45 protein-coding genes and 2 tRNA genes are annotated in these 44,294 nt (G+C 45.2%); 25 read left to right on the forward strand and 22 right to left on the reverse strand.

Annotated elements, in window-relative coordinates:
- Window positions 1-208: 208 nt before the first annotated feature.
- On the reverse strand, window positions 209-1,066 hold the full coding sequence (locus tag Q0C15_RS02640) for a DMT family transporter (protein ID WP_297215783.1): 858 nt from the start codon (window positions 1,064-1,066) through the stop codon (window positions 209-211).
- 94 nt (window positions 1,067-1,160) lie between these two features.
- Here Q0C15_RS02640 and Q0C15_RS02645 point away from each other — a divergent pair, with 94 nt between their 5' ends.
- The gene (locus Q0C15_RS02645; RefSeq protein ID WP_201796912.1) at window positions 1,161-2,552 is read left to right on the forward strand and encodes a DNA-directed DNA polymerase II small subunit; all 1,392 of its coding nucleotides are present in this window, start codon (window positions 1,161-1,163) and stop codon (window positions 2,550-2,552) included.
- Here Q0C15_RS02645 and Q0C15_RS02650 read toward each other — a convergent pair.
- From Q0C15_RS02650 to Q0C15_RS02660, 3 genes are all read right to left on the reverse strand, one after another.
- Window positions 2,547-2,888 (reverse strand): nitrite reductase, encoded by a 342-nt coding sequence (locus Q0C15_RS02650; RefSeq protein WP_110640226.1) that lies wholly within the window; start codon window positions 2,886-2,888, stop codon window positions 2,547-2,549. The genes Q0C15_RS02645 and Q0C15_RS02650 overlap by 6 nt on opposite strands.
- Before the next feature lie 40 nt (window positions 2,889-2,928).
- A complete protein-coding gene (locus Q0C15_RS02655; RefSeq protein WP_083755854.1) occupies window positions 2,929-3,036 on the reverse strand; it encodes a 50S ribosomal protein L41e in 108 nt (35 codons plus the stop codon).
- A gap of 146 nt (window positions 3,037-3,182) precedes the next feature.
- Window positions 3,183-3,362 carry a hypothetical protein gene (locus tag Q0C15_RS02660; protein ID WP_110640227.1) on the reverse strand — a complete coding sequence of 60 codons (180 nt, stop codon included), beginning with the start codon at window positions 3,360-3,362 and terminating at the stop codon, window positions 3,183-3,185.
- A gap of 120 nt (window positions 3,363-3,482) precedes the next feature.
- Between Q0C15_RS02660 and Q0C15_RS02665 the strand changes: the two genes are divergently transcribed.
- The 5 genes from Q0C15_RS02665 to Q0C15_RS02685 all read left to right on the forward strand — a co-directional run bounded on the left by Q0C15_RS02665 (window position 3,483) and on the right by Q0C15_RS02685 (window position 7,809).
- On the forward strand, window positions 3,483-4,952 hold the full coding sequence (locus Q0C15_RS02665) for an MFS transporter (protein ID WP_297215797.1): 1,470 nt from the start codon (window positions 3,483-3,485) through the stop codon (window positions 4,950-4,952).
- A gap of 209 nt (window positions 4,953-5,161) precedes the next feature.
- A complete protein-coding gene (locus Q0C15_RS02670; protein WP_297215800.1) occupies window positions 5,162-6,079 on the forward strand; it encodes an ABC transporter ATP-binding protein in 918 nt (305 codons plus the stop codon).
- Window positions 6,076-6,840 (forward strand): ABC transporter permease, encoded by a 765-nt coding sequence (locus Q0C15_RS02675; protein WP_297215804.1) that lies wholly within the window; start codon window positions 6,076-6,078, stop codon window positions 6,838-6,840. Before Q0C15_RS02670 ends, Q0C15_RS02675 begins: the two co-directional genes overlap by 4 nt.
- Window positions 6,841-6,907: 67 nt before the next feature.
- The gene (locus tag Q0C15_RS02680) at window positions 6,908-7,525 is read left to right on the forward strand and encodes a phosphoribosyltransferase (RefSeq protein WP_297215806.1); all 618 of its coding nucleotides are present in this window, start codon (window positions 6,908-6,910) and stop codon (window positions 7,523-7,525) included.
- A gap of 144 nt (window positions 7,526-7,669) precedes the next feature.
- A tRNA-Trp gene (locus Q0C15_RS02685) sits at window positions 7,670-7,809 on the forward strand.
- A 114-nt stretch (window positions 7,810-7,923) separates the two neighbouring features.
- On the opposite strand, the gene Q0C15_RS02690 is transcribed toward Q0C15_RS02685, so the two are convergent.
- From Q0C15_RS02690 to Q0C15_RS02710, 5 genes are all read right to left on the reverse strand, one after another.
- Window positions 7,924-8,289, reverse strand: a complete 366-nt coding sequence (locus Q0C15_RS02690; protein WP_110640232.1) for a hypothetical protein — start codon at window positions 8,287-8,289, stop codon at window positions 7,924-7,926.
- 263 nt (window positions 8,290-8,552) lie between these two features.
- Window positions 8,553-8,870, reverse strand: a complete 318-nt coding sequence (locus tag Q0C15_RS02695) for a DsrE family protein (protein WP_110640233.1) — start codon at window positions 8,868-8,870, stop codon at window positions 8,553-8,555.
- A gap of 184 nt (window positions 8,871-9,054) precedes the next feature.
- Window positions 9,055-10,908 (reverse strand): AMP-binding protein, encoded by a 1,854-nt coding sequence (locus tag Q0C15_RS02700; RefSeq protein ID WP_297215810.1) that lies wholly within the window; start codon window positions 10,906-10,908, stop codon window positions 9,055-9,057.
- A gap of 327 nt (window positions 10,909-11,235) precedes the next feature.
- Window positions 11,236-12,384: an acyl-CoA dehydrogenase family protein gene (locus Q0C15_RS02705; protein WP_297215812.1), complete on the reverse strand. Its 1,149-nt coding sequence runs from the start codon at window positions 12,382-12,384 to the stop codon at window positions 11,236-11,238.
- Window positions 12,385-12,466: 82 nt separating this feature from the next.
- Window positions 12,467-13,015 (reverse strand): molybdenum cofactor guanylyltransferase, encoded by a 549-nt coding sequence (locus Q0C15_RS02710; RefSeq protein WP_110640235.1) that lies wholly within the window; start codon window positions 13,013-13,015, stop codon window positions 12,467-12,469.
- 169 nt (window positions 13,016-13,184) lie between these two features.
- On the opposite strand from Q0C15_RS02710, the gene Q0C15_RS02715 reads away from it, so the two are divergent.
- A tRNA-Val gene (locus Q0C15_RS02715) sits at window positions 13,185-13,257 on the forward strand.
- Window positions 13,258-13,340: 83 nt separating this feature from the next.
- On the opposite strand, the gene Q0C15_RS02720 is transcribed toward Q0C15_RS02715, so the two are convergent.
- Both Q0C15_RS02720 and Q0C15_RS02725 read right to left on the reverse strand, forming a co-directional pair.
- Window positions 13,341-14,747 (reverse strand): hypothetical protein, encoded by a 1,407-nt coding sequence (locus Q0C15_RS02720; RefSeq protein ID WP_297215814.1) that lies wholly within the window; start codon window positions 14,745-14,747, stop codon window positions 13,341-13,343.
- Window positions 14,744-15,454, reverse strand: a complete 711-nt coding sequence (locus Q0C15_RS02725; protein ID WP_297215816.1) for an ABC transporter ATP-binding protein — start codon at window positions 15,452-15,454, stop codon at window positions 14,744-14,746. Before Q0C15_RS02725 ends, Q0C15_RS02720 begins: the two co-directional genes overlap by 4 nt.
- Before the next feature lie 249 nt (window positions 15,455-15,703).
- Between Q0C15_RS02725 and Q0C15_RS02730 the strand changes: the two genes are divergently transcribed.
- Window positions 15,704-15,922: a hypothetical protein gene (locus tag Q0C15_RS02730; RefSeq protein WP_297215817.1), complete on the forward strand. Its 219-nt coding sequence runs from the start codon at window positions 15,704-15,706 to the stop codon at window positions 15,920-15,922.
- A gap of 9 nt (window positions 15,923-15,931) precedes the next feature.
- Here the strand turns inward: Q0C15_RS02730 and Q0C15_RS02735 are convergent, their stop codons facing one another.
- Both Q0C15_RS02735 and Q0C15_RS02740 read right to left on the reverse strand, forming a co-directional pair.
- On the reverse strand, window positions 15,932-16,858 hold the full coding sequence (locus Q0C15_RS02735; protein ID WP_297215819.1) for an LD-carboxypeptidase: 927 nt from the start codon (window positions 16,856-16,858) through the stop codon (window positions 15,932-15,934).
- Complete coding sequence (locus Q0C15_RS02740; RefSeq protein WP_297215821.1) at window positions 16,855-18,003, reverse strand: amidohydrolase; 1,149 nt, start codon at window positions 18,001-18,003, stop codon at window positions 16,855-16,857. Before Q0C15_RS02740 ends, Q0C15_RS02735 begins: the two co-directional genes overlap by 4 nt.
- Window positions 18,004-18,178: 175 nt before the next feature.
- Here Q0C15_RS02740 and Q0C15_RS02745 point away from each other — a divergent pair, with 175 nt between their 5' ends.
- Window positions 18,179-18,784 carry a TIGR00296 family protein gene (locus Q0C15_RS02745; RefSeq protein ID WP_297215824.1) on the forward strand — a complete coding sequence of 202 codons (606 nt, stop codon included), beginning with the start codon at window positions 18,179-18,181 and terminating at the stop codon, window positions 18,782-18,784.
- On the forward strand, window positions 18,781-19,587 hold the full coding sequence (locus Q0C15_RS02750; RefSeq protein WP_297215828.1) for an MEMO1 family protein: 807 nt from the start codon (window positions 18,781-18,783) through the stop codon (window positions 19,585-19,587). The genes Q0C15_RS02745 and Q0C15_RS02750 overlap by 4 nt, the downstream gene beginning before the upstream one ends.
- On the opposite strand, the gene hutI is transcribed toward Q0C15_RS02750, so the two are convergent.
- Both hutI and hutU read right to left on the reverse strand, forming a co-directional pair.
- Complete coding sequence (hutI, locus tag Q0C15_RS02755; RefSeq protein ID WP_297215832.1) at window positions 19,557-20,774, reverse strand: imidazolonepropionase; 1,218 nt, start codon at window positions 20,772-20,774, stop codon at window positions 19,557-19,559. The genes Q0C15_RS02750 and hutI overlap by 31 nt on opposite strands.
- A 2-nt stretch (window positions 20,775-20,776) precedes the next feature.
- Window positions 20,777-22,441, reverse strand: coding sequence for a urocanate hydratase (gene hutU, locus Q0C15_RS02760; RefSeq protein ID WP_297215835.1), 1,665 nt, complete (start codon window positions 22,439-22,441; stop codon window positions 20,777-20,779).
- Between the two features lie 116 nt (window positions 22,442-22,557).
- Here hutU and Q0C15_RS02765 point away from each other — a divergent pair, with 116 nt between their 5' ends.
- Both Q0C15_RS02765 and Q0C15_RS02770 read left to right on the forward strand, forming a co-directional pair.
- A complete protein-coding gene (locus tag Q0C15_RS02765) occupies window positions 22,558-23,967 on the forward strand; it encodes an APC family permease (protein ID WP_297215838.1) in 1,410 nt (469 codons plus the stop codon).
- Between the two features lie 45 nt (window positions 23,968-24,012).
- Window positions 24,013-24,357 carry a hypothetical protein gene (locus Q0C15_RS02770; protein WP_297215841.1) on the forward strand — a complete coding sequence of 115 codons (345 nt, stop codon included), beginning with the start codon at window positions 24,013-24,015 and terminating at the stop codon, window positions 24,355-24,357.
- Between the two features lie 3 nt (window positions 24,358-24,360).
- Here the strand turns inward: Q0C15_RS02770 and hutH are convergent, their stop codons facing one another.
- Window positions 24,361-25,851 carry a histidine ammonia-lyase gene (gene hutH, locus Q0C15_RS02775; RefSeq protein WP_297215844.1) on the reverse strand — a complete coding sequence of 497 codons (1,491 nt, stop codon included), beginning with the start codon at window positions 25,849-25,851 and terminating at the stop codon, window positions 24,361-24,363.
- A 159-nt stretch (window positions 25,852-26,010) separates the two neighbouring features.
- Here hutH and Q0C15_RS02780 point away from each other — a divergent pair, with 159 nt between their 5' ends.
- The 5 genes from Q0C15_RS02780 (at window position 26,011) to aroF (ending at window position 28,855) form a co-directional block, all read left to right on the forward strand.
- Entirely contained in the window at window positions 26,011-26,244 is a 234-nt protein-coding gene (locus tag Q0C15_RS02780; RefSeq protein ID WP_297215847.1) for a helix-turn-helix domain-containing protein, read from the forward strand.
- Window positions 26,245-26,332: 88 nt separating this feature from the next.
- Window positions 26,333-26,671 (forward strand): carboxymuconolactone decarboxylase family protein, encoded by a 339-nt coding sequence (locus Q0C15_RS02785; protein WP_297215849.1) that lies wholly within the window; start codon window positions 26,333-26,335, stop codon window positions 26,669-26,671.
- 125 nt (window positions 26,672-26,796) lie between these two features.
- Entirely contained in the window at window positions 26,797-27,330 is a 534-nt protein-coding gene (locus tag Q0C15_RS02790; protein ID WP_297215851.1) for a chorismate mutase, read from the forward strand.
- Complete coding sequence (locus tag Q0C15_RS02795) at window positions 27,327-27,917, forward strand: prephenate dehydrogenase/arogenate dehydrogenase family protein (protein WP_110640251.1); 591 nt, start codon at window positions 27,327-27,329, stop codon at window positions 27,915-27,917. Before Q0C15_RS02790 ends, Q0C15_RS02795 begins: the two co-directional genes overlap by 4 nt.
- A complete protein-coding gene (aroF, locus tag Q0C15_RS02800; RefSeq protein ID WP_297215854.1) occupies window positions 27,914-28,855 on the forward strand; it encodes a 3-deoxy-7-phosphoheptulonate synthase in 942 nt (313 codons plus the stop codon). Before Q0C15_RS02795 ends, aroF begins: the two co-directional genes overlap by 4 nt.
- Before the next feature lie 221 nt (window positions 28,856-29,076).
- On the opposite strand, the gene amrS is transcribed toward aroF, so the two are convergent.
- Window positions 29,077-30,138 (reverse strand): AmmeMemoRadiSam system radical SAM enzyme, encoded by a 1,062-nt coding sequence (gene amrS / locus Q0C15_RS02805; RefSeq protein ID WP_297215857.1) that lies wholly within the window; start codon window positions 30,136-30,138, stop codon window positions 29,077-29,079.
- Between the two features lie 175 nt (window positions 30,139-30,313).
- Here amrS and menC point away from each other — a divergent pair, with 175 nt between their 5' ends.
- Complete coding sequence (gene menC, locus Q0C15_RS02810; protein ID WP_297215860.1) at window positions 30,314-31,399, forward strand: o-succinylbenzoate synthase; 1,086 nt, start codon at window positions 30,314-30,316, stop codon at window positions 31,397-31,399.
- Here the strand turns inward: menC and Q0C15_RS02815 are convergent.
- Together Q0C15_RS02815 and Q0C15_RS02820 are read right to left on the reverse strand one after the other, a co-directional pair.
- Complete coding sequence (locus tag Q0C15_RS02815; RefSeq protein WP_297215863.1) at window positions 31,391-32,359, reverse strand: Gfo/Idh/MocA family oxidoreductase; 969 nt, start codon at window positions 32,357-32,359, stop codon at window positions 31,391-31,393. The two genes, menC and Q0C15_RS02815, sit on opposite strands and share 9 nt — an antisense overlap.
- Before the next feature lie 155 nt (window positions 32,360-32,514).
- A complete protein-coding gene (locus Q0C15_RS02820) occupies window positions 32,515-33,282 on the reverse strand; it encodes an SDR family oxidoreductase (RefSeq protein WP_297215866.1) in 768 nt (255 codons plus the stop codon).
- Between the two features lie 272 nt (window positions 33,283-33,554).
- On the opposite strand from Q0C15_RS02820, the gene Q0C15_RS02825 reads away from it, so the two are divergent.
- The 4 genes from Q0C15_RS02825 (at window position 33,555) to dph2 (ending at window position 37,449) form a co-directional block, all read left to right on the forward strand.
- Window positions 33,555-35,012: a sugar porter family MFS transporter gene (locus tag Q0C15_RS02825; protein ID WP_297215868.1), complete on the forward strand. Its 1,458-nt coding sequence runs from the start codon at window positions 33,555-33,557 to the stop codon at window positions 35,010-35,012.
- A gap of 61 nt (window positions 35,013-35,073) precedes the next feature.
- Window positions 35,074-35,586: a hypothetical protein gene (locus tag Q0C15_RS02830; RefSeq protein WP_297215871.1), complete on the forward strand. Its 513-nt coding sequence runs from the start codon at window positions 35,074-35,076 to the stop codon at window positions 35,584-35,586.
- 57 nt (window positions 35,587-35,643) lie between these two features.
- Window positions 35,644-36,330 carry a hypothetical protein gene (locus tag Q0C15_RS02835; protein WP_297215874.1) on the forward strand — a complete coding sequence of 229 codons (687 nt, stop codon included), beginning with the start codon at window positions 35,644-35,646 and terminating at the stop codon, window positions 36,328-36,330.
- A gap of 99 nt (window positions 36,331-36,429) precedes the next feature.
- Window positions 36,430-37,449, forward strand: coding sequence for a diphthamide biosynthesis enzyme Dph2 (gene dph2 / locus Q0C15_RS02840; RefSeq protein ID WP_297215899.1), 1,020 nt, complete (start codon window positions 36,430-36,432; stop codon window positions 37,447-37,449).
- Here the strand turns inward: dph2 and Q0C15_RS02845 are convergent.
- Entirely contained in the window at window positions 37,423-38,628 is a 1,206-nt protein-coding gene (locus Q0C15_RS02845) for a tRNA (N(6)-L-threonylcarbamoyladenosine(37)-C(2))-methylthiotransferase (RefSeq protein ID WP_297215877.1), read from the reverse strand. The two genes, dph2 and Q0C15_RS02845, sit on opposite strands and share 27 nt — an antisense overlap.
- 234 nt (window positions 38,629-38,862) lie before the next feature.
- Here Q0C15_RS02845 and Q0C15_RS02850 point away from each other — a divergent pair, with 234 nt between their 5' ends.
- Window positions 38,863-39,396, forward strand: a complete 534-nt coding sequence (locus Q0C15_RS02850; RefSeq protein WP_010900686.1) for an Lrp/AsnC family transcriptional regulator — start codon at window positions 38,863-38,865, stop codon at window positions 39,394-39,396.
- 109 nt (window positions 39,397-39,505) lie between these two features.
- Here Q0C15_RS02850 and Q0C15_RS02855 read toward each other — a convergent pair whose 3' ends face one another.
- Complete coding sequence (locus Q0C15_RS02855) at window positions 39,506-40,879, reverse strand: aspartate ammonia-lyase (RefSeq protein ID WP_297215881.1); 1,374 nt, start codon at window positions 40,877-40,879, stop codon at window positions 39,506-39,508.
- Between the two features lie 190 nt (window positions 40,880-41,069).
- Here Q0C15_RS02855 and Q0C15_RS02860 point away from each other — a divergent pair, with 190 nt between their 5' ends.
- Both Q0C15_RS02860 and Q0C15_RS02865 read left to right on the forward strand, forming a co-directional pair.
- Window positions 41,070-42,836, forward strand: a complete 1,767-nt coding sequence (locus tag Q0C15_RS02860; RefSeq protein WP_297215884.1) for a 2-oxoacid:acceptor oxidoreductase subunit alpha — start codon at window positions 41,070-41,072, stop codon at window positions 42,834-42,836.
- Between the two features lie 5 nt (window positions 42,837-42,841).
- Complete coding sequence (locus tag Q0C15_RS02865; RefSeq protein WP_297215887.1) at window positions 42,842-43,690, forward strand: thiamine pyrophosphate-dependent enzyme; 849 nt, start codon at window positions 42,842-42,844, stop codon at window positions 43,688-43,690.
- Between the two features lie 4 nt (window positions 43,691-43,694).
- On the opposite strand, the gene Q0C15_RS02870 is transcribed toward Q0C15_RS02865, so the two are convergent.
- The coding region (locus Q0C15_RS02870; RefSeq protein WP_297215890.1) for a hypothetical protein at window positions 43,695-44,294 on the reverse strand (600 nt) is incomplete at its 5' end.

Consider the following 44,294-nt stretch of genomic DNA (forward strand, 5'->3'; position numbering starts at 1 on the left):
GAAGGGAGTCCGCGTATCTCATCGATGAAGCATTTTAGAGTTACAGCTTCCCCCGAACCCCTAACTTCTCTTTTAAATATAATTAAATCTAGGCTTGTATTGATCTATCATACTTAATTTTCGTCTGAAGTCACATAGGTTTTGGGGCTGTCATCATAGATCTTATGAGATCGTTTTCATGAACGATCCAGATCTTGGCAGTTCTTGTTCATCTGAGTCTGCCTGACATGTATATACCAACGCTCATAATGGCGAATCCAATCAGCATCGTTCTGGAGATGCCCTCGTGCAGAATGATCAGGGACAGCACGACGCTTATCGCCGGCACTATGAAAAAGTAGGCGGATATGGCACTCACCCTGTATTTTCTGTAGAGCGTAAGGAAGATGAAGTAAGCCACCGCGGTGCCGAGGGAACCCATGTACAGCATGATAAGGTTAAACTGAGGGATCATCAGGTTTCTGTTTATTCCTCCGGTGATCAGTGCTATCACCAGAACGATCGGCATCGCATACAGCAGCTGAAGTGTGTTCAGGCCGGCAGAATCGTATCCAGTCAGGAATTTCCTGTAGAATACCGTTCCAAGAGCCCAACTCAGAGCCGCGAGTATTAGCATGATGAGATCCAGATAGTCGGATACATCAACCGATCTTAAGAATATTATCACCAGGCCAGCAAAGCCAAGTGCAACGCCCGTTGCCTTGCCCCTTCCAAATCTATCATTGAGCAGGAAATAGGAAGCCGCAAGGGACATTATTGGATAGGAATATATTATTATGGATGTGAGGGACGCGCTTACGCCGGTTTCGCCGAAGAACCAGAGCGAAAAGAATGCGGTTATGTTAAGGTTCGCAAGCACGAAAACCTTAAGGTGCTCTGCGAACGTTCTGGGAAACTTTATCTGCCTGAAGAAAAGTGCAGAGGAGAATGCCAGTGCGTATAGAACCCGCATGAGCAGGATGGATGAGGAAACGTCGTAGTTGTAGGCATATTTCACCATTATGTAGTTGAGGCCCCAGAAAAACGCCATGAAGAAAAACAACGCAGGCTCTCCGTATTTCTGCATCCCGTGGTGATTTCCAGGTCGATTATATTACTTTTGAATTCCATGGATAAAGATAATCCATTTATCCTCGAAATGGATCATCCGAAAGTAGAAGATGTCGCAGCTGGATCGAACAAGCCTTATCCAGTACTTCAACAACAACGGTGTACTGATATCTCCCGAGGCGCTGGATAAGATCATAAAATACTCATCGAGTTCCCTCATAGAGGAGCTTATAAAAAATTCTGATGGTTATATTGATGAAAAGTACGTGGATCGTTATGTTTCCAGGCCCAAGATTAAGAACGATTATGAGGTATACATACCTGATGTCCGTTTCAATGCCTCAATAGAGGATTTCAGGAAGATGTTCGTAAGCAAGTACGAGAAGCTGAGCAAGATCATAACTTCAAGCTCATCAATGCGCGGTTCTGTGAGTATAAAGACCGCGAAGAGATCTCAGGGTGAAGTGAAGGTCGTCGGCATGGTATCTGAGGTCTCTATGACCAAAAACGGGCACAAGCGCATAGTGATCGAGGACCTTGACGATTCGATCACGGCCATCGTGATGAAGGACAGGGGGCCGGTGAACGAGATAATCTTGGAGGACGAGGTGATCGGAATAATCGGCAGTGTGAGCCAGTCCTCAAAGGATCCTGTGATCTTCGTAAATGAGATCATCCGGCCTGATATACCGTATAGAATAATCGATGAGGAAAAGCACGACCCAGTATACGTCGCGTCAATATCAGATATACATGTGGGGAGCAAGACATTCAGGAAGAGTCAATTTGAGGATATGGTCAGGTGGCTCTCTGGATCAGATGATGACGCTTCAAAGGTAAAATACCTCATACTGAGTGGAGACGTGGTTGATGGAATAGGTGTGTATCCAGATCAGGAAAATGATCTGGAGATACTGAACCCTCTGGAACAGTATGGAAGGTTGGCCGAATATCTAGTGGATATCCCTGAAGATATAAAGGTCTTCATAATGCCTGGGAACCATGATACGGTGAGGCTGTCAGAGCCACAGCCGGTGTTTCCTCCAAAGATCCGCGATCTCTTCGAGCCCAATGTGGCCTTCCTGCCAAATCCATACAATCTGAAGCTGGAGGGCAAGAACGTTCTGGTTTATCATGGGATGTCTCTGAACGACATGATAGAGCTGATACCCGGTGCCAACTATGATAGCATAGGCAAGGCAATAGAGGCGATACTTGTGAGGAGGCACCTGAGCCCAAAATACGGGGGAAATACGCCCATGATACCTTCTGCAGTTGATTATCACGTCATAGAGGAGGTTCCGGATATATTCATAACCGGGCACATACATTCCCATTACATAGGCAACTATAAAGGAGTAAGATACGTCAATTCTTCAACATGGCAGTCCCAGACAGAGTACCAGAAGATGATGAACTTCAACCCAAAGCCTTCAAAGCTGACGCTATTCGATCTATATTCCAGATCGGTCATAATAAAGGATTTTGACAATGGGTCATAGCGTCTTCTTTATTATTGCGTCGATCTCATCCTTGAAAACCCGCACAAGATCTTCATACATCTCGGACTTAACGCCTTCCGGTGCACTTACAAGGCCTATCTTCGCTATTATCTTAGCCATGCTTATCATGGCATCATACTGTTTTATGCGCGATTCCATGAACTCCTCTAATACATTTGCAAGTTCCTTCTTTATGCTCTCGTCCTCGTTCATCTTCTTCTTTATATATTCCTTTATGAGATCCTTCACTATATCGCGAACAGCCTCGAGGTACAGATCCTCGGTCGGCATCGCCTTCATAAAATTCTTAAAATATTTCTCAAGATCATCGTCCATGGAAAAACATCATTAGATGGAATAAAGAATTTTTGTAGGATCACATTCTATTTGCTCTTCTCTCTCTTTTGAGGCGCCTAATCCTCTTCTTTCTCCATTTCCATCTCATCTTTCCGCGCTTTTTCCAGTCCCTTGAACTTCTCTTCAACCAAACACCTCTGATCGCTAAAGTGTGACGTTGACCTGATTGAACCACCATATATGAAAGTTATTGCTGGTTGAAGGGATCGTTCGGCAGAACATTGAAGCCATCGCAGATGCTGAATATAAAAATATTTTTCAGTTGGGAACGTCTCAGTCCGCGTTTCCGTGGCAGAAGTAACTCGATATGTACCTGTCGTATGCGGACATCTCCACTGCATACACTGAGGGTACTTTCGTGTATCTCTTTATGGCCTCCCTAACAACATCCTCAACGTCTCCCATAGCAGACAGTTCGCTATACAGCGCATCATCTATCTCTATCTTTGCCATTGATAATCATACTCTTGCATGCTATTTATATTTTGCTATATTGGACTTCGTCAAATGACGTATGAAATCACATTCTGCGTATCGTTTTCATCAATGAAATACCACACATATTAATAATCGATGTATATCAGGAATATTGATATGGCTCTGTCGCGGAGCGATGCCGTACTGATACCAGTTCTTGCAGGGGTGATGATGGGTGCGATCGACAGCACGATAGTCGTACTAGCGCTGCCCACCATATCAGATAGCCTCAGAGCGCCACTGTCAATCTCAATATGGATTATACTTGCATACCTACTGACGGCTGCAGTCACAACAACACAGTTCGGGCGCCTAGGCGATATGAAGTCCAGAAAGACCATATTCAACAGCGGCATGCTGATCTTCACCGCCGGTTCTTTTCTCTGTGGCGTATCGCCCAATATAGAGTCGCTGATCGCATTCAGATTCGTGCAAGCGGCCGGAGGTTCAATGATGCAGGCCAACTCCGGATCCATAATAGCGGACAGCTTTCCGCCAAATCTCAGGGGCCGTGCTTATGGTTATACTTCAGTGGGATGGAACTCAGGTGCGACGCTTGGGATAGTGCTGGGAGGAATAATAACAACGCTCATTGGATGGCGATACATTTTCTACATAAACGTTCCAATCGGCCTGATATCGTTCTATTTCGCCGTGAAATACATAGGGCATGGTGAAACGCGTACAACGCATCTGGACATTCCAGGCGTCGTAACACTTTCGGCTGCCCTAGTATCTTTATCTTATGCGGCGACGGACTTCACCTCGCACGGCTTAGACGCGATCAACGAGGCCTTGCTGCTCTTTGGTTTCATCATGATAATCATATTCATATTCTTGGAAAGAACGAACAGCGACGCACTTCTCCCCGTGAGCATGTTTCAGAATAGGGTTTTCAATTTCTCCATATTGGCGGCTTTTCTCCAGAGTCTGGGATATCTTGCAGTCACATTCATAATAATCATGTATCTGCAGGGGCTTCGCGGTCTTTCTCCTCTGGACAGCTCGCTGCTTCTCGTACCGGGATATGTGCTGGGCGGTTTCACAGGTCCAGTATTCGGTAAGTTATCGGACAGGGTAGGCGCCAGGCTGCCGGCAACCTTGGGCATGATGCTGATGGCTGTCGCCATAGTCATGTACATGCAGCTAAGCCTCTCCACTCCCCTATATTACATAATACCCATTTCGATAATATCCGGGTTAGGTTCATCCATGTTCTTCCCGGCAAATAACAGCGCCGTGATGGCCAGCTCTCCTGTCAGGACGTATGGCGGCGCCTCCGGCCTGCTCAGGACTATGGCCAACATCGGTATGCTGGGCTCTTTCGTGCTTGCCATAACCGTTTCCACGCTATCTATACCCAGATACATAGCATTTGAGGTATTCGCAGGGGTAGGGCATCTCGTGGGCGGTGTTTCTGCATCATTTCTGGACGGCATACATACGGCTCTTGCCGTATCACTCGGGATCATACTGGTAGGTGCCATTTTTTCCTTCATAAGGGGCAAGGAGGAGAGAAAGAGCGGTTCGGTGTCAATGCCACACAGCAGCAATGATCCAAAGTAAATCGCTCTGTTATGAAACCTGCGGTTAAATGAGGTAGTGATGCACTTCAGCAGATCATTCATGATGCCAGATCAATACATTGCGAATCTGCGGTCATCTGCATGTGGGAATATGTATCATATACTCCCGGACACAGCATTTTCACTTGTTTCGCAGATACACCGCACAAGCTATGACAATCTCTATATATTCTCTAAAACTGACCATACGTGCTTGAGAAAGTGATAGAGGTCGATCATCTCCGGCAAACTTATGATGGCAGGAATTTTGTCGTGGATGACGTTTCATTCTATGTATCAAAGGGGGAAATATACGGCCTCCTTGGAAAAAACGGTGCGGGAAAGACCACGACGATCCGCACGATGACCACTATACTCCCAGTTCACTATGGAAAGGTCAGAATCCTCGGTATGGATGTTTCTGAGAATGCCGAAAGGATAAGAAAACGCATAGGGGTTGTACTCCAGAACGAATCCTTCGATTTTGCAAGCGTCGAGAGAAATCTGAAGGTCTACGGTATGCTTTGGGATGTCCCAAGAGAGGTGCTGAAAGCAAGAATAGAGGAGGTGCTGGAGGTTTTTGACCTTTCCTCCCTGAGAAAGGTCAGGGCGATGGAGCTATCCGGGGGCCAGAAGAAGAGGCTTCAGGTGGCCAGGGAATTTCTCCACGACATGGATCTGCTCTTCCTGGATGAGCCCACCGTTGGTCTCGATCCTATAATGCGGCGGTCCGTGCTCAACTACATAAGGGATAAAGCGAGAAAGGGCCTGACCGTGCTTTACACAACTCAGATCATGGAGGAGGCGGACTATCTGTGCGATAGGATAGCTATAATGAACAAGGGGAAGATAGTCGCTGAGGGTACAAGTTCCGACCTGAAAGCTAAATACGGAGATCTGAAGACGATACATGTCATAATCTCAGGGGAACTTGATTACAATAGCCTTAAGGTAAAATTTCCTGAAGACGTCATAGTTGATAACGATGAGATAAGGATAGTTTCCAAAAACGTAGAGGACATACTTCCTGATCTCATAATCTATCTGAAGGCGAGAGGCATCAGGATCGAGAGGATCAGTGTGGAGGAAAGTAGTCTGGACGACGTCTTTCTGAAGGTGGTGTCATGATACCTCCGTCTCTGCGGTTGACAGCAAGAAATCTCATAATAAATACGGATCCGGGAACTCTGCTGTTCCTCATTGGGCTTCCATCATTCTATCTGATAGTTCTCGGCCTCATGTTTCAGGCCCTGATACCCAACGTGTTCTTTGAAGGGCATTCAATAAGTTATGCTCAATTCCTCTCACCGGGGGTCGTGGCCATGCAGCCCTTCATAGCAGGATCCATCGGTGGTAGCATGCTCTGGTCTGATCGCCGCTGGGGCATGTTTGAACAGCTGCTGGTCGGGCCTTTCCACAGGATAGACTACCTGTTGGGCATAATCTACGTATCCATGATATTCTCAGTTGGCGGAGCAATGCTGATGTTTCTTGTTTCATATCTCCTGACTGGGTTCGTCATCCATTATGTGGTGAACATCATACTCATCATTCTGGTGCTTCTTGTGTCATCAATACTATTCACATCTCTGTTTCTGGTGCTTTCGGTGTTCATACGCACCATTCAGACCTACAATACGGTCACCATGTTCATCTTCTTCATACTTGATTTTGCCAGCTCTGCATTCTATCCCATCAATACCAGAACACCCATCGGCCTCCGTATAATCTCATATGCAAATCCCCTGACATACATAGTTGATTCCGTCAGGGATATGATGTTTGCCAGCCTGAACAGATCCGATCTCATCTACGTTATGATCGTAGTGGTGCTATCGGCACTGTTCTTCATCTTTGCTGCGCTGTCTTACAGGAAGGCAAAGATCTGAGAAGAGAAATATTTATCCGTATTTTTTCTCTATATAATAGATGTAATGTCAATACAGGCCTGATTGTATGTTCAGGGATAGAACTGAAGCGGGGCGAATTCTGGCCGATAGGATAGCCAAGCCAGGCGGAAGGTGTACGGTTACAGGCATAGCGCGTGGCGGTATAATAACTGCAAGGCCAGTGGCTGAAATACTGGGTTGTGAATTGACAACCATAATAGTCAAGAAGATCGGTCACCCTGAGGATCCAGAGTTCGCCATTGGTGCGGTGGCCGAAGGTATGGAGAGAAGGCCGTATCTTAACTCGTTTTCATCCGGCATAGATAGAGAGAGTGTACAGTATGCGGTCAGCAGGCTCATGGATGAAATTGGAGAACTTCGCAGGACACTTGGATCTGCGAACTCCGTATTCAATGGCAGATGGGATAATGTAATAGTTGTGGACGACGGATCTGCAACCGGGACAACAGTGGTCGCAGCTGTCAGAAGTATTAAAATGAACGTCACGAAAAATGTGCTGGTAGCCGTGCCGGTCATCAGTGAAGATGCCTTCGATTTGATAAGATCGGAAGGTGTGGATATTGTATACGTCGATATGCCATATGATTTTGAGGCTGTAAGTGAATTCTATTCGGATTTCAGAGAAGTCTCTGTGGATGATATACGATCCATGCTGTATGGATAGACGAATATTGAAGATGAGAAAGAAGACATATTTTGATTCAGCTGCGAAATTGATATATAGGATTCAAACATCACTTTTTGAGAAAATACCCTGCGGCATAATTCAGCGGAGGATCCGTTGACACTGCCGGAACATGGGCTACGGGGGGACATGGGGTAATGGCATCCTGACGGGCTCCAGTCAGGAGATGATTAGAAACAGGGTCATCTGATTTGATGATGAGTGACTGGAACTATGATCCAGGAAGAGACCCGTAGATCTGGGTTCAACTCCCAGTGTCCCCATATTCCCATCTTTATGAATAATGTGAAAAAGATCATCATAGAATCATTATGGCCATAAAGATTCGATGAAACATCATATATTATATTCTATCAAAAAATATCAGATGATTGAGTTTAACTCAAAGTTTTTATCAGGGATGCAATTTTTCCATCCTTATCGACATTGTTCAAAGCTTTGGTGAGATTCGAGGCATCTCTATTTTTCTGTTTTTCTGGAAGCTCCTTCTGCGCCTTCAATCTGGCCTCTATCACTTTCTTTGCTGTTGCATCAGGTAGGCTCCTAACAAGGGTGAGGTTAGTTTCACATAGGCCTATATATTCAGCATCTGTACCGACTTTGTCCACCTGCATGATCATATCCTTCATTGCTGAGGCAATCTCGTCTACGTTTTTTCCGAGCAGGCCGTTAAATATCTCAAGCATTGCTGCAGACTGATCCTTCTTGTTCATTTTCAATATTTTCTTTATGTCTATGTCCATAGTTAGATATTGCATCCAATTAGTTAATCTTTTCATTATAATGATAAGAAATCATATTTATGAATTAATCATCTGAAATTGTATACGTATAGACGAGGATCATTGGTATTTCAGAAAATGTATGATAAGTTTATGGTTTATTTATTAGATGAACATTTTATACTAACACATGTTGAATATCAGAACATAATTCTTCTTCAAACGCACTATGGATTTAAAAATCTTAAAAATAGAGAAAGATGCAAAATATAAAATAAATTTTTTCAAAGCACCAGATACATGTAGCCTTCCTGTTTTCTCTTTATTATTTCCTTCAGGCTAGCCGGAACATATACCACTCCAGGCGCGAGTTCGTCCTTCTGTATATTTCTCGCTTCCATGGATGTACCGCAGGCAACCACAGAAACCTTCTTGTTCTCAAGAATAGGTTTTATCCTGTTCTTCTGGGTCACCGCCGCTATCCCTCCATTGAGATAGACAACTTCAACCAGCTCGGTCTCGGGCATCTCCGACAGATGGGTAGCTGCTGTTATGGACATCGGTATTTTTTCTTCAGAATCAACGGAAAGTATTATTTTCATATGTGAACATTGCGTTCTAATATTAACGTATCGTGCCGGTATGGTTATATGATTTTTTGTCATGACTTATACTTTTTGCTTGAAATATATTAATTTAATCTTTAATATATTCATTTATGACCGAGAAATCGTGAATTGTGAGAAACGATAAAATCATCAAGCCTTAGCTGGGGATTCTGTCCACTCAGTCTAACGTCATTTTTCCCAGATCTTCAATCTCTTTGATTACTTCGGTATCATCCGTATTGCTGATGTCGCCCATTGGAAGACCGCAAAAGGCCGATCTTATTACACGGCGCATTATTTTTCCATTCCTGGTCTTCGGTATCTTCGAGATGCGGAATACATGGGAAGGCCTGAATGGCTTTCCCATTCCGTTTTCGACGGCCTCCTCTATTCTGCCGTTTAACCCCGGATCCCCAACATAGAACACCGCTATGACCTCACCCTTGATCCTGTCAGGTATGGATACAACTGCACATTCCGTCACTCCATCAACACGCATAACGAGATCTTCAACCTCGTTTGGGCCAACTCTCTTTCCGGCTATCTTTATGACATCATCTGATCTCCCGTACAGATAGAAGTATCCGTCCTCGTCCATCTCTCCGAAGTCGCCATGGAACCATATGCCCTTAAATCTTGACCAGTATGTTTCCAGATATTTCTCCTTATTATTCCATAATCCACGCGTCATGGATGGACTTGGATATTTTGCAACCAGATATCCAACGGTGTTGTAAACCTCCTGTCCCTGATCATTGAATATTGAAGCATTCATACCTAGACCCCTGTAGAGGCATTTCGGTTTCTGCGGTACCGCTGGATTTGAAGCCAGGAAGCATCCAATTATATCGGTGCCTCCAGATATGTTTGATATGGATGCCCTGCCACGGCCAAGCACATTGAAAAGATATACCCAAGATTCTTCATCCCAGGGCTCTCCAGTTGATCCGAATACACGAACAGTGTCAAAGGTTCTTCTCGTGCCTCTGTATTTTATCATCCGGACAACCGTCGGAGAAAGTCCAAGTATAGTAACCCTATTTTTTTCTGCAATGTCGAACAGTCTATCTGGCTCAGGATAGTCGATCGCCCCATCATACAGAAGTATCGTTCCATGCAGGGCGTTTGTACCAATGAGCGCCCATGGCCCCATCATCCATCCTAGATCCGTGATCCAGTGAAGGACATCCTCCTCCTTAAGATCCATGTAGTATTTGACTTCCTTCGCTATATTGACCAGGGCACCTCCGTGCACATGCACCGTTCCTTTAGGCTTACCGGTGGTACCGGAGGTATAGAGCATTATCGCTGGGTCTTCGCTCCCTGTCCTCTCGGTCTCCACATTTTTGCTCCCACTCACGGCATCCTCAAAGCGGTAAAATTTTCCAGAATCTCCGTCCATAATTGTCTTTATGCTGATCTTCTCTGCAACTCCCGCCATGTCTATGGATTTGCCTTTCCTTTCGTAGGATCTTGACGTTATGAGCAGTTTTGCTCCTGAATCCTCTATTCGCCCCCTTACTGCGCTGAGGCCGTATCCAGAGAACATAGGGACAGCAACCGCGCCTATGCGGAGTATAGAATAAAAAGCTATAGCACTGTTTGCATTGAATGGCATGTAGACCGCAACCCTGTCGCCCTTTCTTATGCCTAGATCAAGGAGTGTAGAGGCCAGTGAGGATACCTTTCTGTTAAGTTCAGAATAGGATAATTCTGAGTTTTCTCCAGACTCAGCCTCGTATATTATAGCGGTCTTTCCTGATGAGGAATATCTTTCAACGGCATTAAACTCTATGTTTATCTCTCCTCCTGTGAACCATCTGGCCCATTCAACGCCATCAGAAAGATCGACTACGCGATCATATTTTCTGAAGAACTCAATGCCGAGATCGTCAATGACCCTGGGCCAAAACCATTCCGGATCATTGTCTGCTCTCCTGTACAGATCCTTAACACTGATTCCAAGTGAATTCGCAAATCTCCCAAGGTTTGTGTTGGATACGATCTCATCCGATGGCCTGTAATAAAACATAGTTGTACCAATGAATAAATATATTTAATATTTTTTACATATTTTATCTTCAAGGTATTTGAGGCTGCTACCTAGAAATTCAATTATGGTTCTCAAAAATTATTATCTATACGTCCCGTTCCCATTTCCAGATCAAACCAATATTCCTTCATCCCGGAATGGGCCGCGTTTCCTGATTCAAAACATATGGCTGATATCCTCACGACTCAGGCATCACACCAGAGGTATCAGTCCAGGCATAAATTCTGAAATGTCATTACGCACTTTATATCTCTATAAGTATCTGAACCTTCTTGCTATTTTTCTGTAAATTCTTAGGTTTTTCCATTATTCTATTCTTCGGCCTTCAGCGTACATTCTAGTCAGCGCCTTTGCTATTACGCGCTTTCTGATCTCCGTTGTGCCAGCGCCTATCTGGCCCAGTATTGCATCCCTCAACAGCATCTCGATCCCTGTATCCTTTATGTAGCCGTATCCACCGAATATCTGTATGGCCTCCCTTGCTATGTATTCTGCAGATTCAGATGCATACATTATTGCAGAAGCTGCATCAATAGGATCCATAATATCATACTGGAGTTTTTCCAGAGCTTTGAATGCAAGCATCCGGCTTGCTTCGTACCTCACATACATATAGGATAATTTTTCCTGTATGAGTTCGAACTCATTGATGTGTAAACCGAACTGTTTCCTCTGCGACGCATAATTAACTGCCTCATCTATAGCGCGTCTCGCCAGGCCTATGAAAATGAACGATAGTATAACGCGTTCAGAGTTCAGGCCGGACATTATGATCCTTTTACCATCTCCCCTCTTACCAAGAATCCTTTTCTCTTCTATCTTTATCCTGTTGAACGACAGCTCACCTGTCGGTGATCCGCGCATGCCCATCTTTTCCAGTGATCTTCCCCTGCTGAACCCTTCATCAGCTGCAAGGACTATGACTGATGAATAGCCTTCCCCATCCCGGGAATGTACAAGAAATAGGTCGGCATATGGTGCATTGGTTATGAACATCTTGCTTCCTGAAAGATACAGCCCACCATCCTTCTCTTCGATGTGTGTTGACATAGAGAGAGCATCAGATCCAGATCCAGGTTCGGTAAGACATAGAGATCCTATGTATTCGCCGGAGGCGAGCATAGGAACAAAGGTCTCTCTTATGTATTCTGATCCATTTCTATATATATTGTCTAGACAGAGATTGCTGTGCGCACCATATGATAGTGCCAGCGAAGGAGAGGAATATCCAAGTTCATCCTCTATGATCGCCTGTGCAATATACCCTGCACCGCTTCCTCCATATTCTGGTGGGATGGTCACACCGAGATAGCCCATCTTGCCCATAAGCTTGAACTTATCAACCGGAAAATAATCATCTCTATCTATCTTCATTCTGATGGGTTCAATCTCCCTCCTTACAAATTCCCTGACGGAAGATCTTATTATATCGGAGGCATCAGTAAATCCCTGCATTGATATATGTATCATATTCTAGCTATATATAGTTTATTGAAAACTTATTGATTAATTGAAAATGTAATAAATTTACATAAATTCATGCATTACCAGTCAAATCAGCATATTTCTTTATGTCTTCTGGATAATTTATGCTTATGAAGAAACGTTCCTCCTCCTCACTTATGGGTACGCGTTCAATGTCTATCAGACTCAGAAATCCTATCAGGCTTTCCCCTCCAGACTCTATATAAGCGTTCAGCGCGTCGTATATCGATTCAGTATATATGCCGAAGAGGGGCTCTATGAGTCCATCAGAGTGTACGGGAAATGTAGGTTTTCCGCTGTAAGACCTCAACACCTTGCTTACGATATCCTGTGTTATGAACGGCATATCTCCTGCAACCGCAAAGAATGTACCAAATCTGTCCAATGCGGTGAGAACTGAATCGGTTATGATCCCCTCCGTTGTATCCAGAACCACTTGGCAATCCTGACATCTCAGTGCTGGATCCTTTGTGTATAGAATGACGTTACCCTGATCCTTTAACTTTGATGCAACCATATCTATGATGCGGCGGCCATTCAGCATTGCAGAATGCTTGCCTGGAAAGCGGACACTTTTCTTTGCAAAAATCACGAAGTCCATGACAATGAATTGTCCGGATCAGATAAATAACTTTCTCATGCCTCTACTTTAGAGAGATGCTGATGATAAACGTATTATGCTGAGTGACATCCGAAGACAGATCTGTTAATGACGCCCATCTTTCCAGAAAAACGTCATCTTTTTATCTCCGATGCTATTCTCAATCTGCGGGCTCGTGGTCCAGTGGTTACGACGTCGCCCTTACAAGGCGGAGATCACCGGTTCGATCCCGGTCGGGCCCATATCATAAATTATGATCACCGATAATCCATAAGGCGAAGTAAAATTTTTCATATACGATCGATATCACTCCTGCCGCAAGATTCTACAAGAGATTGTGGGAGAGTATCGAATTCTTAAGTCTATTCTGAGTGAATGGCAGAGCTATCAGCACTGATGCAAGACCGGCAAAGGTTATTGATGCATAGATATAAAAACTAGGTATAAACACAGCAATTACTGCTACAGCTGTAAGCGGAGCAATAACGATACCGGTGACGAAGTTCCTTGCGGAATATCTGGATGAAGAGGGTATTTCACCTATATCTATTATCTGGTAAGGATTCACAATACCGGCCAGATAGAAGCCCATCACCGTTACCGATGGTGAAATGAACAGAGTTATAATGGCTATTTTCATAAACATGATCTGACCATAGATAACGAATAGAATTATGTTGGCCGCAACAAGAGGCAGAAGAATTAGCAAGGTGGATATTGCCTTCGCTATAGCCATATGCCTGAAATATATGGTTGCCGGCATTGACATAAGTGCCAGCCATATACGCTCAGACTGGATCCAGCCGATACCCCTTATGAGAGGATAGATCGATAGAGCGTAGATTACATAGTAAATTTCGATGATCGATCTTGCTGTTGACGGAGTAAGCAGTATTCCTATGCCATATAATGTAGCGATTATGATGGAGATAACCAGCCCAATCCCGATGTTTATCCTGCCTGCATAGTTCTTCGAAACGGATCCGAGCCTCATGGTGGAAGATCCGCCCATCATTCTCAGATTGAATCTGTATATGGCACCTATGGGCGTGGTTCCAGCAAATCTTATAGATTTCCTGACATTGGAAGATCCCGGCATAACTGATCTATAATAGTATGTTATTTTTGGAGGCCTTATTAAGTTATAGAAAAAGAAGGATGATGCAAACAGCACATCGATAACCGTTCCCGTTATGGGAAAGCCAGTAAATGTTGAAATGGGAGAGAAAGGAAAACTCACGAATCCCGGGATCAGATACCAGACAAGTATAATTCCTATGAGAATCAGTCTCTTTCTCAGATATATCTTTCTGAGCATGTTTGCAAACGATACGTTTGCCACCATTATAAGCCATAGATCGATCGCTGACGGAATGATAAATGCTGGATATTCAAGCGAAGTGAGAAAATACATGAGGAAGAATGCATACATTGAGTTGATAACAATTGATGCAAGGAAGAAGTTGATCGCAAGGGTTCTAGCCGGGATCGGAGAAGTAAAGAGAAAGTCGAAGTCCGATTTTTTGAATATCGCTGCCGATCCGATCATCAATATGAATGAGATGAAGGTTATTATGCCAGCGAAAAAGGGAAATTCCGATCTGACTGGTCTGGCAAAATGGAAGGAGAGTGCAAGCGATAATACAACCGATATCAGGAATATACCTATTACGGCGATGAAACCTGAGGTCACTCTTGTACGCAGTATGAGAGAAAACAGGCTCTTTCTCATATTCCCTCCATTATCCTGGATATCACACTCTCCACGGTCATCTCCTCGTCTCTGCTTATATTCTTTAGATCCTCAATGCTTCCTGACCATACGAGCTTGCCATTATTTATTATTATCACGTATTTCGTGAATCTCTCTGCAATAGACATTATGTGGGTAGAAACGAGGAAAGTTGCGTTCATTCCGTTGAAATATTTGATGATTCTTTCCTGCGTCGGAATGTCCAGATAGTTCAGCGGTTCATCCAGCAGCATAATCTGTGGGTCATGAATTATTGCAAGTGCTATTGACAGCTTCTGCCTGTTGCCTCTTGAGAGTGTACCGACTCTGCTGTTCCTGTATTGATTGAGATCCATCATATTTAGCAAAAACTCAACCTTATCCTCAAGATCCTGCGTATTTCTCAATGCTCCTATGTACTCCAAGTTTTCCCTCACGCTTAGGGTCAGATACGGTGAAGCGTCCTCCGGCAGATATCCTATTATCCTCTTGGCTTCAATGGAATCTGGATCATAATTACCCACCTTCACATAGCCTGAATCCGGTTTTATAAGACCAGCAAGTATCTTAAGTGTAGTGCTCTTTCCAGCCCCATTTGGGCCTATTAGCGCAACCCGTTCCTGGCATTCTATCTGGAAACTCAGGCCGTCCAGTGCTTTCTTGGATCCGAAGTTCTTATGTACATCCTGGAATTCGATGCATCCCATCTTATGCAGAATATGGCATAGTTTAAAATAATTTGCATAATGTTAGCATCTGTTAAAGCAGTAGTGAGGCATCCAGCCCCTAAGGAATTTGTATGCTAAGTCAAAGAAGATTTAAATAGCGTATGAGTATATATTTATGCGTGCATCTTATGAGGATGATATATTTTGCCACATTTGAATGGGCAATTTGCAGTATGATTCTCAAGGATATGATGCCACGCACTAATAGATATAAGATGGAGGGATAGAATGGCATTCAGATTTACAGCTAAATTCATAACTGGTATTGTGGCGGTTGTATTCATAATAGTCGGTGGATACCTTTTCGGGCTTGTGATAAAGTCTGTGATCTCAAGCATAAACAGAGGAGAGTTCGAATGGGGGCTTGCTTTACTCGTTATAGGTATAATAGCACTTGTTGTAATAATACCAAAACCAAGGCTGAACGGCAGAAAGAAAGTTCAATAATTCAATTGTTCAGTCAACCACATTTTCCAAAAGTTCAACGTATGGTTCTTCATAGGATATCCTGACCTTTGCGTTGAGCGGTATGAGCATCTGATCCTCGCCATGTCCAAACGGAAGGCCGTATATTGATACCTTTTTCAGCGAGTTCATGTACATCTCTATGATATCCTCGACAAATGGCATCGGATCCTCCGGATCCACATAGCTTTTGAATTCACCGAATGCGAATCCATCGAACTTATCAAGTATGCCAGCCAGTTTCATGGTAAATAGATATCTGTCTATATCACCAGAAGTAACACCGGTGTCTTCGGCAAACAGTATCTTTCCCTGTGAATCTGGAAGGTAACCTGTACCGATCAGAGACGCAAAGACCGAGAGATTTGTACCAACGCTTAGTCCTTCCACCTTGCCCTGTATTATATACCTGACTATCCTCTCCACATTGGAGTTGAGATGTGTGGTCTCTCCCTTCAGTATGTCGATAAAGTCTTTGAAATTGGATTTAGAAAACTCATCTGGATCGGCTGCAGGCATCGGGCCGTGAAACGTTATGAGTGAAGATCTTGTGTTTAGGGCCAGATGAAGCGCGGTTATATCGCTGTATCCCACGAATATCTTCGGGTGTTCTCTTATAGCGTCATAGTCTATAAGCGGGAGTATATGTATGGATCCATAGCCGCCTCTGGCACAGAATATGGCCTTGACATGATCATCCAGAAATGCCTCCATGAGCTCGTCTCTCCTGCTTGTATCTGGTGCTGCAAGCTGGTTCATCTGCATTAGTTTTTTTATGTTTCTGCCTAGGGTCACCTTATACCCAGATTTCTTGAGCCTAGATATTGATCTGGAGAGGTTCTTCATATCAGGTGCACTTGCCGGTGCTATTATCCTTATCTCGTCTCCTTCCTTCAGTCTTGGTGGTTTTATCCTCATCTCAACGCCTCCTTGAATTCGTTTTTGATTCTTTTCAGCAGATCGCGATCCATCAGGATCTTGCGTGTGGCCACCACAGTGGCATCTATTGCCCTGAACAGAGCGTCGGCTGCCCTCTCTGGGTCAGCTGCCAGCCTGAACTCCTCCGTATGCGCCGGTATGGATGGCTGGACTATCTTCACGTCGATGTGGCCTGTGGGAATCACATGGCTTATGTTTGCCTCATCTGTGCTCCCCATGGCAGGCTCGCTTATCCTGTGGATATTCACTGGATTTATTCCGATGGATCTGAGTCCCTCCTCCAGCGTATTATCTATCGCTTCATTGCTGATATACTCATCGTAAACCGGAGTAAGATCCTTCATCCTGAGATCACAGCCGTGTATCCTGGCTATGCTCTCTATGGTTTCCTTTGCTCTCGTAGCCAGATCTTCCAGATAGCTGCGCTTAGAAGACCGCAGATCGATCTCCATCAGAGATCGGTCAGGAATAACGTTCGAAGCCTTTCCCCCTTCCTTTATTATCATACCTATAACTGGTCTCTTCAGATCCGATATTGAGGATCTGAGGTTGTTGAGGGCGATATATGTTTCAACGGCCGGTGCCAGTGCGTTTATTCCGAAATCTGGCCCGAGAAGGTGGGAGGCTTTCCCTATGAACTCGGCCTCTATTGTGAGATCGGCCAGAGACACTGAACCCACGGCCCATCTGTCGTCAGGATGCATTCCTATGACAAAGTCTATGCCTCTGATCAAGCCCTTTTCAGCAAGAATTGCCTTACTTCCAGCGTATGGGCCTATACCTTCTTCAGACGGTGTTCCGAAAACCGTTACCGACATTCCGAAGTCTTCACAAAGTGTGACGGCTGTTCCAAAGGCCCAAGCGGCTATCAGGTTATGCCCGCATGAGTGTCCGTTTGGAAGGGCGTCGTATTCCGCAAGCAATCCAACGGCATGGCCACCCCTATCGCAGGTAGCCCTGAAGGCGGTCTCCATCTCCCCATAGGGCATCTCGACTGTGAAACCATGCTTGGAAAGATGTTCTGCAAGAAGCTTTGAACTTCTGTATTCCTGGCTTCCAAGCTCGGCATAATTATAGATCTTTCTGGAAACCTCGATTACCTCGCTCTTTATCTCCTCTCTCATCTACCTGAAGTATAAATGCACGTATCTTAAAACTTTTCCATCTAGTCTTCTTCGTTCCCGGGCCTATGGTTTGAGGCTTCAATCAGCACGATCAATCTGTTACGCAGACGCTGTATCTCAAAACGTCGTAGAAAGTCTGGATCACATTTATAGAATGATTTAGCATGATCTTACTATGTCCATGGCTGAAGTTGATATAGACCTTGATATAGGGACCAAGGCGGTGAAGCTTGCAAGATCCGCCGCTTCATCTTATCTTAGGGATGAGAAGCTCCCAGATCCTCCTGGTGACCCAATATTTCAGGAGAAGCATGGTGTGTTCACCACGATCAACACTTACCCTGATAACATGCTTAGAGGCTGTATAGGTTTCCCAGAACCCTACTATAACCTCGGAGAAGGCATAATCAGAAGCAGCATATATGCGGCAACTGAAGATCCACGCTTTGAACCGATGAAACCAGAGGAGTTAAAGCATGTAACTTTTGAGGTATCCATACTCACGCAGCCGGTTGAGATAACAGTCAACCCTGAGGATCGGCCGAAGGCTGTACATATAGGCAGGGATGGCCTGATAGCGGTCTACAATGGCGCCAGCGGTTTGCTGCTGCCTCAGGTGGCTACGGAGTATAGAATGAACCCAGAGGAATTTCTGGAGGCTCTATGCGAGAAGGCAGGGCTCTGGGAAGGGTGCTGGAAATACAGGAAGGTGAAGATCAGCAAGTTCCAGGCCACTGTGTTCGGTGAAAAGGATCCTGAAGGGGTGATTGAAAGACGATGAGGAGACAGCCGGCTGTTGCCGGTTACTTCTATCCTGAAAGGAAGGATGAACTCTATTCCCTGCTCTCTTCATTTTCTGTACCAGAACAGCATATAGCTGGCAATGTAATAGGTGCGGTTGTGCCTCATGCGGGAATAATATACTCAGGACGCACCGCTATGTTTTCCTACAGGTCTCTGGAGAGATCTGATGTCAGGAACTTCGTTATAATAGGTCCCAACCACAGGCCGGTAACGCCCTATGCATCCATCTATCCATCGGGAAGATGGTCCACGCCGCTGGGGGATGCTGTGATAAACGAAAAGATGGCAGAGGCGATTTACAGAAACTCAAACTATATTGTCAAGGACGAGGAATCGCATGCCATGGAGCATTCTGTGGAGGTGCAGATACCATTTCTGCAGTTTTTGTTCGGGGACAGTTTCACGTTCGTGCCCATCATACTCGGTGATCAGGAGATCGAGGTCGTCAAAGATATAAGCGAGGCACTGCTGAAGCTTGAAGATCCTTTCATACTCATAGCCAGCTCAGATTTCACGCATTACGAAGAGGCCAGAAGGGTTGAGAAGAAGGATATGGACCTGATCTCGGCCATACTTGCGCTTGATCTGGACAAATTCTATTCTGTGCTTCGATCGGAAGATGTAACCGCTTGCGGCTACGGTGCTATAGCCATACTCATGTCCTATACGAAGAGTAGGGGCGGGCATATGGTGTTCATGAACCATTCAAACTCAGGAGACGTGACAGGCGATTATTCTGAGGTCGTGGGCTATGCCTCGCTTGTCTCGGTCATACCGTAGACGATGTTTCCTCCCACGATCGTACCTGATACTATGTCAAGGCCGTAGAGATACGGTATCTCCCTGTAGCTGCCGGCATTGATCACGGCAATATCCGCATCCTTGCCGGGTTCAATGGTGCCCTTGCGCCCGCCAAGTCCGAGCGATACTGCAGGATTTATTGTGGCTGCGTTCAGTGCCTCCTCCGGAGTCAGATGATTGAATCTTACTGAGAGATGCATAGCGAAGATCATGTCATCATTCATGTTCAGCGGAGATATGTCGGTTGCAAGAGAAACGGGTATCCCGCGATCGATTATCTTCCTTGCGTCCGGGTATCGTTCATTCATGGAAAACACGGTTAAGGGAAGAAGCGTGATGGAAGATCCGTTCCGCCTCACAATATCGAGATCCTCATCGTCGTAATGTATCATATGATCGTAGGAGACTATGTTCAGTCCATCGGTATTCTTAACGCATCCAATATTTTCTATTTCGTTTGCGTGCATCCTTGCAGGTATGCCTTCGTGGATGCATGACTCTAGAAAATATCTGGAGGACCTGGCGCTGAAGGCTCCGGCATCGCAGAAGACGTCAACGAATGAGATTCTATTTCTGTTTTTCTTAACAGTATCCAGGATCTGATCCGCATACCTCATCTCATCCATGCCTTCAGGTATCACATGTGCCAGATAGGTCGGTATCAGATTTACTTTCACCCTTTTCTGCAGCAGTTCGATGGATGAGATCATCTTTTCCTCATTCTTCGGATCAAGCCCGTATCCGGTCTTTACCTCCATGGTTGTTGTCCCTCTCCTCAAGGCCGATCTGATCCGTGCAATCGTTTCCGTGGCTATCCTCTCAGCATTAGCTGAGGAAGTATCCCTTATCGTGCGGTAAATCCCGTTGCCGGATCTGAGTATATCGAGATAGCTCCTGCCTCCGATGCGCATGTAGAATTCGTCAGTTCTGTTGCCGGCAAAGACAATATGCGTATGTGGATCGACGAATCCCGGTACTGCTATGCCACCACCACAGTCGATGATCTCCGTGCCTGGAGGTACGTTTTTCGTTATAGCCTCTATCCTGCCGTTTCTTATCAATATGGAATGATCCTCGTAAATACGGATTCTGCCCTGTTCCTCGCCTGATAGAAATGTTGTGCCCTCTCCCGTCGCTATCTGGGAGAGGTTTGTCAGCGCTCTCATGTTCAATCTATATACGGATACCTGAACTTGGGGCCCTTCTTTATTATGTCTATGGACGATTCGTATCCTGCGTCCGCATGCCTTATAACGCCTATGCCTGGATCAGCGTTCAGGACGCGCTTCATCCTTTCTTCGGCATCCTTCGTTCCGTCAGCCACTATCACAAAGCCTGCATGGATGGCATTTCCGATGCCAGTACCGCCACCATGATGCACGCTGACCCACGTGGCACCGGAAATTGCATTAAGAAGAGCATTGAGGATGGGCCAGTCAGCTATGGCGTCGCTTCCGTCTTTCATCTTCTCAGTTTCCCTGTAGGGTGATGCAACCGATCCAGTATCATGGTGATCCCTGCCAATTGCGACGGGAGCCTGCAGCTCTCCGGATCTCACCATGTCGTTGATCATGAGGCCGATCTCCTCCCTCTCACCGTAGCTTGCGTAGCATATCCTTGCTGGCAGTCCCTGAAAATGCACGCGTTCTTTGGCCAGCTTTATCCACCTGACCAGATGCTGATCCTTCTGGAAATTCTTTATTATGGCGTCATCGATCCTGTATATGTCCTGCGGATCGCCTGAAAGAGCAACCCATCTGAACGGGCCGGATCCTATAGCGAACAGATCCCTTATGTAGGCCGGCACATATCCAGGTATTTCGAAGGCCTCCTTCATTCCCCCCTCCTGGGCTCTGGTTCTGAAATTATTTCCATAATCAAAGGTCTTCGATCCGTTTTTCTGGAACCAGAGTATGGCCTTTGCCTCCTTTACTATTGAGGCGTACACCTTCTTTATATAGGATTCCTTGTCCTCCTCCCTGAATTTTGCCGCAGTTTCAACGGTGTATCCTTCAGGAATGTAGCCAAGGTTGAGGTCATGAGCTGCGGTCTGATCGGAAACAACGTCTGGGACGATGCCGCGTTTCATCAGTTCGTCGTATACGGTTGCTGCATTTCCGAGCAGTCCGATAGATGTCGGTTTTCCCTGGGCAAGGCTCTCGTCCTTGATCTTCAGGGCCTCATCCAGCTTGTCAGTCCACGTATCTAGATACTTATCCCTTAGCCTCCTCCTGATCTTTTCCTCATCAACCTCTACGATTATTCCAGAAGCGTTGTTCATGGTTATGGCCAGCGGCTGAGCGCCGCCCATCTCGCCAAGCCCTGAGGTCAGCACCCACTTACCGGACAGGTCGTCCCTGTGGAATTCCTTTCTTGCAAGGGCAGACAAGGTCTCATATGTCCCTTGGAGTACGCCCTGCGTGCCTATGTATATCCAGGATCCTGCGGTCATCTGGCCAAACATTGTGAGACCGCGTGCCTCCAGATCCCAGAACACGTCATCGGTGGCCCATCTTGGAACTATCTGCGCGTTCACTATCAGCACTCTGGGTGAATCCTTGGTTGTCTTGAACACGCCGACGGGCTTTCCTGACTGGATTAGGAGGGTCTCGTCGTTTTCCAGCCGTTTCAGTTCATTGACGATCTTGTCAAAGGCCTCCCAGTTTCTGGCGGCCTTCCCCTTTCCACCATAAACGATCAGATTGGCCGGATCCTTGGCAACCATGGGATCCAGATTGTTCATGAGCAGGCGGAGAGCGGCCTCCTGCCCCCATCCCTTTGTATTCAATTTTTTACCAGTTGGTGCGTGTATCTCTCTCGCTTTCGTTTCCATACATATTGATCGTATGTTTTTATTTATTCTTTTTCGGAGTATTTAGAAAAATAATCAAATATAATAATTTTAATGACAATAGGTAAAATTAAATATATTTAATTGGATCAATTGTTATGCCATCCGAGAGACTGAAACCAAATCAGATAGGTCTGGCTCAGGCAATATTCCAGGGCGTATCGTACGTTGCTCCAGCCGCTGATGTGGCTATACTGCTGATAATCACAGCTGGTTTTGCACTTGGAAGCACCCCCTTAGCCGTTCTGTTTGCATGGGCAGTTTATTTTCTCTTCCTGAATGCAAATTATCAGTTCTCAAGATTTACCGGCGGCGCATCTGGATACTATGGATACGTGGCAAAATCCATAGGGCCTAGGGCAGGCTTCATAACGGCCATGTGGTACGTCATGTTCCAATTTTTCTCCCTTGCTGCATTCGGTCTTCTGGGCTTCGCCACCTTTCTTTATTACGTTTCGCCGGATCTGACACACATTGCGTACATCTGGATACTGTTTGTCGCTATAGTTGCATTTTTCACCTTCTATCTAGGTTACAGGGGGCTTAGGCCTTCACTGAATTATTCAATGTTCAGCGCTTCCATTGAAATTGGCTTTCTGGTTCTCATGGGTATAATAATCGCTGTGAAGGCCGGGTCTGCCAACACGATAGAGGTATTCACGCTGAAACCCTTAGACGGCAACTTCTCCCTCCTGTTTTTCGCGATGATATTCTCGATTCCGCTTTTTGCAGGGTCTGGAACGGTGATAACACTGGCCGAAGAAACAAGAGGTTCTCTAAAGACCATAAAGAGGTCAATATGGATCTCCATGATCGTGCTTCTCATTGCTCTGCTCGTACCAGCGTACGCCCTAACTGTTGGATACGGGGTCTCGAACATGGCTTCATTTTCTGGGCTGAGCGATCCGGGAATCATAATATTTGAGAAATATGGAGGAATTGCAGCCGGGATCATCCTGATAATACTCACGGTGAACAGCTATCTGAGTTCAAATGTGTCGCTGATGTCATCTGTTTCACGTGTCATATATTCTCTTGGCAGAGACGGTGTTCTTCCGAAGTCCGTCACAAAGATACATCCAAGGTACAGCTCTCCCTATATCGCGGTATTGATGCTTGAAGTCGGCGGAATAATTGTGGCCATCATACCTTCGCTTGCGTACGGCCCATTTGAAGGTGCACTTATACTGTTTTCTATAAACATATTTGCACTGCTCTTCACGCACATACTTGTGAACGCCTCTCTGCCCATATACGTGCGTAAGAATGGCAAGAAGATGAATCCCATTACCCACATTCTCCTGCCTGTAATTTCGATATTGATCGGTGGAATCGTAATATATTATTCTGCAGTTGCATCCATCGCCCAGGGAAACCCCATCACTACTGCGGTCTTCATTGGCCTGGCATATGTGGCCTTCGCCGCGATCTTTGGCTATGCATTCGGTTCTCTGAGGCCTGAGAGGATAGCAAATATAGGATACGTTTCTGTGGAGGAATCCCTTTGAATGATCATTGATTAAGGTTATATACCAATTGATAATAATTATATTATGAAGAATATAGCGGTCATAGTATCTTCCGGAAAAAACGAGAAGGAAAAAGTGCTGACAGCGCTGACGTTCGCCAACGTGGCAAGGAAAAACAAGCTGTTCGGGGACGTCAGGCTCATACTGTTCGGCCCAGTGGAAAGGATGGTGGCGGAGGGCGATAAGGACGTGATGAAGCTGCTCGATGACTTTGCAAGCATGGGCGATAAACCTGTAGCCTGCCAGGTCGTGGCAAATAACTTCAACATAGCAAACGATCTGCAGAGGGTGCAGAATCTGAAGATCGATATGGTAGGTCCAATCATAAAGGATCTTGCGGAAAAGGACTATGAATTTCTGACGTTCTGAACGTCACTGCAGCACAGATATGAACTCGCCCTTTTCCATCATCCTTTTTATTTCCTCTATATCGAACGAAGCCGGCCTGTCAGCATCAAGAGGCTTTATTTTTTCCCTGATCTTATCGTAAATTTTCCTTGTTGAGGGTGACATCCTTTTGTCTGTGAATTCTAGCGCCTGAGATCCAAGAAGATATTCTATGGCGATGATGTAACGAACATTATCTAGTATTTCGAGAAGCTTGAGCGAACCATTTGCACCCATGCTCACATGATCCTCCTGGTTGGCGGAGGTCGGTATTGTGTCGGCGGATGAGGGATAGGACAGTACCTTGTTTCTGTTGCAGAGCGCGGCAGCCGTATACTGCGGTATCATGTATCCAGAATTCAGTCCGCTGTTCTTCGTCAAAAATGGAGGCAGCCCGCTTAGATTTGTGTCCACAAGCCTGGCTAGGCGTCTCTCGATCATGTTTCCCAGATCCGTCAGCGCTATAGACAGGAAATCGGCTATGAGGGCAACCGGCTCTCCATGGAAGTTTCCACCAGAAACAACCTCGTCCCCGTTGAACAGGGGATTATCCGTTGCGGAGTTTATCTCCACCGAAAGTATGTTCTCCGCAAAATCCAGCACATCCGCGACAGACCCGTACACCTGGGGTATGCACCTCAGTGTGTAGGCGTCCTGAACCTTTGTCCTGTCCGATCTCTCTACAATCTCACTGCCCTTGAGGTATTCCCTGAACCTGTTTCCAATTGCAACCTGGCCTAAGTGCGGTCTTGCTCCCAGTATCCATGGAGTGAATGCTTTGGATGTCCCATTCAGAGCCTCGAAGGAGAGGAGCGCAGATCTTAAGGCGTTCTCCAGCGTATCATGCGCATCCATCAGGGCTATGCTCAATATGCCTGCCATGAAGGACGTGCCGTTAATCAAGGCTACGCCCTCCTTTTCTTTGAATTCATATGGTTTCAGGCCGGCCTTTTCCAGAGCCTTTGACGAGTCCATCAGCCGCCCCTCATAGAATGCCTTGCCCTCTCCCATCATTGCCAAGCCTATATGCGCCAGCGGGGCAAGATCTCCGCTTGCGCCAACCGATCCGTACTTAGGCACGGCTGGTATAACGTCCTTGTTCAGCATATCCATGATCATCTTTAGAAGATCAGGTGATACCGCTGAGTATCCCACAGCGAGGCTGTTCAGCCTGACAACCATTATGGCCCTTACGTACTTCAGATCAAGATACTGGCCGACCCCGGATGAATGGCTTCTTATGAGATTTTTCTGAAGTTCGATCTCCTGATCCCTCTGGATGCGCACATTCAATAAACTGCCGAATCCTGTATTGACCCCATATACAGTTCTATCAGAATTTATGAGCTGGATAAAGGATCTGTGTTTTTCTTCGATGGATTTGAGGGTCTCGTCATTTATGCTCAGTCTGTCGCCCTCAACGGCCACGGCATATACGTCCTCAATGCTCAGCGATTTTCCATCTATCTCAATCATATAATTGAGAGCATAAGGAATCATATGTTTTTTACTGTATTTTTATTGAGTTGACTATTTTTGTTCATGATTCCTTATGTATATAATATTGCAATCTCATACCGGATATTCACGTTTTGCTGCAAGAAATATTTTTATATCAGATGGCAGTTGTCATCTGTGTATCAAAACGTGGACGTCAGGGAATTCCCACTTTCGGTCAGGTTGGTTTTTTCCTACCTGAAGGATCAAAAGATATCGGATGTGGCACATATAATGGAGGCCACAGGCCTTTCAAGGCGATCCGTGATGTACGCAGTTAGGGTACTCAAAGAGGCAAACCTCATAGATATCCAGATATGCCTTTCAGATACCAGAAGACGCTTTTACTGCGTGAAGATATCCGGTACGTGATATTGGGCATTCTGTATATTATTCTTCCGATAAGTGCACATTCTGCACATTGATCAAGCTTGAAGTATTACAATCTGATATTGATTATATGGATGCATCGGAAAAATTAGGTGAGATAAACGAAGTGTTCAAACTTAGCAAGAAGTTGAAACCTGAGATCACGGATAAGTTTCTGTCCTTTATGGAATCTACTCTTGGGAATGGTTCTCTTGATGTTAAGGCAAAGGAACTGATCGCTCTATCGCTTTCTTTGGCGCTACAGTGTGAGTGGTGCATACCTTATCATACCGCAAAGTGCCTGGAGGCAGGGTGCAGTGAAGAAGAGATGATCGAGGCATCATATATATCAGCTATAATGGCCGGAACACCGGCTTTGATGAACGTAAAGATCATGGCCGACGCGATTGAGCAGCTAAAAAATAAATGATTGAAATATTAGATATATTAATATGTTTATAAGTTTACTATATCTATACTATATATTCTGACAATTTTTCATTTATCAAGAGAAAATTTAAGAATGATAGACATATACACGCATTATGAAGTCTGGTGGTTCACTTTATAGACCTTGAGGATCTCAGGGCTAAAGTGCTGGAAAATACAAGGCAGCTAGTTCTTCTCATGAATGAGCGCATGGAGCTTGCAAGGCATATTGCCGAAATAAAGGGCGATCATGGAATGCAGATAAGGGATCCGGTGAGGGAGGCGCTCGTCAGGCAGGAGCTTAAGACGGACAACCCCCTTCTGAACCTGATATTTGAGGCAACGATCGTGGAGCAGGTGGGCGGGATAAAGCTCGACGATCCTATACAGCTGTCCGGTACCCGCGACAGTCTGATGTTCATTCTAGGCCTCTTCATCTGCAGGCCGGGTCTTGAAGTTCACAGTAAGAACGTTCCTGAGAGCTTCATTAAGGGATGCTCTGTAAGCGGTGGCCATTTCGTTGATGGAGATTCGGCATGCGGCATGCTGATCGATATAGGTTCAGGCTTTCCGGTTCGGCTGACTGATAAAAGTATGACCATATTCCCGGATGCGCTGGATATACGTAATAAAAACAATATTCTGAGGGTGAGGCTTTGAAAGCAGCGATCATAGGCAGGGAGGGCAGGATCGGCAGAGTGATCTCTGACATATTGCAGAATAACGGCGTAGAGATCGATGATGACGCCGATCTGGCATTTCTATGTGTTCCAATAAGGCCGGCCATCGATTACATAGAGAAGGGAGGGCATACCTATGTGGAGGTATCTTCCGTCAAATCCGCATTCAAGAGATTCGCCGGATCCATAGTGAGCATACATCCCCTGTTTGGGCCGTCCAGCTACAGGGATGGGATGCACCGGACCATCGTTTTCATAAACGATATATCAAACGTAAAATATAAAGAGATAATAGAGGAAATGTTCAGAGGCTACGAAATAGTATCCATGAGTGCCGAAGAACACGATCGAATGATGGTAAATGACATGATAATTCCATATCTTATGTCGATGATAGCGAAGCGGACGGATGCAAAATACAGAACGCGATCCTTCGACCTTATGAAGAGCCTCGCATCCATAGTCGATGGAGAGAATCAGGAGGTACTGATGGATACCATAAAGCTGAATCCCTATGCAGGCGTCGCAAGGGAGACCATAGAGGAAATTCTTGAGGTGATTTCATGATAGTAATTGCAAAGGACGAAAACGATAAAAGAACGATTCAGGAGGATCTGGAAAAGAGAGGATCGGAATACCATATGATAAAGCTCTACGATAATTATGTCTTCATGTCGGACGGCGGCGATGAGGAAAAGGACAGGCTTTACTCTCGAAAATTCAGGAAGAAGAGCATAATAGACGTCTCCGGTGTCAGGATAGGCGAGGGCCTGAAGATAGCCGCCGGGCCCTGCTCGGTGGAAAACGAGGAGATGATTCTGGATATAGCCAGATCTGTCAAGGCAGCGGGTGCAGATATGATCAGGGGTGGCGCCTTCAAGCCGAGAACTTCGCCGTATTCGTTTCAGGGCCTGGGCGAAGACGGAATAAAATATCTGGTTGAAGCAAAGGAGGAAACTGGACTCCCCATTGTAACAGAGATAATGAATCCCGCATACTACAGGTACTTCGATGGAGTGGATATGCTGCAGGTCGGATCCAGAAACGCGCAGAATTTCGATCTACTCAGATTCCTTGGGAAGCAGAAGAAGCCGGTGCTTCTCAAGAATGGTATGGGAAACACAGCAAAGGAATGGTTGGAAACCGCGGAATACATACTGTCTGGAGGAAATGGAAATGTAGTTCTCTGCTACAGAGGGGTCAGAGGCATAGAGAATTCGACGCGCTTCACAATGAACGTTGGAAGCATAATCTACGCAAAGTCAGAGACGCATCTGCCAATATGCGCAGATCCCAGCCACGCCTCGGGAAGACGTGATTTTGTCGAATCCATGGCGCTCGCTTCAGTGGCCGCTGGCGCGGACATGCTGGAGATAGAGGTTCATAACGATCCGGACAGGGCATTATCCGATGCGGATCAACAGATAACGCCTTTCGATCTAAAGAGAATAATAGAGAAGGCAAGGGCTCTAAAAAGGGAGCTCGATGCCTGGGACAAGCAGTAATATTGAAAAATCTCATACATCGATCAAAATACTGGATTTCCGTATTTTTCGGTTATCTGTATTTTCATAGATAGCATCATCGGCCCTGGCCTATACGAAATATGCATGGAGGGCAAAGATGTCTATGCGGAAGAGAATATCCGAGGATTCTGATCAGAGGAAGCCCAATTTATGAGCAATATCCATCCGCACAAAATGTATCGCGATATAAGCTATATTTCTCAGAAAATGTAGTCGGATGTCCTATCGCTGTTCAGTGGTATATGCGGATCAAAGCCGCATTTTTTGCACCTTCCATTTTTGTCCAGGCCTACAACCTTTGATGAGAAGATAAAGCGCTCTATGAGAAGATTGCCGCAGTTTGGGCAGTACGTGTTCTCGTAGTATCCCGGTACATTTCCTATATATACGTATTTGAAACCCATAGACACGGCAAGATCGCGATGCTTCTTCAGGGTTTCAACCGGGGTTTCTGGCAGATTCATCATCATATAGTCTGGATGAAACCTCAGAAAACTTATGGGTACATATTCTCCAATTATATCCATTATCCTCTTGAGCATTAATCGTGCATCATCTAGGTTGTCACCAACTTCCGGCACGACAAGGTCTGTTATCTCCACGTGAATTCCTGCAGCTTTCAGGTTTTCTATGGTTCTGAATATGGGTTCTGCTGAGGGCACGGATATGTATTTCCTGTAGAACGCATCGCTGGCGTTTCCCTTGAAATCCACAGTAGCGGCATCTAGGAAATCTCTGGCATAATCTACTGCTTCAGGCGTTTCGAAGCCGTTAGTCACGAATATGTTTATCAGGCCTTTTCTCCTGGCTATGACACCGATGTCATGGGCGTATTCCATAAAAATGCTAGGCTCATTGTATGTGTAGGCTATGCCGCGGCAGCCCATGCTTATGGCTTCCTCCACTATCTGCTGCGGTTCATAATGATAGCCTGTTATCGTCCTTCTCTGGCTTATGTCATAGTTCTGGCAGTACTGACATGCAAAACTGCATCCAACAGTGCTGAGCGAATATATCATTGATCCAGGGAACATGTGAAGGACGGGCTTCTTTTCGATTGGATCCACATTTATGGCGGCAGGAATCCCGTATACGAGGAGATATAGGTCTCCATCGATATTCTTTCTGACGCCGCAAAAGCCGGTTTTGCCTTCTTTCAGTTTACAGTATCTGCTGCAGGCTGTGCACTCAACCATGTCATCGATCTTCCGGTAAAGAGTCGCTTTAACCGGCCTGTTGATGACCGCCTGCTCTAATGGCATAATAGATCATAATATCAATGAAATGCAAGCATTTAGCTGTTTTGTATTGGCTGAATATATACCTCTTATCTTCTTCTTTTTAAGAAGTGCTTTATAGAATGGTTAGGGATTGGGTGGCTCATGCTGAGAAATCATGCGAGGAATAATTAAATAGCGGCCTTGGAATTAGATGATCATGCAGATCAATTTCTACAGGGTTAGAATCCCATTTCTAAGGCCATTCACAACGAGTTTTGGAACAGAGGAATACAGGGAGGCACTGCTTTTCAGGATTTCGCACGAAGGCATAGATGCATATTCCGAATCAGTCACATCGGTGATACCAGACTATGGATATGAAGATAACACCACTGCCATGCATGTGATAAGGGATCTTGCGGCAAAATATATCGCAGACCTACCTGATCCAGCCACATTTATGGAGAGGGTGAAGGGGATAAAGGGACACAATATGGCAAAGGCCGCACTGGAGATGCTGCTCTGGGATTATCACAGCAAGGCTAGCAATCAGCCCCTTTACAGATATCTGGGAAAGAGCAGAGGCTATGCCAACGTTGGAATATCCATAGGCATGGCGAAGATTGAAGATATGGAGGATCAGATAGAGAAGGCCCTATCGCTGGGATACAAGAGGATAAAGGTGAAGATCGCAAGGGGAAGGGAAAACATAGTCAAAGAGATACGCGATTCGTTTCCTGATATACCATTGAGCGTGGATGCGAACGGAGATTACGGTGCGGCCGATATACCGAGGTTAAAGGATCTGGACAGGTACGATCTTGAATATATCGAACAACCATTTCCCGGTGATGATCTGATATATCATTCCAAGCTGAAAAAGGAGATCTCAACACCCATATGTCTTGACGAATCTATAACCTCTGCGGATAAGGCGCTGAAGGCCTTCGATATAGGAGCTGCTGACGTTATAAATATCAAACCAGGACGCATTGGGGGGTTCTCAGAATCGCTGAAGGTCGCAGAGATAGCTAGAGAGAATGGAGGTCATGTCTGGGTTGGTGGAATGCTTGAGACGGGCATAGGCAGGGCATTCAACATAGCCTTTGCATCCCTGGAGATGGTTGATTATCCTGGAGATACATCACCCAACGAAAAGTACTTTGGCAAAGACATCGTTCTAAACCCATTCAAGATGAAGAATGGGATCATAGAACCGTATCATGATGCTGGCATAGGGGTAAGGATCGATGAGGGCGCTCTGATTAGGTACATGGTCGAGGCGGGCACCATATCAGTCTGATGAGGCCTTGTAAATCCTGTCGATCGTTATTATGTCTCTTAGCGCTATCTCCGGAGGCATGGGTACAGGTTCGTCCTTCTCCACCGATTCAAGAAAGCCTCCGATCTCCTTTTCTATCACGTCATAAGTTTCGACGGGAATATGCTTCCCGTTGACTATTATATCTCCATAGGCCGTCTTTCTCTTCCTCTGTGTCCACGGTTCCAGTGGCTTCGTTCCGACATCTTCATAGATGCTTCCATTATCACCAATAATTTCAAATTCAGGTATCAGCGGATACTCTGGATAATTCCATGAATAGAAGAATATGCCGTGCATACCGTTTTCAAAATTGAACACCGCCTCAGCCGTATCTTCACCCACATAATCCCACGTTCTGTGCACGAACGATCGAAGAGATCTGAAATTCCCGCCAAAATTAAGCAGTGTATCGATATAGTGCGTGCCTTCATCGATCAGTATGCCCCGGCCTACCATCCCCTTTTCGTTTCTCCAACCCTCCAGCTTTCTGTAGGACTGATGCCTCACTATGACTGTGTGCGGTGTCCCTATCTCCCCGTTCTTTATCCTGCGGATGGCCTCCGCAACTGATGGATCGAAGTAGAACTGTTCGGCAACCATGAACTTCAATTTAGACTCATTTGCCTGCTGTATCAGGCTTATGCCAGAATCTATGTCAGGTGTTATGGGTTTCTCAACAAGCAGATTCTTCTTTGCTCTGATCGCAAGTGTACCCATTTCGTAATGCAGGCCATCAGGTACTACAAGATCTATAATATCTGCATTTGATCGCAGAGCATCTTCATAGTTTTCGTATACCTTAGATATTCTGAACTGTTCCATGCATCTTCTGGCTTCTTCCGGATCTCTCTCCACTATTGCCACATCGTAGCCGAGCTTTGAATAGATCCTTAGGTGCTCCTTCCCGAAACCCCTGCAACCAACCAATACAATATCCATATGGGCTTAAAATTGCCCTATGACACTTAAACCTTTTGATTATAATTATTTTATTTAATGATAACGTAAAAAGATAGCATGCCACTATGACCCTTAAAATTATGACCTCTCTGAACTGAACTTATTTTAAAAATGTGAAATAATAAAAAATAAGTTTATACGCTGTGGGTCAGGTTATCGATCCTGCCTCCGTCGATCACGATGACCTGTCCGTTCATGTATTCTGAATCGTCCGAGGCAAGGAAAAGCGCTACGTTACCAACGTACTCTGGCCTGCCGATCATTTTCAGCGTTGTTCTGGATCTGAAATCATCTTCAAGCTTCCTGATCTCATCTTGGCTCTTTCCGCCTATGGTGAGATCGGTCTCGATCCAGCCCGGCGCTATTGCGTTTACCCTTATTCCATATTCTGAGAGGTCAAAGGCCAGCCTCTTGGTGAGCATGATGACACCGGCTTTGGTTATGGAATAGAATGTTGTGTTTCTGGCAGCGGTTCCTATTCCAGCGTTTGATGCTATATTTATTATCTTTCCCTTTTTCTCCTTCAGATCCTGGAGGAATTCGAGAGTTGTGTATATCTGCCCCATGAGGTTCACATCTATCATACGCCTGACCTTGGAGTCGTCATACTGGTCAAAGGGCATTAGATACCATATCCCTGAGTTGTTGACTAGTATGTCTATCTTTCCCAACTTGCTGTGGATCTCCATTGCCATCCTGTGAACCTGTTCACGGTCAGATACGTCTGCCTTGAATATTTCCCCACCGGTTTTCTTTTTCACCTCAAGGGCGCTTCTTTCATCGCTGTTGTAATTTATGGCTACTTTGGCCCCTTCTTCGGAAAATTTCTCTGCAATAGCCCTTCCAAGACCCTTGCTTGCGCCAGTTATGAGCGCAATCTTTCCCTCAAGCTTTCCAGACATACATGGTTATTAGGGCATCTTTGAAAAATATTTTCCAAATTGCATTATTATATATATTTGGTATCTTTATCAATTATTATTTGATATTAGAATATTACATTGGTTCTTCTTATTTCCATCCATGTTGATCTATATTAATTTTGCTGGTATTCATCCATTCTTTATATATTGGGTCATCTAGGTATTTATAATGATCTATGAAAATATATATATTTTAAACGTTCTGCAATTTAATGTAGGAAAATTATTAAGTATTATGCGGATTTTATAGCATGGAATCTTCAGTCAGATATTCAGAACTGATCGAAAGACTCGATATGAGCAAGGTCACCAGATTCTACTGGCTTCTGACGATACTCGCTACCATAGGCGGATTCCTTTTCGGATATGATACCGCAAATATCGGATCTGCTTTACCGTTCATAGAGAGGATATACCCAGGGATATCCGGATTTGTAGAGGGTTACTTGGTTGCGGGAGCATCTCTAGGAGCTGGCGTTGGTGCACTTGTTGCTGCAGGCCTTACTGACAGATATGGAAGAAAGTATCTGCTTATAGCGGATGCAGCCATATATGCGGCTGGAGCACTGCTTTCGGCCTTCACCGTCGATCTAGTCATGCTTCTGCTCTCAAGAACTCTGATAGGTATAGCAGTGGGTGCAGACTCTGGGATAGCAACTGCTTACATAGCTGAATATGCGCCGAAGGCTAAAAGAGGAACCTTGGGAATATTGCAGCAGTGGATGATAACGATCGGAATTCTCGGGGCTTATCTTGTTGGGATGGCTACCCTCTTCTTTGCTCCAGGTCTGGCGTTCAAGTTTGGCTGGAGGATAATGCTGGGGGTTGCCGCCATACCGGCAGCCATCGGCCTTGCATTCAGGTTTATGATGCCAGAGTCCCCCAGATGGCTCCTGGTCAAGGGAAAATATCGAGAAGCAGCCACATCGCTCAAAAAACTTGGAATATCAATGAATGAAGAAGAGCTGAAGTCTGTTAAACTTACACAGCCGCATGGTATAACTCCTGGTGTGAAGAGGGCTCTGCTGATAGTTGGCCTGTTCTTCGTGTTCCAGCAGATAACAGGAATAAACATACCATTCTATTACGGTCCGGTTGTTCTCCAGAACCTGCACATAGTGGGAAAATCGACGTCGCTCGTCTACAGCATATACTATTCGGTAGCGGCTTCTGCCATACTTGCCATAATAAACGTCGCGGCCACATACATAGGTTTCAGGTATATCGATTCTGTCGGTAGGAGGAAGCTGGCTCTGATGGGCTACGCAGGCATGACGTTCTTTGGAATACTTGGTGGCTTGCTGTTATACCTAAAGCTCGACATAGGCCTGTTCATAGCATTTGCCGGGTTCATCATATTCTTTGCATTCGGTGTTGGAGGAACAGGCTGGATGATACAGGGAGAATACTTCCCAACGAGCATGAGGGGCCTTTACGCATCCCTGGGTGCATTCATAGACTGGATAGCCAATTTTGCCATCGTTGAACTCTTCCCTGTTATGGATTCTGCCATAACGATAAAGAACGTGGAGTTTGTCTTCGGAATCCTGTCCCTTATAGCTCTGATACTGTTTTACTACATAATGCCAGAGACCAAGGGGCTTTCCGTGGAGCAGATAGACACGCTGTTCGAAAACAACACACTGGGACAGATGAAGAAAGCTTCTATATCTATAAGGAAAGAGGCTGCTCCAGCCGATCCCAAATGAATTATTTTATTAAATTTTTATCAAAAACATTTTAATAAGGCGATTCTGTTCTCTTACCATAATGAGGAAGAAGATCGTACTGATAGGTCTTATCATATTCATAGTCGGTATCGCAATGGCGGCTGGCGGGGATTACCTTGTTGGGCATTACACGGTAACGGGTACCGCTATAGAACAGATTTCAGCTGGTATGTACGGCCATGAGATCAACATATCCGCACCATCTCTTCTGACGGTGGACAGCACATTTTCATCGGTATACCTCGTGTCATCGGCTAACCTTACTGGCCTCAATGCATCCAATGTAGCGTCCAGATCCATAAGCCCGCTGACCACCACATCAGTATCCTCTGAGCATGTGTGGGCTTACGATCTCACAGCAGCAGGATCATATTATATAATTGCATTCAACAGCTCTGCTCCGACCATAACCTACAGCTACATACCTTTGAGCTACTCATACATATCCGTTGTGATGCTGATAGGCATAGTTCTCATAATAGTTGGAATAATAATAGCAGTGATCGGACTGATTCTAAGGAAAAAACAGGTGCCAGAAGAACCGCAGATCTGACTCTTCATTTCCTATCGTGAAAATATTTAATAAATTACGAGATCTTCAATGGATCAAATGTTATTTAGCTACTCTCTATTGATGACTTCGTTTGCTGTTTTTGCCATTACAGCTGTCTACTCGTCAATATCAGACATGAAGAAGAGGAGCGTTAATTCTTTCACATTTCTTCCCATGTTTGCAATTGCTACGCTTTACTACGCCTATATACACGACTATTATCTTGTTGCGTTCACTATAATCCTTATGGTTGCCACATTCATACGCACTGATTCCTATCTATATTTTATCTTGCCAATCACCGCATTTGTAATGGCCATGATATTGGGGGCCATGAGCATAGGAACGATAATAGCTGTTGTTCTGACACTGCTGGGTTACAGAGAGACTCTCTTTGGCATCGGAGATGTGAAGGCCGAGGTCTCGTATATACTGGCTTTCCAGTATATTAGCAGGCCGTTATTTGGTGCATCAGTTTTTGCGATCAGCTTTCTGATATACCTTTCAATATTCTCCGTTCTGGCTATAGCAGCATTCTATGTCCATGCTGCGATTATAGGTCTAAAATTCAGAGGTATTCATCTCGCATACGACGAAGCAGAGTATTCAAGAAACAGGCAAAAGTACAGAGTAATCGGTTCAGGCGACCAGGCAATTATGTCATACAGGATGCCATTCCTCGTTCCCATAAACCTCGCCGCCTTATTCGCAGTTCTGATTGGACTGCCACAGATGTTCATTTGATATTTCATTCGGCGAGATGTAATTTAGGGTTATTTTCCCGAAAGGAAGAGATAAAATACTGGAGGGCAATGCATCCTCGATCAGGTGCATCAATTGGCTGTGGAACAGAAAATGCCAGAATTTGTCATTCGCGATGTGGAAGAGGCCGATGCCAGGCTGAAAGAGCTTGGATCAAAGAGAATACTCCTGCAGCTGCCCGACGGCTTGAAGCCCTATGTATTTGACTATTTCAATTATCTTTCCCAGAGATACGATGTTATAGTGTCTTCGTCCCCCGTGTATGGTGCATGCGATATCGGCCCTTCGTATCTCTATGATAGGGTAGATGCGATAGTTCAGATCGGGCATTCGGTAATGCGGAACATTAAGTATCCGAAGCCAGTAATATTCATTGAACATTACAGGGATGTTGAGATAAGGGAATTTGATACGAAACCCATTGAAAAATATTCTAAGATAGGACTCATCTATTCAATACAGTATCGTTTTGCTGCTCAACGCGTTAAGAGCATACTTGAGGAGAGGTCGTTCACCGTCCTTATAGGAAAATCAGATAGAAGAATGGCCTACGACGGTCAAGTTCTTGGATGCAACTTCAGCTCAGTTCACTCCATTGAGAATGAGGTGGACGCATTTCTGATAGTTTCCACCGGTATATTCCATGCGCTGGGATCGCAGATATCCACAGACAAGCCCGTGTTTTTATTTGATCTGAACGAGATGTCGTTAAAGCCTATGGAGAAGGAGGCTGACGCCTTTATAAGAAGGCGCTATGCACAAATATACCGTGCCATGGATGCCAGAAAGATATGCTTTATCGTTGACACAAGGATAGGACAGCGCAGAGAGCGGCTTGCCAGGAAACTGATGCAGGATGCAAAGGGCCTGGGTATGGAGGCGATTCTGGCCTATACGGACAATATCAGCGATATGGACATGCAGAATATGGGTTGCAATCTCATCGTTTACACAGGATGCCCAAGAGTACCAATCGACGATCAGGAGAAATTTTCCGTACCCATATTGACGCCAGCCGAATTCGGGATGGCTTTTCTCAAATCAACGAACAGATACGTGCTTGACGAGATAGTTTCAGTCGACGATCCTGCCGATCAGTGAAGTGTTTTCGAAGCCGGTTATGCGAACAAGATGCCATGTGTATTTTCTGGCACTGGCTGATACAATAACTGGCCTGTATGCCACATCCCTCCCGATCATGGTTCCTGGCTTCCCATCCTCAGTTATCAGTATCCTCTCCTCCCTTCCGATCATTGCAGAAAACTTCTCCTGAATCAGCTGCCTGTGCAGTTCCGCTATCTTTCGATCCTGATCCTTCAACACATTTGTCGGTTTTGGTCTGCGTTCGAAATCCGCCGTCAGCTCCCTTGGTGAGAACCTTGTGACATTGACTATATCAGGCTTTACCTTACCTATGAGATCGTAGGTCAGGTCAAAGCTCTCATCCGTCTCGGCGTGATACCCTATGATGACATCGGTCGATATGGTAAGATCAGAAAAACGCCTCCTGAACGAGTTTACTATCTCAAGAAAATCTTTAACGGTGTATTCCCTGTTCATGGCCTGAAGTACATGATCGTCTCCGCTCTGAACCGGTATGTGAAGAAATTTGAACACCTTGGGATGATCGTAAGCATTCACGAGATCCTCGATTATTTCTGAGGTATTCTTGGGTTCCATCATGCCTACCCTGATCATGAAATCCCCAGGTATTTTGGAAAGCATCTCTATTAGTGATGGCAACCTGATACCGATGTCCTTTCCATAGGCTGCTGTATCGAGAGAGCTTATTCTTATCTCCTTCTTTCCAGACTCTATGATCATTCTGGCCTGATTCACAATTTTTTCTGGTCTTCTTGAAACAAGCTTCCCCCTGGCGATATGCGATATGCAGAAGTTGCATCTGCCTGTGCAGCCTTGATTTATTGGTATGCCAGACATGATTTCAGCATCTATTATCGAGGTATCATCGAGGTACTCCTGGAATTGCTGAAACCGATCCCTGTCAATGGACTCGATGACTCCTCCTGAGAGTTCCCTTCCCTTTATCGCGGACAGGCATCCTATCACCTGGACCCTTCCGTATCTGCTCAGTTCCTCTATCCGACGCATCATATGTTCTTCGGTCTTCTGTATGACTGCGCAGGTGCCTATTATTGAGACATCGGCTTCCTCAGGTCTTTTCACCAGTGTTGATCCCTCATTCAGCAATTTATTGACGTAGAGCCCAGTTTCTCCTTGATTTAGCGTGCAACCATAGCTCTCGTAGTAAATCTTCATTTGATGTGCATTTTTATCTCGTATATTAGTGTGATTTTCTGGGGAATCTGAAATCGATAACCATTTGATGATACGTCAAGTGTCGTAATTGACCATCGCAAAAACTAAATTACGGTTGTTATCGCATATTTGTTGATAGAAAATAATCCTTTTATAAAAAAATATTATTGCATCCGTTATTTAATAACAGAATCTTAAACTCAGAATTTATATATTTAAAATAAATAACTAAATATGGAAAAGAAAGACATATCAGATCAATATCTGGAGGGCTACAGCTGCGACGTGGCCATCCGCTGGTCCAGGATCGATCCATCACTTCTGCCTGTTGATGAACTAGACAAGCAGATAATATGCTTTCTCAGGTACAACGCAAGGATCTCAAATGCGGAGATAGCCAAGGCCCTCAATACCAGTGAAGCAACGGTGAGAAGGAGGATAAATGAGCTGGTCAGGAAAAAGATAATAATAGGATTCTCGGCTCTGGTCGATCTTCAGGCAGTGGAGAACAGTATAAAGGCCTACATAATAATAGACGTAGATCCAAATAAGATGGATGATGTTGCGAATTCCATAACTGATAACATAAACGTGCTGAGCCTTTATAGGAGGAGAGGAAAGAATCAGTTGATAGCGGAAACGCTGTTCCTGAATCTTGAGGCTATTGAAAATTTTGAGAGTCAGATCTCAAAGATGAGCGGCGTGAAGAACTTCGAAACCATGATCATATCTAAAGCCTACAGGAAGAACCCATGGATAGGCATATGATTATTTTCTAATTTTTCAACTCATTACGTCATTTATCTTTATTTTACAATAGCGAAAAGGATCATCGTTGAACAATTGATCAGAAATGAAAAGATATGAAAATATTGGTTTAATCTTTCGGTACGCCACTGTCCATTATCTTCATATACTGTTCTTCCGTGAGCTTTCCGGTGGCTAGCACAAGGCTCTTTATTGACTTTCCAGTCTCAACAGCCTCCCTGACGATCTTGGCCACATTATCGTAGCCTAGATACGGGTTCAGCAGCGCAGCGGATCCAAAGCTGTTTGCCAGATGCTCTCTGCATACCGGAACGTTTGCCTTGATCCCATCTATGAGCTTCTCCTTGAACATCTTAAGTCCGTTGGTCATGATGTCTATGGATCTTGTAAGCTCGTAATCTATGTTGGGCATCATCACGTTGAGCTCAAGCTGGCCTGCCTGTACGCTCATATTGACAGCCTGCTGCGATCCGATCACTGAATGGCATATCATGTTCATAGCCTCCGCTATTGACGGGTTGATCTTTCCAGGCATTATCGAAGATCCCTGCTGTACAGCTGGAATTATGATCTCGTGGATGCCTGTGCCTGGCCCGGAGTATAGAAGCCTGATATCGTTGGCGATCTTTTCAACATCCAGGGCAAGGTTTGTTACGGAGTTCATAACCCTGGAAAAATCTGTCATGAACTGCATTATTCCAAGCAGATTGGAACTCTTCCTAAAGTTCTCCTTTGTGATCTCATTGATGTGCTTCACAACGTTTTCTTGGTAATTCTTTGCCGTATTGATGCCTGTTCCAACTGCTGTACCGCCTATGTTGAGCTCCATTATGTAGTCAGATGCGTCTATTATCTCATCACGATCCTTCTTCATTGCGTAAGCGTAGGCTCCGAATTCCAATCCAAGTGTCACAGGAGCAGCGTCCTGCAGATGTGTTCTTCCGGGCTTTGCTATGCCTCTGAACTCCTTGCTCTTGTTCTCCAGACTCTCTATGAGCTCGTTCAGCGCGTTCTTCAACTTCTTGACCTTTTTGGAAACGGTCAGGCGCATCATGGTGGGGTAAACATCATTGGTTGACTGGCTCATGTTGACATGGTCGTTTGGGTGTATCACGGAGTAGTCACCCTTGTTCTTGCCCATCAGCGTGAGCGCCACATTGGCTATGACCTCATTGGCATTCATGTTGTAAGAAGTTCCGGCTCCGGCCTGATACACGTCGATCACGAACTGATCGTGGTATTTCCCGTTGATTATTTCATCGCATGCCTTTGATATGTAATCAGCCTTCTCTCTGTCGAGAGATCCACCATCAGCGTTGGCAAGAGCAGCAGCCTTTTTGACCTGCGCTATTGAAACAATGTGGTCAGAATCTGCGGTGAGACCCGTGATTCTGAAATTTTCTCTGGCTCTTGCTGTGTTTATGCCATAGAAAACATCATCAGGCAGTTGCACTTCCCCTATAACGTCTCTTTCTGTCCTCATGAGTGACTATCGTTTGAACATATAAATTTTTGATTGCCTCATTTACACAAGTGATGATCAAATGTTTTCTATATGTTCAATGGCATGACAAATATCTACAATGATCAAAATTGGTATCTTACCGATGCTATATATCAATTAGTTTAGAAAAGAGAAAAAACATATTAATATCATTCGGTGATAACAATAGATGACAATCATGAGGCAAAATGAGGTCATTATCAGAGTAGCCGGTGCAGCCGGTGATGGTGTGCAGTCGGCTGGTGAGATCTTGGTGAGAACTTTTGCAAGAAGTGGGCTTTATGCCACATCCTACAATTACTATCAGGATATAATAAGGGGTGGTGAATCTTGGTATCAGGTCCGTGCTTCTGACGTTAAGGTGAAGAATCAGGGGGACGGTCTTGACATACTTGTGGCACTGAACCAGGATGGTGTTGAGAGGCATACAAATCCAGATATAAATGAGGGTGGTGCTTCTCCTCTGGGAAAGGACGGAATCGCAATATTCGATAACTCGATCAAGGGTTACACGAAGAGAGATACCAACTACTGTCCAATGCCCCTCGCCGATATAGCGGCGAAGTACAGTAAGAATACGCTGCTGAAGAATACTGTTGGTCTTGGCGCGGCGATAGCGGCATCAGGAATAGATTTCAACATCTTCGCGGATGTGATAAGGGATCAGTTCGGCAAGAAGGGAGATATAGCTGAACTGAACGTTAAGGCGGCAAAGGAAGGCTACGATTATTTCCTGGCGAATTACAAACCGCTTGGTAAGAAATTCAAATTCGGAAAGAAGAAGTACATGATCTCCGGTGGTATGGCTGTTGCATTGGGTGCCGTAGCCGGCGGACTGAAGATGTATGTTGCTTATCCTATGACGCCTGCATCTTCAGCCCTTCACTTCCTTGCACAGCACGCCAAAAAGTATGGTGTTTTTGTCAAAATACCTGAGGATGAGATATCTGCTATAAACACGGTTATAGGCGCAAACTATGCTGGTGTCCGTGCCATGACAGGTTCCTCAGGAGGAGGCTTCGCCCTCATGACCGAGGCCGTGGGTTTATCCGGCATGACCGAGGTACCTCTCGTAATATATGAGGCACAGAGACCAGGGCCTTCGACTGGTCTGCCCACCAAGACGGAGCAGGGAGACCTAAATCAGGTCCTTGGCGCTTCGCAGGGAGATTTCCCGAGAATAGTGTTTGCTCCAGGCGACATAGAAGAGGCCTTCTATCTCACGAGGGAAGCCATGAATATAGCGGAAAAATACCAGACACCTGTTTTCATAATGTCCGATCTGTATCTGGCTGAGCATTACGATACCATAGACAGCTTCGATTTGAACTTCACCATAGATCACGGGCTCAGGGCCAAGGACAATGAGCAGGATTACAAGAGGTATCTTATAACTGAAACGGGCATATCGCCGAGGGCAATTCCCGGACAGCCTGGAAACATGCACAACGAGGATTCGGATGAACACAATGAATACGGGGACGTCGTCAGCGACGCCGTAACTAATCCACAGGACAGGATAAGGATGATGCAGAAGAGGATGCGCAAGATGGACACATACATAGAGGAGATGAAGCCTACACCCACGTACCATATAGAAGACGCAGAATACGTGATAATACAGTGGGGAAGTACGAAGGGGGCTGTAGAGGAGGCCGTAGACATACTCAGATCAAAGGGCATAAAGATAGGCGCCATAGAGGTCAAGAACGTGTTTCCGCTGAATCCTGACATAGGTACTCTCCTCAAGAACAAGAAGAAGATCATAGCGGTTGAAAACAACTATTCTGGGCAACTTTCAAAGTACATATCAGCCCAGTTCCTCGTCAAGCCAGATCTCATAACGAAGTACGACGGCGAGGCGTTTTATCCAAATGCGCTTGCTGACGAGATCGAGGTCAGGATTGGCAAGAAGAAGGAGGTCATAAGGGAGTGATCAAGATGAACATGAACGATTATAAGAATAAGAGGGTGCCGCCAGATTGGTGCCCAGGTTGTGGTAATTTCGCGCAGCTTTCTGCAATAACGATGGCTCTTGCGGAACTGAAGATAGATCCTAAGGATGTGGTTGTAGCATCTGGTATCGGATGCTCATCCAACATGCCTGAGTTCCTGAACACATACGGCTTCCATGGCCTTCATGGAAGGCTTGTGCCGTTCGCCGCTGGCGTAAAGTGGGCAAACTCAAAGCTGACAGTCATAGCATACGGTGGAGACGGTGATGGATTCTTTGAAGGCACACAGCATTTCTACCATACTGCAAAGAGGAATGTTGATATAACGTACATGGTATCCGATAATCAGGTCTTTGGTCTGACGACCGGGCAGGCCTCGCCTACAGCACCTATAGGACTCAGAACAAAGACTACACCGGACGGAAATATAGAGACTCCGTTCAACCCGATCGCCTTTGCGCTGAATGCTGGAGCGACATTTGTTGCAAGAGCATTCTCAGGAGATGTGAAACACCTGAAGGACATAACGGTACGTGCTATCAAGCACAAGGGGTTTTCCTTCATAGACGTCATCAGCCCATGCGTTACATGGAACAAGGAAAACAGCTATGAGTACTTCAGGCCCAGAGTCTACCATCTAGAAAACAACGATGTCACAAACTTCGACCAGGCATATAAGCTCGCTTTTGAATGGGGCGATCACATACCGATAGGCGTCTTCTATGAGGTGGAAAGGCCAACATACGAGGACCTAGACGAGGTTCTCAAGGATGGACCGCTTGTGGAACAGAAGGTACATACGCTTACCGAAGAGGACTTGGAAGAATTTGCATAATTCTTCAGTCCTTTTTAAATTTTGTTAAATAAATCGCAAGCAAAATTGTTCCGGTTATTAGAGTTAATATGCCAATTGATTCTATAGAAATATTTGAGTATGCGGTTTTTGCAATCTTCGTTGAATAAACCAGCGAAGTGTGCGAATTATTTCTTGTCAAAATCTGAACATCATAAGGGATGTTGCTGTATTGGGCTGGAAGAAATATATTGAAGTTAGTCCCTGGATCTAATGTGAGATTCTCGATTAACTTCGTGCTGGTCACGGTAACGCCAGTAAAATTTCTGTATTCTGAAATTATGTAAATACGTATCCATGTGGTGGAATTGCCTGCTATTATGGAAAGGTTTGATGGGATTCCGTAGAAGTTATATAATGTAATGTTTGAACTTCCATTGACTGAATAATCCTCGATCGAATAACTGTAATATATCGGATGCTGAGTGTAGGAATAACCTATAAGAACAGATCCAAGTAAGATTAGCAATATGGATAATGCTAAGAGCTTAATTCCAGGTCTCTTCCCGTCCAACAACTTTCGATTCTTTGCTATTTCTATGCTTATCCTGGAAATTCTATCAGTCCTCTTACCATTCTGTAAATA

Source organism: Thermoplasma sp. (assembly GCF_023256435.1).
Lineage (GTDB): Archaea > Thermoplasmatota > Thermoplasmata > Thermoplasmatales > Thermoplasmataceae > Thermoplasma.

Coding starts and splice junctions, on each gene's coding strand:
- Q0C15_RS02770 (WP_297215841.1), top strand. CDS start 24,013: ATGAAGAATATAGCGGTCATAGTATCTTCCGGAAAAAACGAGAAGGAA.
- Q0C15_RS02640 (WP_297215783.1), bottom strand. CDS start 1,066: ATGCAGAAATACGGAGAGCCTGCGTTGTTTTTCTTCATGGCGTTTTTC.
- Q0C15_RS02650 (WP_110640226.1), bottom strand. CDS start 2,888: ATGGACGATGATCTTGAGAAATATTTTAAGAATTTTATGAAGGCGATG.
- Q0C15_RS02750 (WP_297215828.1), top strand. CDS start 18,781: ATGAGGAGACAGCCGGCTGTTGCCGGTTACTTCTATCCTGAAAGGAAG.
- hutH (WP_297215844.1), bottom strand. CDS start 25,851: ATGATTGAGATAGATGGAAAATCGCTGAGCATTGAGGACGTATATGCC.
- hutU (WP_297215835.1), bottom strand. CDS start 22,441: ATGGAAACGAAAGCGAGAGAGATACACGCACCAACTGGTAAAAAATTG.
- Q0C15_RS02815 (WP_297215863.1), bottom strand. CDS start 32,359: ATGGATATTGTATTGGTTGGTTGCAGGGGTTTCGGGAAGGAGCACCTA.
- Q0C15_RS02825 (WP_297215868.1), top strand. CDS start 33,555: ATGGAATCTTCAGTCAGATATTCAGAACTGATCGAAAGACTCGATATG.
- Q0C15_RS02695 (WP_110640233.1), bottom strand. CDS start 8,870: ATGAAAATAATACTTTCCGTTGATTCTGAAGAAAAAATACCGATGTCC.
- Q0C15_RS02785 (WP_297215849.1), top strand. CDS start 26,333: ATGGATGCATCGGAAAAATTAGGTGAGATAAACGAAGTGTTCAAACTT.
- Q0C15_RS02860 (WP_297215884.1), top strand. CDS start 41,070: ATGACAATCATGAGGCAAAATGAGGTCATTATCAGAGTAGCCGGTGCA.
- Q0C15_RS02705 (WP_297215812.1), bottom strand. CDS start 12,384: ATGCAGGGATTTACTGATGCCTCCGATATAATAAGATCTTCCGTCAGG.
- Q0C15_RS02820 (WP_297215866.1), bottom strand. CDS start 33,282: ATGTCTGGAAAGCTTGAGGGAAAGATTGCGCTCATAACTGGCGCAAGC.
- Q0C15_RS02745 (WP_297215824.1), top strand. CDS start 18,179: ATGTCCATGGCTGAAGTTGATATAGACCTTGATATAGGGACCAAGGCG.
- Q0C15_RS02835 (WP_297215874.1), top strand. CDS start 35,644: ATGTTATTTAGCTACTCTCTATTGATGACTTCGTTTGCTGTTTTTGCC.
- amrS (WP_297215857.1), bottom strand. CDS start 30,138: ATGCCATTAGAGCAGGCGGTCATCAACAGGCCGGTTAAAGCGACTCTT.
- Q0C15_RS02730 (WP_297215817.1), top strand. CDS start 15,704: ATGGCATTCAGATTTACAGCTAAATTCATAACTGGTATTGTGGCGGTT.
- Q0C15_RS02855 (WP_297215881.1), bottom strand. CDS start 40,879: ATGAGGACAGAAAGAGACGTTATAGGGGAAGTGCAACTGCCTGATGAT.
- Q0C15_RS02660 (WP_110640227.1), bottom strand. CDS start 3,362: ATGGCAAAGATAGAGATAGATGATGCGCTGTATAGCGAACTGTCTGCT.
- Q0C15_RS02765 (WP_297215838.1), top strand. CDS start 22,558: ATGCCATCCGAGAGACTGAAACCAAATCAGATAGGTCTGGCTCAGGCA.
- Q0C15_RS02720 (WP_297215814.1), bottom strand. CDS start 14,747: ATGAGAAAGAGCCTGTTTTCTCTCATACTGCGTACAAGAGTGACCTCA.
- aroF (WP_297215854.1), top strand. CDS start 27,914: ATGATAGTAATTGCAAAGGACGAAAACGATAAAAGAACGATTCAGGAG.
- Q0C15_RS02675 (WP_297215804.1), top strand. CDS start 6,076: ATGATACCTCCGTCTCTGCGGTTGACAGCAAGAAATCTCATAATAAAT.
- Q0C15_RS02830 (WP_297215871.1), top strand. CDS start 35,074: ATGAGGAAGAAGATCGTACTGATAGGTCTTATCATATTCATAGTCGGT.
- Q0C15_RS02690 (WP_110640232.1), bottom strand. CDS start 8,289: ATGGACATAGACATAAAGAAAATATTGAAAATGAACAAGAAGGATCAG.
- Q0C15_RS02850 (WP_010900686.1), top strand. CDS start 38,863: ATGGAAAAGAAAGACATATCAGATCAATATCTGGAGGGCTACAGCTGC.
- Q0C15_RS02680 (WP_297215806.1), top strand. CDS start 6,908: ATGTTCAGGGATAGAACTGAAGCGGGGCGAATTCTGGCCGATAGGATA.
- Q0C15_RS02740 (WP_297215821.1), bottom strand. CDS start 18,003: ATGAGAGAGGAGATAAAGAGCGAGGTAATCGAGGTTTCCAGAAAGATC.
- Q0C15_RS02725 (WP_297215816.1), bottom strand. CDS start 15,454: ATGGGATGCATCGAATTCCAGGATGTACATAAGAACTTCGGATCCAAG.
- menC (WP_297215860.1), top strand. CDS start 30,314: ATGCAGATCAATTTCTACAGGGTTAGAATCCCATTTCTAAGGCCATTC.
- Q0C15_RS02665 (WP_297215797.1), top strand. CDS start 3,483: ATGTATATCAGGAATATTGATATGGCTCTGTCGCGGAGCGATGCCGTA.
- Q0C15_RS02735 (WP_297215819.1), bottom strand. CDS start 16,858: ATGAGGATAAAACCACCAAGACTGAAGGAAGGAGACGAGATAAGGATA.
- Q0C15_RS02865 (WP_297215887.1), top strand. CDS start 42,842: ATGAACATGAACGATTATAAGAATAAGAGGGTGCCGCCAGATTGGTGC.
- Q0C15_RS02645 (WP_201796912.1), top strand. CDS start 1,161: ATGTCGCAGCTGGATCGAACAAGCCTTATCCAGTACTTCAACAACAAC.
- Q0C15_RS02710 (WP_110640235.1), bottom strand. CDS start 13,015: ATGGACTTCGTGATTTTTGCAAAGAAAAGTGTCCGCTTTCCAGGCAAG.
- Q0C15_RS02700 (WP_297215810.1), bottom strand. CDS start 10,908: ATGTTTTATTACAGGCCATCGGATGAGATCGTATCCAACACAAACCTT.
- hutI (WP_297215832.1), bottom strand. CDS start 20,774: ATGAGAGCGCTGACAAACCTCTCCCAGATAGCGACGGGAGAGGGCACA.
- Q0C15_RS02845 (WP_297215877.1), bottom strand. CDS start 38,628: ATGAAGATTTACTACGAGAGCTATGGTTGCACGCTAAATCAAGGAGAA.